The organism is Noviluteimonas gilva (assembly GCF_009740395.1).
Taxonomy (GTDB): Bacteria; Pseudomonadota; Gammaproteobacteria; order Xanthomonadales; family Xanthomonadaceae; genus Noviluteimonas; species Noviluteimonas gilva.
Map to the genome: position 1 here is coordinate 1 of NZ_WOXT01000001.1, position 56,625 is coordinate 56,625.

Annotated in this window: 54 protein-coding genes and 1 tRNA gene (1 of these 55 only partly in view); 12 read left to right on the forward strand and 43 right to left on the reverse strand. The window is 66.5% G+C overall.

Features of this window, described 5'->3' with window-relative positions:
• Positions 1 to 166 precede the first annotated feature (166 nt).
• Both GN331_RS00005 and GN331_RS00010 read left to right on the forward strand, forming a co-directional pair.
• The gene (locus GN331_RS00005; RefSeq protein WP_156639367.1) at positions 167 to 478 is read left to right on the forward strand and encodes a hypothetical protein; all 312 of its coding nucleotides are present in this window, start codon (positions 167 to 169) and stop codon (positions 476 to 478) included.
• A gap of 114 nt (positions 479 to 592) precedes the next feature.
• Positions 593 to 919 (forward strand): hypothetical protein, encoded by a 327-nt coding sequence (locus GN331_RS00010; protein ID WP_156639368.1) that lies wholly within the window; start codon positions 593 to 595, stop codon positions 917 to 919.
• On the opposite strand, the gene GN331_RS00015 is transcribed toward GN331_RS00010, so the two are convergent.
• A complete protein-coding gene (locus tag GN331_RS00015; RefSeq protein ID WP_156639369.1) occupies positions 903 to 2,366 on the reverse strand; it encodes a DUF1254 domain-containing protein in 1,464 nt (487 codons plus the stop codon). The two genes, GN331_RS00010 and GN331_RS00015, sit on opposite strands and share 17 nt — an antisense overlap.
• A gap of 703 nt (positions 2,367 to 3,069) precedes the next feature.
• Between GN331_RS00015 and GN331_RS00020 the strand changes: the two genes are divergently transcribed.
• Both GN331_RS00020 and GN331_RS00025 read left to right on the forward strand, forming a co-directional pair.
• The gene (locus GN331_RS00020; protein WP_156639370.1) at positions 3,070 to 3,546 is read left to right on the forward strand and encodes a hypothetical protein; all 477 of its coding nucleotides are present in this window, start codon (positions 3,070 to 3,072) and stop codon (positions 3,544 to 3,546) included.
• Between the two features lie 270 nt (positions 3,547 to 3,816).
• Positions 3,817 to 4,086 carry an XAC0095 family protein gene (locus tag GN331_RS00025; protein WP_156639371.1) on the forward strand — a complete coding sequence of 90 codons (270 nt, stop codon included), beginning with the start codon at positions 3,817 to 3,819 and terminating at the stop codon, positions 4,084 to 4,086.
• A gap of 93 nt (positions 4,087 to 4,179) precedes the next feature.
• Here the strand turns inward: GN331_RS00025 and GN331_RS00030 are convergent, their stop codons facing one another.
• From GN331_RS00030 to aspS, 22 genes are all read right to left on the reverse strand, one after another.
• Entirely contained in the window at positions 4,180 to 4,746 is a 567-nt protein-coding gene (locus GN331_RS00030) for a DNA-3-methyladenine glycosylase I (protein WP_156639372.1), read from the reverse strand.
• A gap of 249 nt (positions 4,747 to 4,995) precedes the next feature.
• Positions 4,996 to 5,071: transfer RNA gene (locus GN331_RS00035), tRNA-Lys, on the reverse strand.
• Between the two features lie 42 nt (positions 5,072 to 5,113).
• Positions 5,114 to 5,797 (reverse strand): 7-cyano-7-deazaguanine synthase QueC, encoded by a 684-nt coding sequence (gene queC / locus GN331_RS00040; protein WP_269448183.1) that lies wholly within the window; start codon positions 5,795 to 5,797, stop codon positions 5,114 to 5,116.
• Positions 5,794 to 6,480 (reverse strand): 7-carboxy-7-deazaguanine synthase QueE, encoded by a 687-nt coding sequence (gene queE / locus GN331_RS00045; protein ID WP_156639373.1) that lies wholly within the window; start codon positions 6,478 to 6,480, stop codon positions 5,794 to 5,796. Before queE ends, queC begins: the two co-directional genes overlap by 4 nt.
• Positions 6,481 to 6,577: 97 nt before the next feature.
• Positions 6,578 to 7,378, reverse strand: a complete 801-nt coding sequence (ybgF, locus tag GN331_RS00050) for a tol-pal system protein YbgF (protein WP_156639374.1) — start codon at positions 7,376 to 7,378, stop codon at positions 6,578 to 6,580.
• A gap of 3 nt (positions 7,379 to 7,381) precedes the next feature.
• A complete protein-coding gene (pal, locus tag GN331_RS00055) occupies positions 7,382 to 7,909 on the reverse strand; it encodes a peptidoglycan-associated lipoprotein Pal (protein ID WP_156639375.1) in 528 nt (175 codons plus the stop codon).
• 77 nt (positions 7,910 to 7,986) lie between these two features.
• Positions 7,987 to 9,279 (reverse strand): Tol-Pal system beta propeller repeat protein TolB, encoded by a 1,293-nt coding sequence (gene tolB / locus GN331_RS00060; protein ID WP_156639376.1) that lies wholly within the window; start codon positions 9,277 to 9,279, stop codon positions 7,987 to 7,989.
• Positions 9,280 to 9,372: 93 nt separating this feature from the next.
• The gene (locus tag GN331_RS00065; RefSeq protein WP_156639377.1) at positions 9,373 to 10,308 is read right to left on the reverse strand and encodes a cell envelope integrity TolA family protein; all 936 of its coding nucleotides are present in this window, start codon (positions 10,306 to 10,308) and stop codon (positions 9,373 to 9,375) included.
• A complete protein-coding gene (locus GN331_RS00070; RefSeq protein WP_197426941.1) occupies positions 10,305 to 10,751 on the reverse strand; it encodes an ExbD/TolR family protein in 447 nt (148 codons plus the stop codon). Before GN331_RS00070 ends, GN331_RS00065 begins: the two co-directional genes overlap by 4 nt.
• A 10-nt stretch (positions 10,752 to 10,761) precedes the next feature.
• Positions 10,762 to 11,571, reverse strand: a complete 810-nt coding sequence (gene tolQ, locus GN331_RS00075; RefSeq protein WP_156639378.1) for a protein TolQ — start codon at positions 11,569 to 11,571, stop codon at positions 10,762 to 10,764.
• Positions 11,568 to 11,999 carry a tol-pal system-associated acyl-CoA thioesterase gene (gene ybgC, locus GN331_RS00080; RefSeq protein WP_156639379.1) on the reverse strand — a complete coding sequence of 144 codons (432 nt, stop codon included), beginning with the start codon at positions 11,997 to 11,999 and terminating at the stop codon, positions 11,568 to 11,570. Before ybgC ends, tolQ begins: the two co-directional genes overlap by 4 nt.
• Positions 11,983 to 13,044 (reverse strand): Holliday junction branch migration DNA helicase RuvB, encoded by a 1,062-nt coding sequence (ruvB, locus tag GN331_RS00085; protein ID WP_156639380.1) that lies wholly within the window; start codon positions 13,042 to 13,044, stop codon positions 11,983 to 11,985. The genes ybgC and ruvB overlap by 17 nt, the downstream gene beginning before the upstream one ends.
• Positions 13,045 to 13,089: 45 nt before the next feature.
• Positions 13,090 to 13,971, reverse strand: a complete 882-nt coding sequence (locus tag GN331_RS00090) for a Gfo/Idh/MocA family protein (protein ID WP_156639381.1) — start codon at positions 13,969 to 13,971, stop codon at positions 13,090 to 13,092.
• On the reverse strand, positions 13,968 to 15,467 hold the full coding sequence (locus tag GN331_RS00095; protein ID WP_156639382.1) for a glycosyltransferase: 1,500 nt from the start codon (positions 15,465 to 15,467) through the stop codon (positions 13,968 to 13,970). Before GN331_RS00095 ends, GN331_RS00090 begins: the two co-directional genes overlap by 4 nt.
• Positions 15,468 to 15,561: 94 nt before the next feature.
• Positions 15,562 to 16,302, reverse strand: a complete 741-nt coding sequence (locus GN331_RS00100) for a hypothetical protein (RefSeq protein ID WP_156639383.1) — start codon at positions 16,300 to 16,302, stop codon at positions 15,562 to 15,564.
• A 39-nt stretch (positions 16,303 to 16,341) separates the two neighbouring features.
• On the reverse strand, positions 16,342 to 18,282 hold the full coding sequence (locus GN331_RS00105) for a potassium transporter Kup (RefSeq protein WP_425489267.1): 1,941 nt from the start codon (positions 18,280 to 18,282) through the stop codon (positions 16,342 to 16,344).
• Complete coding sequence (gene ruvA / locus GN331_RS00110; protein WP_331713301.1) at positions 18,279 to 18,869, reverse strand: Holliday junction branch migration protein RuvA; 591 nt, start codon at positions 18,867 to 18,869, stop codon at positions 18,279 to 18,281. The genes GN331_RS00105 and ruvA overlap by 4 nt, the downstream gene beginning before the upstream one ends.
• A 22-nt stretch (positions 18,870 to 18,891) precedes the next feature.
• Positions 18,892 to 19,416: a crossover junction endodeoxyribonuclease RuvC gene (gene ruvC, locus GN331_RS00115; RefSeq protein ID WP_331713302.1), complete on the reverse strand. Its 525-nt coding sequence runs from the start codon at positions 19,414 to 19,416 to the stop codon at positions 18,892 to 18,894.
• A gap of 21 nt (positions 19,417 to 19,437) precedes the next feature.
• Positions 19,438 to 20,157, reverse strand: coding sequence for a YebC/PmpR family DNA-binding transcriptional regulator (locus tag GN331_RS00120; RefSeq protein ID WP_156639385.1), 720 nt, complete (start codon positions 20,155 to 20,157; stop codon positions 19,438 to 19,440).
• 53 nt (positions 20,158 to 20,210) lie between these two features.
• Positions 20,211 to 20,831 carry an alpha/beta fold hydrolase gene (locus GN331_RS00125; protein WP_331713303.1) on the reverse strand — a complete coding sequence of 207 codons (621 nt, stop codon included), beginning with the start codon at positions 20,829 to 20,831 and terminating at the stop codon, positions 20,211 to 20,213.
• On the reverse strand, positions 20,828 to 21,355 hold the full coding sequence (locus GN331_RS00130; protein ID WP_156639386.1) for a GNAT family N-acetyltransferase: 528 nt from the start codon (positions 21,353 to 21,355) through the stop codon (positions 20,828 to 20,830). Before GN331_RS00130 ends, GN331_RS00125 begins: the two co-directional genes overlap by 4 nt.
• On the reverse strand, positions 21,352 to 23,130 hold the full coding sequence (gene aspS / locus GN331_RS00135; protein ID WP_156639387.1) for an aspartate--tRNA ligase: 1,779 nt from the start codon (positions 23,128 to 23,130) through the stop codon (positions 21,352 to 21,354). The genes GN331_RS00130 and aspS overlap by 4 nt, the downstream gene beginning before the upstream one ends.
• 117 nt (positions 23,131 to 23,247) lie before the next feature.
• Here aspS and GN331_RS00140 point away from each other — a divergent pair, with 117 nt between their 5' ends.
• A complete protein-coding gene (locus tag GN331_RS00140) occupies positions 23,248 to 24,318 on the forward strand; it encodes a GGDEF domain-containing protein (protein WP_156639388.1) in 1,071 nt (356 codons plus the stop codon).
• A 75-nt stretch (positions 24,319 to 24,393) separates the two neighbouring features.
• On the opposite strand, the gene GN331_RS00145 is transcribed toward GN331_RS00140, so the two are convergent.
• Genes GN331_RS00145 through clpB form a run of 3 tightly spaced genes read right to left on the reverse strand, consistent with a single transcriptional unit; the run spans position 24,394 to position 29,181 of the window.
• Entirely contained in the window at positions 24,394 to 24,678 is a 285-nt protein-coding gene (locus tag GN331_RS00145; protein ID WP_156639389.1) for an FmdB family zinc ribbon protein, read from the reverse strand.
• A 22-nt stretch (positions 24,679 to 24,700) separates the two neighbouring features.
• On the reverse strand, positions 24,701 to 26,557 hold the full coding sequence (locus GN331_RS00150) for an ABC-F family ATP-binding cassette domain-containing protein (protein WP_156639390.1): 1,857 nt from the start codon (positions 26,555 to 26,557) through the stop codon (positions 24,701 to 24,703).
• Between the two features lie 41 nt (positions 26,558 to 26,598).
• Positions 26,599 to 29,181 carry an ATP-dependent chaperone ClpB gene (gene clpB / locus GN331_RS00155; RefSeq protein WP_156639391.1) on the reverse strand — a complete coding sequence of 861 codons (2,583 nt, stop codon included), beginning with the start codon at positions 29,179 to 29,181 and terminating at the stop codon, positions 26,599 to 26,601.
• Between the two features lie 184 nt (positions 29,182 to 29,365).
• Between clpB and GN331_RS00160 the strand changes: the two genes are divergently transcribed.
• Both GN331_RS00160 and GN331_RS00165 read left to right on the forward strand, forming a co-directional pair.
• Entirely contained in the window at positions 29,366 to 30,040 is a 675-nt protein-coding gene (locus GN331_RS00160) for a lysophospholipid acyltransferase family protein (RefSeq protein WP_231734301.1), read from the forward strand.
• A 4-nt stretch (positions 30,041 to 30,044) separates the two neighbouring features.
• Entirely contained in the window at positions 30,045 to 31,163 is a 1,119-nt protein-coding gene (locus GN331_RS00165) for a saccharopine dehydrogenase family protein (RefSeq protein ID WP_156639393.1), read from the forward strand.
• Here the strand turns inward: GN331_RS00165 and GN331_RS16610 are convergent.
• From GN331_RS16610 to rluD, 5 genes are read right to left on the reverse strand one after another with little or no spacing between them, the layout of a single operon-like run.
• Entirely contained in the window at positions 31,160 to 31,570 is a 411-nt protein-coding gene (locus GN331_RS16610) for a thiol-disulfide oxidoreductase DCC family protein (RefSeq protein WP_231734302.1), read from the reverse strand. The genes GN331_RS00165 and GN331_RS16610 overlap by 4 nt on opposite strands.
• Positions 31,557 to 32,087, reverse strand: coding sequence for a DUF4166 domain-containing protein (locus GN331_RS16615; RefSeq protein WP_231734303.1), 531 nt, complete (start codon positions 32,085 to 32,087; stop codon positions 31,557 to 31,559). The genes GN331_RS16610 and GN331_RS16615 overlap by 14 nt, the downstream gene beginning before the upstream one ends.
• A complete protein-coding gene (locus tag GN331_RS00175; protein WP_156639395.1) occupies positions 32,084 to 32,422 on the reverse strand; it encodes a YbbD-related protein in 339 nt (112 codons plus the stop codon). Before GN331_RS00175 ends, GN331_RS16615 begins: the two co-directional genes overlap by 4 nt.
• Complete coding sequence (gene pgeF, locus GN331_RS00180; RefSeq protein ID WP_156639396.1) at positions 32,410 to 33,135, reverse strand: peptidoglycan editing factor PgeF; 726 nt, start codon at positions 33,133 to 33,135, stop codon at positions 32,410 to 32,412. The genes GN331_RS00175 and pgeF overlap by 13 nt, the downstream gene beginning before the upstream one ends.
• Complete coding sequence (gene rluD / locus GN331_RS00185; protein WP_156639397.1) at positions 33,132 to 34,121, reverse strand: 23S rRNA pseudouridine(1911/1915/1917) synthase RluD; 990 nt, start codon at positions 34,119 to 34,121, stop codon at positions 33,132 to 33,134. The genes pgeF and rluD overlap by 4 nt, the downstream gene beginning before the upstream one ends.
• A 113-nt stretch (positions 34,122 to 34,234) precedes the next feature.
• Here rluD and GN331_RS00190 point away from each other — a divergent pair, with 113 nt between their 5' ends.
• On the forward strand, positions 34,235 to 35,104 hold the full coding sequence (locus GN331_RS00190) for an outer membrane protein assembly factor BamD (protein WP_425489250.1): 870 nt from the start codon (positions 34,235 to 34,237) through the stop codon (positions 35,102 to 35,104).
• Between the two features lie 65 nt (positions 35,105 to 35,169).
• Here GN331_RS00190 and GN331_RS00195 read toward each other — a convergent pair whose 3' ends face one another.
• The 6 genes from GN331_RS00195 to GN331_RS00220 all read right to left on the reverse strand — a co-directional run bounded on the left by GN331_RS00195 (position 35,170) and on the right by GN331_RS00220 (position 47,360).
• On the reverse strand, positions 35,170 to 36,813 hold the full coding sequence (locus tag GN331_RS00195; RefSeq protein ID WP_156639399.1) for an NAD+ synthase: 1,644 nt from the start codon (positions 36,811 to 36,813) through the stop codon (positions 35,170 to 35,172).
• Positions 36,814 to 36,836: 23 nt separating this feature from the next.
• A complete protein-coding gene (locus GN331_RS00200; protein WP_156639400.1) occupies positions 36,837 to 40,574 on the reverse strand; it encodes an ATP-binding protein in 3,738 nt (1,245 codons plus the stop codon).
• 57 nt (positions 40,575 to 40,631) lie between these two features.
• A complete protein-coding gene (locus GN331_RS00205) occupies positions 40,632 to 41,690 on the reverse strand; it encodes a DNA topoisomerase IB (protein WP_156639401.1) in 1,059 nt (352 codons plus the stop codon).
• Positions 41,691 to 42,245: 555 nt separating this feature from the next.
• A complete protein-coding gene (locus GN331_RS00210) occupies positions 42,246 to 43,139 on the reverse strand; it encodes a TrmH family RNA methyltransferase (RefSeq protein ID WP_425489251.1) in 894 nt (297 codons plus the stop codon).
• Positions 43,136 to 46,276, reverse strand: coding sequence for an efflux RND transporter permease subunit (locus tag GN331_RS00215; RefSeq protein ID WP_156639402.1), 3,141 nt, complete (start codon positions 46,274 to 46,276; stop codon positions 43,136 to 43,138). The genes GN331_RS00210 and GN331_RS00215 overlap by 4 nt, the downstream gene beginning before the upstream one ends.
• Position 46,277: 1 nt before the next feature.
• Positions 46,278 to 47,360, reverse strand: coding sequence for an efflux RND transporter periplasmic adaptor subunit (locus tag GN331_RS00220; protein WP_156639403.1), 1,083 nt, complete (start codon positions 47,358 to 47,360; stop codon positions 46,278 to 46,280).
• A 222-nt stretch (positions 47,361 to 47,582) separates the two neighbouring features.
• Here GN331_RS00220 and cysK point away from each other — a divergent pair, with 222 nt between their 5' ends.
• The gene (gene cysK / locus GN331_RS00225) at positions 47,583 to 48,536 is read left to right on the forward strand and encodes a cysteine synthase A (protein WP_156639404.1); all 954 of its coding nucleotides are present in this window, start codon (positions 47,583 to 47,585) and stop codon (positions 48,534 to 48,536) included.
• 521 nt (positions 48,537 to 49,057) lie between these two features.
• On the opposite strand, the gene GN331_RS00230 is transcribed toward cysK, so the two are convergent.
• Complete coding sequence (locus GN331_RS00230; protein ID WP_156639405.1) at positions 49,058 to 49,600, reverse strand: hypothetical protein; 543 nt, start codon at positions 49,598 to 49,600, stop codon at positions 49,058 to 49,060.
• Positions 49,601 to 49,779: 179 nt separating this feature from the next.
• On the opposite strand from GN331_RS00230, the gene GN331_RS00235 reads away from it, so the two are divergent.
• Positions 49,780 to 50,298, forward strand: a complete 519-nt coding sequence (locus tag GN331_RS00235) for an O-acetyl-ADP-ribose deacetylase (protein ID WP_156639406.1) — start codon at positions 49,780 to 49,782, stop codon at positions 50,296 to 50,298.
• A complete protein-coding gene (locus GN331_RS00240; protein ID WP_156639407.1) occupies positions 50,295 to 50,915 on the forward strand; it encodes a DUF6498-containing protein in 621 nt (206 codons plus the stop codon). The genes GN331_RS00235 and GN331_RS00240 overlap by 4 nt, the downstream gene beginning before the upstream one ends.
• Positions 50,916 to 50,960: 45 nt before the next feature.
• On the opposite strand, the gene GN331_RS00245 is transcribed toward GN331_RS00240, so the two are convergent.
• The 4 genes from GN331_RS00245 to pyk form a co-directional block, all read right to left on the reverse strand.
• Positions 50,961 to 51,974 (reverse strand): class I fructose-bisphosphate aldolase, encoded by a 1,014-nt coding sequence (locus GN331_RS00245; RefSeq protein ID WP_156639408.1) that lies wholly within the window; start codon positions 51,972 to 51,974, stop codon positions 50,961 to 50,963.
• A gap of 74 nt (positions 51,975 to 52,048) precedes the next feature.
• The gene (locus tag GN331_RS00250) at positions 52,049 to 52,639 is read right to left on the reverse strand and encodes an energy transducer TonB (protein WP_156639409.1); all 591 of its coding nucleotides are present in this window, start codon (positions 52,637 to 52,639) and stop codon (positions 52,049 to 52,051) included.
• A gap of 82 nt (positions 52,640 to 52,721) precedes the next feature.
• Positions 52,722 to 53,312, reverse strand: coding sequence for an energy transducer TonB (locus GN331_RS00255; RefSeq protein ID WP_156639410.1), 591 nt, complete (start codon positions 53,310 to 53,312; stop codon positions 52,722 to 52,724).
• 97 nt (positions 53,313 to 53,409) lie between these two features.
• Positions 53,410 to 54,891, reverse strand: coding sequence for a pyruvate kinase (gene pyk, locus GN331_RS00260; RefSeq protein ID WP_156639411.1), 1,482 nt, complete (start codon positions 54,889 to 54,891; stop codon positions 53,410 to 53,412).
• A 54-nt stretch (positions 54,892 to 54,945) separates the two neighbouring features.
• Here pyk and GN331_RS00265 point away from each other — a divergent pair, with 54 nt between their 5' ends.
• Positions 54,946 to 55,440, forward strand: coding sequence for a GNAT family N-acetyltransferase (locus GN331_RS00265; protein ID WP_156639412.1), 495 nt, complete (start codon positions 54,946 to 54,948; stop codon positions 55,438 to 55,440).
• On the opposite strand, the gene GN331_RS00270 is transcribed toward GN331_RS00265, so the two are convergent.
• Positions 55,413 to 56,625, reverse strand: the 3' portion of a protein-coding gene (locus GN331_RS00270) for a tetratricopeptide repeat protein (RefSeq protein ID WP_156639413.1). The gene runs 1,106 nt beyond the window's last position; only the last 1,213 of its 2,319 coding nucleotides appear in the window; its start codon lies beyond the right edge, outside the window — the gene reads right to left on this strand; it ends in the stop codon at positions 55,413 to 55,415. The two genes, GN331_RS00265 and GN331_RS00270, sit on opposite strands and share 28 nt — an antisense overlap.

Sequence of the window (56,625 nt, forward strand, 5' to 3'; positions counted from 1 at the left end):
TCGATCGAAAGCCAAACATGCCAAGCTCAGATACGTCGTTTCTGGTGCGAAAGCTCAACGCATTGCGCAAGGCAAATAGTTAGGCGCAAAAATGCTGAGCAGACCTCGAATGTCCGCTTCTGGCCGAAAGCGGACACTCCGGCTGCCGCTGTATCCTCAAGGCCGAATGGACAGTTGGCAGCCCGTAACGACAGCAGAACTCGCGGCCCTCCTCGAGGCCCAACTGGCGGATTGCTCGCTAGAGCAGAAGCAATTGTTCGAGCGCATAAAGGTCGCCCCACGGCTCGCTCCAATTGACCGCAGTGGAAACGTCGAGCATGTCTTCGTAGTGGCCCAGGTCCGCGACCTCGCGCTGTATTACGAGGACGTTGAAGAGGGCTTCAACATTTCCCCGCTGGGACAGGGCGGGGAAATTGCCTCACCTGGCTCTGAGCAATGGGAACTGCGCCACGCGCTCTTGTATTTTGGCGCGACCTGACAATCCACGGTCTTCGAATGAGTGCTTTCGACCAAAAGCAGACATTGGCCACCAGACTGAGCGGCGACCAAATCGGGCTAGCATCTCCGTGACGAGAAGATCTCGGGAAGGGCAATGACTCTGACGCTTGGGCAAATGCACGATGCAACCCTTCTGGCGATTCGTTATGACTGGAGCGCTCGCAATTGCACGTTTGAGTTCGCAGGCGCTCCCAGCGCGCCAGGTCCTTTCTGCATCCGCTTTGTCAGTGTGAGCGAGCTCGTGATTCCGGCCAACGAGACATGGGGGCCGTCGGAATCTGTCCTTGAGGTGGTGGATCACGGGACTGGACGCTACGACTTCGTGATGCAGTCGGGAGACACCATCGCTGTTGTTACGGCGGACAAAGCGTTGAAGCCGACCTTCACTCAGGGGCGGCCACAAGCTAATTTGGAGTCTTGACGACCGGCGGCGGTGCCCATTCGCCGCGCAGAAACGCTTCGCGCGGCGAGTAGAGGCGCATCAGCAACGTAAACGGCGCTTTGGCGACCGGCAGCCAATTTGCCTCTTTTCCGGGGCCGGGTGAATCCGCCTGGATGTAGATGTCGACGGAACCATCGCTGTTGGCCACAAGTTTGTCGCGGTCGCCGATCGCTTGGCGCTTCATCGGATTCGAAATGAAATACCCCTCCGCGTCGTATGCGGTCACCGACCAGAATGCATCGACAGGCGGCAACTTATCCATTTCGAACCGAAGGACGTAGTTCGCATTACCGTCCAGCGAACGGCCTTCGCTATCGGTGGACAGGGCGGGATAGACCGCATCCTCTGGCAGATTCTCGCCGAGGCAGCACTGAGCGATGGCCGCGCGGTACAGGTAGTCGGTGCCGTACGTGCCGCTTCGCGTCGTGTAGACCCAACCCTTCCCACCTCTGCCAGCGGCCTTGTTGCCTTCGGCCAGGATCAGTGCTTTGCCGTCGGCGTAGCCCTGCTCGAATGCGGGCTTGATGGCGGCGGGAAGTTTGGATACGTCGAAGCTCTGACCCACCTTTAACCCGACGCGTTCCAGGCGATGGAGGATTGGGTAATCGATCGGGTTGGGAGGGTTGTCCTTCAACAGTTCCGAAAAGCGGGCGAAGAAGGTCGTTGCATCCATCTTGTCCACGACTGCCGGCGGATCGGCCTTCATGTCGATGCCGAAATCCACGTTGCCCTTTGGCGGGGTGTAATCGCCCTTTCCCCATGCAGAGAGCGGCCGAAGTTCGTAGCCGTTCTGCACCTTGTGGACGCTGTCGTAGTCGGTCACGCCATTGACCTGCGTTCGCCCGATGATCCACACGTATCGCGTTGGGCTGCGGATCAATTCCAGGTCCGTCGGCACGTCGCCGCGCCAATCAGGGCCTGCCACGAGGAAGTGCCTGGCCGCCTGCTTGCCTGTGGTGCGCGTTCCGGGCACGGCGAATACGTCGCTCCACAAACTCAACATCGGCAACATGAAGTAGCGGTCGCTCGCTGGCACCGACAGCACCTGGGGCTCGCCCTTGAGGTCGAGAATGCCGTTGGAGTAGAGCGTGTCGACGTTCGTGCGAACGACGACGCGCGCGTTCGGATCGGCCATTTGCCGAACGTGGTGAAATTGATTTGGCGGCCCGTAAGCGTCGCCTGCCACGGGTTCGGCGAAGTTACTCAACTTCGAGATCGTCGCATGCGTCAGCACAAGCGGGTATGCGTAGATGTACGCATCCTTGGCGATGTCCTGCGCCTCCTGCTCGGTCAGCGACGACACGGCGGCGGGATGGGTCGAAGACTCGCTCGGCGTGCCCGCTGCCGCCGTCTCACTTGGCGATTGGCGTGAACATGCAACGAGGGCCGCGAAGGCGACCAGGAACGGGAGGACATGCAAGCGCATCGCGTTTCCTTTGGAAAACGGCCGACACGGCGATGTTGCTTGCGGGCAAGCCTGCCCCTCAACGGTACTTCTACTGGTCCGGTTGTCCGAAAAACTTCTCACGGGTGAGTTAGACGTCCACTTCGGGTCGTTAGCGGTCACTCTTGGCGGTGAGGCCGCGAATGTCTGCTTACGACCAGAAGGGGACGTTCGACAAGCGCCTTCACGGGTCGTAGTCGTCGGTCACCGGACACGGGCGTCGGTAACTCTGTGGAGGATGCGTCGAACGCGTGACCCGTCGAGTCGCAAACGCATCGCTCCGGGCTGCGGGAGCCAAGTGCCGAATCGAACGGCCCAAGCGTCGGTTTGCGGAACCAAGCGTTCAAGTCGCCTACCCGAGCTTTCGGGGTACGGACCTGACCTGTCGGATGGTCGAATCCGAACTGTTGCTTCGCACACTCGAAGGTCCGAATTGCCAGCGCGATTGTTTGGCTTGCAGACCCAAACCGCCACGTCGCCGACCTGATCGACCGAGTCGAGCAACCCGAAGCATTGCGTCGCCAACCCGAACCTCGCATTCCTGGATTCAATGCCCCGAGTCGTACACCGGCCGGACGCCAGGAGTATCCACAAGAACACACCACACATCCCCTGCCCCAACGACCAATTCCCCTGACGAGGCCACGGGAAAAAACTCCATCCACGCAACCGATGGAGTTTTCCCATGCAACAAGACCTCGTTTCCATGGTGGTGAGCAAGGAACTGCAGGCCCAGCTCCTGCAGCTGATCCAGCAGATCAAGGATCTGCTTCCCGACCTGATCTCGCTGGAATCCGGCCAACGGCGTTCGCACTTGATGATGGGACCGGGAAGCGATCGCTACGTGCGTGTCTCGCTGACGGCAATGGCGCAGAACCCGGACATCCTCCCGCGCAGCATCGACATCAACGCCGCCCTCGCCGACCTGGAGGCGATGGACAACCTGACGGTGGTCCTCAAGGCGATGCAACACCTGACGGGCATGATCGAGGACACCGTCGCGGCGCTGGGCAGCGACGCGATGGTGACGGCCAACCTCGGTTACGGACTGATGCAAACCGTCGGCAAGGCGGCGGGCCTGGAGGAAGTCGTCAAGGAACTCAGCTACCGCCACGCGCGCAAGCGTAGGAAAAAAACGACGCCGGATTCTCCAGGCGAATAAGGGCAAGAGCGGACGAGTGATGGGACGCGTCCGTTGAATCGTGCGTCTGCGTCTGGTTACTCCGCCGGGGGGCGCAGGCGCACGATTCGGTTTGGAGTTTCAAAGCTCCGAGCCGAAGAGAAGCGTCAAACGCATGCCCTCTGCGTCGGGAGGGGGCGAATACAAGACCTCGCAAGAGGGAATCAGTCCACCGGATCTTTGGCCCGGCTTTGAACCTCCCGACACCTTGCGTCGCAATGGCGCAGGGTCAACTTCATTGGAGGAATTGCCATGTCCCACGCCAACGGCGCGCCGCAGCGCGAGCCCGCCATTTATGCCATTCCGGAAGCTGCCCATCGCGAACTCATCGACGTTCGCAACCAACTGCAGCTCATGGCGCAACTCACCACGGCCGCCGCATGCAACAGCGCGCAAGTCGCGCGCCTGCGCCCGGATGCACTTGCGTGGTGCTTCTCGCGCTTGCAATTCGATCTCGACGCAATCATCGCCCGGGTGCGTTCACCGGCCAAGGCAAAAAAAATACCCCGGGCGCATGCGTAAGCAGAGGCGGGTCCGGGGTGTACGGAAGCAAGGCTAATGCAAGGCGCATGAATTTGCTAGCGACGCTCACGCCTCGCCCGCCGTCATCTTCAATCACCGTCGATAGCAATGACGCGCGTGATCGTTGACGATGCCGACCGCTTGCATCCAGGCGTACACGATCGTGGGGCCGACGAACTTGAACCCGCGCTTCTTGAAATCCCTGGCGATGCGCTCGGAGAGTTCTGAACTCACGGGGACGTGCAAGCCGTCCCCGCGCAAGGACTTGCCTTCGGTGAAGGACCAGCACAGATCGCTGAAGTGTTCGCCTCGCTGCGCCATCTCGCAGTAGATCTGCGCGCCGCGGATCGTGGCCTCGATCTTCGCCCTGGCACGGATGATCCCGGGATCGGCCATGAGCCGAAGAATGTCCTTGTCATCGAACCGCGCGACCTTGGCCGGGTCGAAGTGCGCGAACGCCTTGCGAAACGCCTCGCGTTTGCGCAGCACGATGATCCATGACAGGCCCGCCTGGAATCCCTCGAGCATCAGGGTCTCCCAGAGCAGGCGCGAGTCCCGGATCGGCACGCCCCACTCGGTGTCGTGGTAGTCGAGCATGAGCGGGTCGCTTTCGCACCACGCGCAGCGGCGAAGGGGCTTGGTGGAGGTCGTGCCTGCCATCGCAATCCTGATCTCGACTGGGGGCCGAAGGCTGCGTCTAACGTAACTGATGTCCGCTCAGGGTGCCGAGCGCTTGCGAGGCCACAACGAGGCATTCCGTCTGGTGGAACAGCCCCTTTTAGTAAAAGGGGCGCGCGACAGCGGGGGTTATTGGCCTGCAAGGCCGGGCCCCGACATTTGCGCAGCGAATGTTGGGCAGGTCATTCGTGCAGCGAATGACCCCCACCAGCCCGCGCGTTCAGCGCGAGCTGGTGGGCCGTGATGGATTCGAACCATCGACCAGCGGATTAAAAGTCCGATGCTCTACCGACTGAGCTAACGGCCCACATGTTTCAGACGCGGCGCCCTTGGGCGCGCGGTGCGCATTCTAGCTTACGTAGCGTGTCGGGTCGTCTACGCCCGCAGCGGCGAATCCTTCGGCCCGCAGCCGGCAGGCGTCGCAATGCCCGCACGCCCGCCCTTCCGCATCGGCCTGGTAGCAGGACACCGTCTGCGCAAAATCCACGTCCAGGCGCATGCCTTCACGCACGATGTCGGCTTTCGACATGCGCAGCAGCGGTGCATGCACGCGGATGCCGGCGCCTTCGACGCCCGCTTTCGTCGCGACGTTCGCGAGTTTCTCGAACGCTTCGATGAATTCGGGGCGGCAGTCGGGATAGCCGGAGTAATCGACGGCGTTGACGCCGCAGAAGATGTCCGCGGCGCCCAGCACTTCGGCCCAACCCAGCGCCACCGACAGCATGATCGTGTTGCGCGCGGGCACGTAGGTGACGGGGATGCCGGGGCCGCCGGATTCGGGGACGTCGATGTCGGCGTCGGTCAGTGCGCTGCCGCCGATCGAGCGCAGGTCGACGACCACCGTCTTGTGCGCGGCGGCACCGAGGGTGCTCGACACGCGGTCGGCGGCGTCGAGTTCGCTCGTGTGGCGTTGGCCGTAGCGCACGCTCATCGCATATGTTTCGAAGCCCATTTCGTGGGCGATCGCGAGCACGACGGCGGAGTCCATGCCGCCGGAGACGAGGACGACGGCGCGTTTCGATTCACGATTCAACGGCCGGGCTCCTCGCCCCAGAGGGCTTTGTGCAATTGCGTTTGGAAGCGCACGGGCAGGCGCGCTTCGACGATCCAGTCGGCGAGTGCGCGCGGGGTGATCTGCGCGTGGCTCGGAGAGAAGAGGACGTCGCAGCGTTCATGGATGCTGTGTTCGAACAACACCTTGTACGCCCAGTCGAAATCTTCGCGGCTGCAGATCACGAATTTCACCTGGTCGTGCGGCGTGAGCAGCGGGAGGTTGTCCCACAGGTTGCGTTCGACTTCGCCCGAGTCCGGTGTCTTGATGTCGACGATGCGCGAGACGCGCGTGTCGACGTCGCTGATGTCGATCGCGCCGGAGGTTTCCAGCGACACGACGTAACCGGCATCGCAGAGTTTCGACAGCAGGCCGATCACGCGCTTCTGCGAGAGCGGTTCGCCACCGGTGACGCAGACGTGGCGGACGCCGTGCTTGGCGACCTCAAGCAGGATCGCGTCAATGTCCCACCACTCGCCGCCAAAGAACGCGTACGTGGTGTCGCAGTAGCGGCAGCGCAGCGGGCAGCCGGTGAGGCGGACGAACACGGTCGGCCAGCCTGCATCGCGGGCTTCGCCCTGCAGGGACAGGAAGATTTCGGTGAGCTTGAGGCGCTCCGCCTGGGCGGCGGGGGCCGCATCGGTGGCGGGGTGGACGGCGGACATGGGGCGATTTTACAGGGCGCGCCCTGATTGCGCGGCGACCGGGAAGTGGGAGCCAGGGGGCAACGCCCCCTGGCGACCCCATGGGCTCAGCGCGGGCTTAGCGGACCTTGCCCAGCTGGATCGCGCGGAGGCGGTCGTCGGCCGTGCGGGCGGCGTCGGTGCCGGGGTACTGCTGGGTGACGCGGGCCAGGGTGGCTTCCGCGGCCTCCATCTGCTTCAGGCCCAGCTGCGACAGGCCGACCTTGAGCAGCGCGCCGGCGGCCTTGTCGTGCGTCGGGTACTGGGTGAGCAGGCTCTGGAACTGTTCCTGCGCCAGCTCGTAATTCTGCGTGACGTAGTAGCTCTCGCCCAGCCAGTACAGCGCGTTGGGCGCGTACGTGCCGGCGGGATAGTCGCGCAGGAATTGCTGGAAGCGCTGCGCCGACTGCACGTAGTCGCCGGCCTTCAGCACGTCGAACGCCGCGTTGTAGGCGGTGCGCTCGTCGGCCGATTGCGCGACGCGGCCGGCGTCGCCCTTCACGGTCGGCGGGCGTTCGGTGGCCACCGTCGCGCCGCGCGTCGCGGTGGATGCGCTGGCCGGGCCCGCGGGCACAGTCGTCGCACCACCACCGGTTTCGATTCGCGCCAGGCGCGCATCGAGATCGCCCCAGCGCGCGTCGTAGTCGGCCTTCATCTGTGCATTGAGCTGTTGCGCTTCTTCCAGTTGCGACCGCAGCGCCGTCACTTCCGAGCGCAGTTGCTGCACCTGGTTGAGCAGATCGACGTTGCCGGTGTTGTTCGCGGCCTGCTGTTCGAGCGCGCCCACGCGATCGGCCAGGCTGGGCGCGCGTTGCGCGAACGCGGGCGCGGCGGCCACGAGGGCCGCCGCGAGTGCGAGAAAGGCGAACGGGCGCCGCATCGCTTACTTCGCCGTGTAGACGATCTCGACGCGACGATTCTTGGCCCAGCAATCTTCGGTCGATTCGTTGCAGACGGGGCGTTCTTCGCCGTAGCTCACCACGGTGATCTGGCTACCCGAACCACCGTTGGCCTGCAGCGCGGAAGACACGGCGTTGCCGCGGCGTTCGCCGAGGCCGAGGTTGTATTCGCGGCTGCCACGCTCGTCGGCGTTGCCTTCCAGCGTCATGCGCGAGGACGGACGATCGCGCAGGTACTTGGCGTGGCAGGCCATGGCCGCCTGGAATTCCGGACGCAGCGAATCCTGGTCGAAGTCGAAGTACACGACGCGCTGGCGCAGGCATGCGTCGGTGTCGAGGTCTTCGGGGGTGAAGGCGCCTGCAGCGGCGGGGGTTTCGGTCACGGGCGCCGTGGTGCTCGGCGCTGCCGGCTGCACGGGTTCTTCCTTGACCTTCTTGGAGCAGGCCACGACCGCCGTGCAGAGCATGGCGGCCATCATGATTCGACCAAACTTGTGCGTCGTTGCGTTCATCGTCGTTCCTCGTCTTCTCGCAGTGTGGGGCGGCCGCGTCGGGGGACGCGGCCGGGGGTCCGAAATACTACGCCCGTTCAGCGTTTCTGCCGGTACGGGCCCCAGGCCGGTTCCTGGACGCTCGCGCCCTCGACCGGCAGCTTCGCGCGGGCGCGGCCATCGGCGGACACGGTGTACAAAACGCTGCGGCCGCCTTCTTTCGCGGCGTACAGCAGCATCGATGCGTTGGGCGCGAAGCTCGGCGATTCGTCGAGGTTCCCCGGCGACAGCGGCGTCCACCGATTGCCCATCGTGCGATCCATCAGCGCGATGCGGTAGGTGTTGCCGTTGCCCTGCGCGGTGGCGATCTTCTTGCCGTCGGCCGACACCGTGGCGCGTGCGTTGTAGCTGCCCGCGAAGGTCAGGCGCGTCGCGCCGCCACCCGCCGCGGAGGCCTGGTAGATCTGCGGCTTGCCACCGCGATCGGACGTGAAATAGAGCGTGCCGCCGTCGGCGCTCCACGTCGGCTCGGTGTCGATGCCGAAGTGGTTGGTGATCTGATTCAGTTGCTTGCTGCCCAGGGTCATGACGTAGACCTCGGGGTTGCCGCTCTTCGAGAGCGTCATCGCGAGCTTCGTGCCATCGGGCGAGAAGCTCGGCGCGCCGTTGATTCCGCGGAAGCTCGCGACCAGTTCGCGTCCGCTGCTCGTCAGGTTCTGGATGTAGATCGAGGAATTTCCGCGATCGAAACTGACGTAGGCCAGGCGCTTGCCATCCGGGCTCCACGACGGCGAGAGGATCGGCTGCGGCGAACTGACGACGGCCTGCGCGTTGTGGCCGTCGCTGTCGGCGACCATCAACTGGAAGTGGCGATTGTTGCCGGTGCCGCTGGCGGTGACGTAAGCGATGCGCGTCCAGAACGCGCCGCGCGTGCCGAGGATCTTTTCGTACACCGAGTCGGCGACCTGGTGCGCGAGGTCGCGCGCGGCGGTGCCGGGGGCGATCTTCGCTTCGCCGAGGATGCGCTGCTGCTTCGACACGTCGAACAGCTCGTACTCCACGCGCAGGTTGCCGCCTTCGGGCATCACGCGGCCGGCGAGCAGGAACTCCTGCTTCAGCAGGCGCCACGTGGCGTAGTTCACTTCGCTCGAACGCGTCGGGCGCTCGACGAGGTCACGGTCGGGCAGCACGCGGAAGGCGCCGGAGCGCGCGAGGTCGGCGGCGACGATGCCCCCGATTTCGTTCTCGCCCGTGGAACCGGCGAAGGGCACCACCGCGATCGGCAGCGCCGAGGCCGTACCGCCCACGACTTCGGCATCCACCTGCGCCAATGCGGCCAGGGGGAACAAGAGCAGGACTGTGGCGGCGAGCCGGCGCAGCGTTCGGGTCATGGGGGAATCCTGAATGGAGCGGATGTAGTTAACAGCTTGGCCGTGAATTGTGGAACAAAGATGAACGACGACGGACCCGCGGGTCGAGCGCCGTCATTCCGCGCGGAAGCCCAATCGCAACTCGGGCTGGAACACGCGTTCGAATCCGGCGTACGGGAGCGGCTGGGCCTTGAGGACCGCGGCTTCGACCGAGCGTCGCGTGAGTTCGTCGTACGGGCAGCCGGGAAGCACTTCGACCGACGCCACGCGCCCGCCCCGCTCCATCTGGATGCGGATCGGGCATTGGCCGGCGGGCACGTCGTCCGGGCGGCTCCAGTTCTGGCGGATCGAATCGACGATCGCCTGCAGCCAGCGCGAACGCAGCGAATCGGCATCGCCGCCGGAGCCCGGTTGCGGCGAGGCTTCGGACATCGAATCGGTTTGCGCGTTCGCATCGACGGCGCTGCGCGCGTCGGCGATCTGCTTCAACTTCTGTTCGCGCAGCGAGAGTTCTTTCTTGTTCGCGTCGCGCTGGCGGCGAATGTCTTCGAGCTGCTTTTGCCGCATCTGTTCCATCGCGCTCAAACGCTTCTGGCGTTCGGCCTGCTGCTGTTTTTCCTGCGCCGTCGTGTCGATCTGTTCCTGGCGCTGCTTGGCTTCCTGCACTTTCTCCGCCGGCGGCTTGGGCGACGGCGCTTGCGTCACTTCTTCCTGCTCGATGGGATCGGGCTCGGCGATGACTTCCTGCGCGACCGGCTGCGGCGGCGTCGGCGAATCCTCGGGACGCGGCTCGGGTTCGGGTTGTTCGATCGGCGCGGCTTCCTGCGGCGCGGGCATCGCCTGTTCCGGGCGCTTGGCGAGCGCGCGGCGCATCGACGCCGACAACGCATTGGGATCGATCAACGTCGCTTCGATCACCGGGCCGCGCTGGATTTCGTCGGCCTGGCTCCACGTCCAGAACAAGCCGAAGTACATGAGCGCGAACAGCAAGACATGCAGCAGGACCGCCGCAATCAGGGACTGCACCGTGTCGGCGCGCGTCTCCTTCACTTCTTGACGTTCCCCGTGGGCTGGCTCATCAAGCCTGCGCGCGGCACGTTGGCGCGCGTCTGCAGCGCGGTGAGCACGTCGTAGACCTTCTGGTACGCGACGTCGTTGTCGGCGGCCACGTACACCGGCACGTCCTTGTTGTTGCGCACGAACGCGCCGACCTTGAGCACGAGGTTGTCGAGCGTGGTCGCTTCGTTTTCCTCGCCTTCCAGCTTCAGCCAGAGCTCGCCCTTGCTGTTCATGCTGATCACGACCGGTTCCTGCTTCTGCTCGACCGGGCGCGCGTTGGACTGCGGAAGTTCGATGTCGACGCCGAGGTTCAACAACGGCGCGGTCACCATGAAGATGATCAGCAGCACGAGCATCACGTCGATGTACGGCACGACGTTGATTTCGGCTTTCAGCTTGCGCTTGCGATGGCGGCGCGAGGACATGGCGGTCATTGCCCGCTCCTTATTCGTCGGCGTGCGCCTGGCGCTGGAGGATCGACGAGAACTCTTCGCCGAACGCCTCGTAACGCGTGGCGATGCGTTCGACCTTCGTGGCGAAGCGGTTGTAGGCCCACACCGCCGGGATCGCGGCGAACAGGCCCATCGCGGTGGCGATCAGCGCTTCGGAAATGCCCGGCGCGACGGTCGCGATGGTCGCTTCCTTCACGTTGGCCAGGCCCTGGAACGAAATCATGATGCCCCACACCGTGCCGAACAGACCGACGTAGGGGCTGATCGAACCGACGCTGGCGAGGAATTCGAGGTTGTGTTCCAGGCCGTCGACTTCGCGCGAGGTGGTCGCGCGCATCGCGCGCTGCGCGCCTTCCAGCTGCATGCGGCTGTCGACGCCGCGACGCTGGCGGATGCGATTGAACTCGCGGAACCCGGCTTCGAAGATCGCTTCCAGGCCTTCGGCGACGCGGCCGCGTTCGGTGGCGCCCGAATACAACTTGGAAAGCTCGGCGCCCGACCAGAAGCGCTCTTCGAATTTCTCCGCGTCCTTTTCCGCGCGATCGAGCACGCGCTTCTTGCGGAAGATGATCAGCCACGAGGCGACCGACGCGAACAGCAGCAACAACATCACCAACTGCACCGGGATGCTGGCGTGGAGGATGAGGTCGAGGATGTTGAAGTGGCCGGCTTGCGCCGCGGCGTTGGCTGCCTGCCCCGCCTGGTCGGCGATCTCGACGGTCTGCGCGGGCGCCTGTTCGGGCAAGGCCTGGGTTGCGGCTTCCTGCAGCACCAGGACGGTCGAGATCAGGAGCTGCGTCATGCGGGGGTCTCCACGTGCAAGGTCAATGCATCGAACAACGGTTGGGGGATGGCAACGGGTTTGAAGCGCAATGCCGACAACGCAGCGACACGGACCTGCGCATCGAGCAACAGTTCCCCGTCGCGGCGAATTTCCTGCGCGAGCACCAGGCTCGCGCGACGGCATTCGCGCAACACGACGGACACCTGCAGCGCATCGTCCAGGCGCGCCGGCAGGCGGAAGTCGATCTGCATCGCCCGCACCGCGAACACCAGGTCGTGTTCGTTGCGCAGGCTGTCCTGGCCGTGCCCCTGCGCGCGCATCCATTCGGTGCGCGCGCGTTCGAGGAACGCCAGGTATTGCGCGTGGTAGACCACGCCACCGGCGTCGGTATCCTCCCAATACACCCGTGTCGGCCAACTGAACACGGGCTCACCCATCGCTTGCATCCTCGCCGTCGATGGGTACGGGCGCGGCGAACAGGTCGTGCGCGCCGGGCTTCGGGCGCAGGCCGAGGTGGCGGTAGGCCTTCGACGTGGCCATGCGTCCGCGCGCGGTGCGCATCAGGTAACCCTGCTGGATGAGGTAGGGCTCGATGACGTCTTCGAGCGTGCCCCGTTCCTCGCTCAGCGCGGCGGCGAGCGATTCCACGCCGACGGGGCCGCCGTCGAAGGATTCGACGATGGTGCGCAACAAGCGGCGGTCGAGTTCGTCGAAACCCTGCGGGTCGACTTTGAGCATCTGCATCGCGAGGTCGGCGACGTCGCGATCGATGTTGCCGGCGGCGCGCACCTGCGCAAAGTCGCGCACGCGACGCAACAGGCGGTTGGCGATGCGCGGCGTGCCGCGCGAACGATTGGCGATTTCCGCCGCACCTTCTGGCGTGCATGCGATGCCGAGGATCGTCGCCGAGCGGCGCACGATGCGCGTGAGTTCCTCGGGCGTGTAGAACTCCAGCCGCTGCACGATGCCGAAGCGGTCGCGCAGGGGCGCGGTGAGCAGGCCCGCGCGCGTGGTCGCGCCGATCAGGGTGAAGGGGGGCAGGTCGAGCTTGATCGAACGGGCCGCGGGGCCTTCGCCGATCATGATGTCGATCTGGAAATCCTCCATCGCCGGATACAGCACTTCCTCGACGATGGGCGAGAGGCGATGGATCTCGTCGACGAACAGCACGTCGTGCGGCTGCAGGTTGGTCAGCAGCGCCGCGAGGTCGCCGGCCTTTTCGATCACCGGGCCGGAGGTCTGGCGCAGGCCGACGCCCAGTTCGTTGGCGATCACGTGCGAGAGCGTGGTCTTGCCCAGGCCCGGCGGGCCGAAGATCAGGACGTGGTCGAGGGCTTCCCCTCGCGCTTTCGCCGCCTCGATGTAGATCTGCATCTGCTCCCGGACCGGCGCCTGGCCGAGGTATTCGGAGAGCTTTTTCGGGCGGATCGAGGCTTCGATGGCCTCGTCTTCGCGCGTGGAGGCGGAGGTGATGACGCGGGTGTCGTTCATGCCCCCATGTTGGCGCCCTTTGCGCGCGGGCGCAAAGGCGCCGGGTCAGGCGGCGTGTGTGGCTTCCAGCTCGGTCGCCGCGCGCGCGATCCGCTCGAGCAGCCGGTGCGTGTCGAAGGCGCGTTCGAGCGTGGCCAGCGGCGTGAATTGGTCCCGCGCCGCGCGCAGGAGCGCGCTCGCCTGGGCGGTCAGCGTGTCCGCGTGTTCGCGCAGGTCTTCCAGCAGCAGCACGCCCTGCCCCGCCACGTGGACCGCGCACTCGGCGCGCGGCGCGATGCGGCTGGCGGACAGATCGACATCCATCCCGTTCGGGAACCGCAAGCGGCAGCGGATCGCTTCCCAGCGCTGGTAATGGCGGCGCGCATCGAGGACGTCGACCTGCACCGGGCTGGCCTTCGCGAGCGCGCACACCCAATCCAGGTCGTGCAGCAGCACTTCGTGCAGCACGTCGCCCTCGCGCGGAATGTCGAGCGCGTGCGAGCTGTGGCGGCGAATCGCGAGCGTCGCCGGCGGCGGCGCGGCCAGCAGCCCCGCGATCACGGGGTTGAAGCGCTCGCCGAAGGCCACTCGCATGCAGGTGCCGTCGATGTCGGACGCGGCGATCATCGATGCGGCATCGTCGGCGCTTGCACCGCCGGGTGTTTCAAGCAGGCAATGCACGCCGCGACGCGCGAGCGCGCAGGCGATCTGCGCATGGTGCGACGGCGGCGCCGCGACGATCGCGTGGCGGATCGACGGCGCCAGCATGTCGATCGACGCATGCCACGTCGCACCGAGCGCGGTGATCGCGTCGGCGCGCGCGGCGTCGGGATCGACGATCGCGGCAAGGTGGAATTCCGGGCTCGCCTGCAGCGCCTGCGCATGCAAGCGCCCCATGTGGCCGAAGCCGATGACGGCGATCGGGTGCATTTCGATGGCCGGGCTCATGCGAACTTCGCCCAGAAGCGGCGGTACGCGGTCACGGCGCGCCAGGCGCGCGTGTCGCGCAAGTCTGCTTGCGCCCGCTTCGCGGATTCGAGTTCGTGTTCGAGCACCAACAAGCGTGCACGCGCGTCGGCGAGGTCGAGCGCGAGTTGGCCCTGCGCGCGCAGCGCATCGGCGTACGCATCCGCAGTGCGGGCCTGCATGCCCGTCGCGGCGAGTTGCGCCTGCTTGGCTTCTTCGCGCGCGGCGAAGGCGGCGTCGCGTTCGATGCCCGCGTCGAGTGCGCGTTGCATCGCACGCGCCAGGCGCGCTTCCATCTGGTCGTGCGCCTTGAGCGCGACCGCACGTTCGGTGACGGCGGCTTCGCGCGCCTGCAGCGCGGCGTCGATGCGCTTTTCCGCGGCGGCGGCGGCCGTTTTGCCGGCTTCGATATGCGCGTCGCGCGCGTCTTCTGCCTGGCGCTGCGCGGCGCGCGCTTGTTCGACGGATTTCACCGTCGGTGACACGACATCGCGCAGGTAGCGCGCGGCGGCCTGCGTGCAATCCTGCGGATCGGGGAAGCGGCCGGCGTCGATGGCTTCGCGGAACTGCACGAGCGTGGCGTCGACCAGCACGTCGATGTTCGCCTCGGTGCGGACGCGTTCGCAGACGCGCCCCGCATCGTCGACGTCGTAGGCGGCGATCGCGGCGAGCACGCCCGCTTCGGTCACCGGTGCGGCCTGCATCGAGCGCATGCCGAAGTCGAGCGCGCGCAGGCGATCAAAGTTCGCGGTCGTGACCAAGCCGGCCAGCCCCGCGCGGTCGGCGACGATGGTCGCGCAGCCGGTCGCCATCGCTTCCAGCGCGCGGCGCGATTGCGCGAAGACGATGTCGTAATCGCGCAACAGGTGCGCGGGGACGTCGTTGGTCGCGAGGTCCACCGCGACGCCCGCCTGCCGGCACGCGCGCACGATGGTGGCGGCGCAGGTGTCCTGCAGACCGTGCGTGTTGCAAAGCAATGCGCGACGCGGCGTGGCAGGCAACGGCGCGCGGGGTTCGAAGCGCGCGATGTCCACGCCGTTGTGCAGCGTGCGAATGCGCGCCGCGTCCACGCCCGCGGTCGTCCCCAGCCGTTGCGCGCAGGATTCATCCAGCGCGATCCAGCGCGCGACCGTCGGGAAAACCGGCGGTGTCTGCTCCCACGGCGAGAACGCGTGACACGCCGCGACCACCGGCGTGCCGGCGAAATGCAGCGCCGCCGTCATCGTCTCGAGGTGATGCTGCCCGTGGATGACGTCGGGCACGAAATTCAGTGCGGCCAGGTCGTCGACGACCGGCACCGTGGCGTCACGCAAAGCCTGCGCGACATCCGGCGGCACCGCGCCATACACGACCGCATGGTGCCCCTTGCGCAACAGCGCGCGGGCGAAATCGATGAGGCAGGGACCGGTCCCTGCGCGCGAAGCCGCGGTGTCGTCCGTGATCAAGATGCGCAATGCGCGCGGCGATTGTTTCCCCATGCGGCCAGCATGGCATCGAGGGCGCAGAGCGGGCAATCGGCGCGCGCGATTTTGTGATCGCGCGCGCCTGCTGGTTCAGATTTCGCGCCGAACCTTAGCTGGGGTTCGCGACCTTGAGGAAGGTAAACAAGCCTTGCCCGGTCTCCATCAGCTCATCGATGCCCAATCCGCAGTACAACTGGTCGGTGGGGTCATTCGTCCAGCGATGCAGCGTCGGGCGCACGTCCTGTCCGTCGCTGGCGAAGATCAGGCAGCGATCGTCGGTGGCGGATCGGATCGAGGCAAAGCGCTGGTAGTCGCCGACCAGCACGGTGGAGTCGATGAACCACCGGCCGTTGGTCGTGAGCTCCGCCTGCGCGCAAGGGGCGACGCCCGTCGTACCGTCCGCATTGGCGATCAGGCACGCGTTCTGGTCATCGCGCGGGAAGATCACGTATTGCTCCTGGTACAGCGGTCCCGTCACGTATCTGATTCCGAATTCCGCCTGCCCGTTCTGCAGCATTTGGCTCAGCGTGGGAAAGCCGCACCAGCGCGCCGGGCCGCCCAGCGGCCAGAGATAACGCTCGAAATTGCCCTGACCGTTGTTGATCAGGCATTCGCCCGCCGGCGGCGCGATACCGGAGGATTCGACGCCGATGCGCCAGATGCCTTCGAACAGGATCGGTTTGTCCTGCGCCTGCGCGGACATGGCGATGGTCGCCGACAGCAACCCCAGCGCCAGGGCGTGTTTGAGTTTCGACGAAACGGAATGACCGACATCCGACATGCTGCGAACTCCTCGTGATGAATTAGGCATCGAGGATGTGCGCACACGATTGTCGAAAACATCGGACACACGCGCCGCATGCGACGCGAAACTGCCCGATCACACGCTTCAGATCTCGACTTGCGCGCCGAGTTCGACCAGGCGATTGCCGGGAATGCGGAAGAAGCCCGTCGCCGGCGCCGCGTTGCGATGCAGGAAGGCGAACAGGCGATCGCGCCAAACGGGCATGCCGCGGTGGCGGCCGGCGACGATGGTTTCGCGACTGGCGAAATACGTGGTGTCCATCGGATCGAACGGGATGCCGATGCTCTCTCCCATGTCGCACGAGCGCATCAGCGCCAGCGGCACGTCGGGCACTTCCATGAAGCCGAAGCGCACCGTGATGCGATAGAAGTCGTCGCCGATCGGTTCGATCTTCAGGCGGCGATCCTTCGGCGCGTGCGGCACGTTGAGCGTTTCCACCGTGAGGAACACGTTGCGCTCGTGCAGCACCTTGTTGTGCTTGAGGTTGTGCAGCAGCGCGTGCGGCACCATGCCCTTCTGCGCGATCAGGAAGATCGCCGTGCCCGGCACGCGCGTGGGCGGCGCGAGCATCAGGCCGGGCAGGAAGGAATCGAGCTGGATGCCGTCCTTCCGGATTTCTTCGTACAGCAACTGCCGGCCGCGACGCCACGTGCGCAGGATCGTGAACACCACGATCGCCAGCACCACCGGGAACCACGCGCCGTCGAGGAACTTCACGCCGTTGGCGACGAGGAAGGCCACGTCGATCACCGTGAACAAGACGCACAGGGGCAGCACCCAGGTGCGCGCCTTCGGCCACATCGCGCGGGCGACGATGAACAGCAGCAGCGTATCGATCAGCATCGTGCCCGATACGGACACGCCGTAGGCCGACGCCAGGCCCGTCGAGCTGCGGAACATCAGCACCACCGCGATCACCGCGAGTGCCAGCACCCAGTTGATCCACGGGATGTAGATCTGGCCGATCGTGTCCTTCGAGGTGTGCTGGATGCGCATGCGCGGGATGTAACCCAGCTGCATCGCCTGGCGCGCCACCGAATACGCACCGGTGATCACCGCCTGCGACGCGATCACCGCCGCCATGGTGGCCAGCACGACCATCGGGATCCGCACCATCGCGGGCACGGAGAGATAGAACGGGTTGGTCGCCACGTTCGGATCCAGCAGCAGCAGCGAGCCCTGCCCCATGTAGTTGAGCATCAGCGCCGGCAGCACGAACCAGTACCACGCGTGCCGGATCGGGCGCGCGCCGAAGTGGCCCATGTCCGCGTACAGCGCCTCACCGCCGGTCACCGCGAGCACGACCGCGCCGAGGATGAAGATCGCGGTGCCGCCGTGCGTGGCGAAGAAGTTCATCGCCCACCACGGGTTGATCGCGTGGAAGACCTCGGGGTTGTGGCGGATGTTGATCACGCCGATCACCGCGAGCGAGAGGAACCACACGACCATCACCGGCCCGAACACCTTGCCCACGCGCGCGGTGCCGAAGCGCTGCGTGCCGAACAGGAACACGATGATGCCGAGCGTGATCGGCACGACCCACGAATCCAGTTGCGGCGCGACGACTTCCAGGCCTTCGACCGCCGACAGCGTGGTGATCGCCGGCGTGATCACGCCGTCGCCGAAGAACAGCGAAGCACCGAAGATGCCGAGGATGCCGACCGCGTACGCCGACCGCGAATCCTTCGGCAACGTGCGCTGGGCCAGCGCCATCAGCGCCATGATGCCGCCCTCGCCTTCGTTGTCGGCGCGCATGATGATCGTGACGTACTTGAGCGTCACCACGATCATCAGCGCCCAGAACACGAGCGAGAGGATGCCGAGCACGGTGTCGTGGTTGGCGACCAGGCCGTAATGCGGCGAGAACGCTTCCTTCAGCGTGTACAGCGGGCTGGTGCCGATGTCGCCGAACACGACGCCGACCGCACCGACGGCCAGGCCGGCGAGGCCGGCCTTCCCGTGATGGGCGTGCGCGTGGTTTGCGGGAGCTTGGCGGGTATCGGCCATGGACCGGGGGTGCCTCAGCGGAGCGCGGACTTTAGCGCTTTGCGGATGATGGTCGCGGCGTCGTCGCCCGATGCAGCCGCATCGCGCACCATCCGCACCGCTTCGGCGGGCTTGTAACCAAGTTGTTGCAGGGCCGAGGTGGCTTCGGACTGCGGATCGGCGGGCACGCCCGGCGAACCGAGCGGGCCACCGCCACCGCCGAGATCGGCCGCGCGGTCGCGCAGTTCGACCACCATGCGTTCGGCCGTCTTCTTGCCGATGCCGGGGATGCGCGTCAGCGCGGTCACATCACTGGTCTGCACCATGCGCGCGAAATCCTCGACGCTCACGCCCGACAACACCGCGAGCGCGATCTTCGCGCCGATGCCCGAGACCTTCTGCACGTCGCGGAACAGGCGGCGTTCGTTTTCGCGCAGGAAGCCGTACAGCGACACGCTGTCTTCCTTCTGCGCGTAATGCGTGAACAAAGCGACTTCGCGGCCGAGCTCGGGCAGGTCGTAGAACGTGCTCATCGGCGCTTCGAGCTCGTAGCCCACGCCGTTGACGTCCACGACCAGCCACGGCGGCTGCTTGTGCACGAGGATTCCCTTGAGGCGTCCGATCACGTGGCTCGTTCCTGAATGTTGATCAGCGGCGACGGCGCAACAGCGCCACGCTCGCGCCGGCGCGCAAGGCGGTGGCGCTCATGTGCGCATGCGTGAGTGCGACGGCCAGTGCGTCGGCCGCGTCGGGTTGCAGTTTGGTGTCGGGCAGTTTGAGCAGCAGGCGCACCATGTGTTGCACCTGCGCCTTTTCCGCCGCACCGCGGCCGACCAGCGATTGCTTGATCAGGCGCGGCGCATATTCATGCACGGCCAGGTGCCGGCGCACGACGGTCGCGAGCGCCGCGCCGCGCGCGTGGCCCAGCTTCAGCGCGGAGGACGCGTTCTTGTCCATGAAGACGGTTTCGATCGCGACTTCGTCGGGCCGGAAGCCATCGATCACCGTTTCCAGGCCTTCGCACAGGCGGCCCAGGCGCGCGGGGAAATCGGCCGCGTCGAGCAATACCAACGCTTCGCAATGCACAAATGTGCAACGCCCCGCGTCGTCGACGTCGATCACGCCCACGCCGGTACGCTGGGAACCGGGGTCGATGCCGAGGATGCGGGTCACGTTTTGAGTCTACGCCGGTGCTTACGCGTTGAGGTCGGCGTTGGAGTAGACGTTCTGCACGTCGTCCAGGTCTTCGAGCCAGTGCAGGAGTTTGCCCACCTGCTCGGCGGTCTCGCCGGAGACGGCGATGTCGTTGTCGGCGCGCATGGTCACCTCGGCCAGGTCGGCCTTCAGACCCGCGCCTTCCATCGCGGCCTTGACGCTTTCGAAGGCGTCCGGCGCGGTGAGGACGTCGATGGCGCCGTCTTCCGGATACACGACGATGTCGTCGGCTCCGGCGTCGATCGCCATTTCGGTGATGCGTTCTTCATCCGCGCCGGGCGCGAACGAGAGGACACCGAGCTTCTTGAACATGAACGCGACCGAGCCATCGGTCCCGAGGTTGCCGCCGAACTTGCCGAACGCATGGCGCACGTCGGCCACGGTGCGGACCTTGTTGTCGGTGAGGCAATCGACGATCACCGCGACGCCGCCGGGCGCGTAGCCCTCGTAGCGGATCTCTTCGTAGGTGATGCCTTCCAGTTCGCCGGTCGCCTTCTTGATCGCGCGCTCGATGACGTCCTTGGACATGTTCACCTGCAGGCCGCGATCGATCGCCGCGCGCAGGCGCGGATTGCCGGCCGGATCGCCGCCGCCGGCGCGGGCGGCCACGCCGATTTCGCGGATCACCTTGGTGAAGATCTTGCCGCGCTGCGCGTCGACCGCGTTCTTGCGGGCTTCGATGGAAGGGCCACGACCCATGCTGGAAACCTGGAGCTGCGTTGCGAAGGCGCGGATTCTACAGGGGGAAACGCTTACGCACCCTGCCCGTCGAAGCGACCGGTGCCGAGGAACGCGATCGCGCGGTCGGCGGCTTCCTGGGAAAACAGCAGCCCGCTGTGGCTGGCGGGGATGACCACGTGGTCGGCCACGCCCGGCAGACGGGTTTCATCGACCGCGACCGTGCCGTCGTGCGTGTCCGCGAAGCCGGCGAAAAAGGCGCCCAGCCCATGCGGCACGTTGCCGGCGACCACGCCGACCTGCGTGGCGCCGGTCCAATCGGGGAAGCCTTCGCGCAGCAAGGCCGCGCTCTGGCCCAGCAGCAGCCCCGCCATCGGCAAGCGCAGCAAGCCCGACGCCGCGCCGCTGCCCTTGAGCGGCGAGCCCATGCAGACCAGCCGGCCGACCTTGAGGTGCGGCGCCTGGCGCAGGGCCTGCATTGCGATCAGGCCGCCCAGGCTGTGGGCCACCAGATCGACTTCACGCGTGCCGATTGTGTCGACCAGCGCCTGCACGGCGCGATCGGGCCCGTCGGCCACGCTCATGTAAGAGAAGACTTCGGTGTCGTAACCGGCTTCCTGCAAACGCTTGGCCAGCGAATGCATGGCCATGCCCGGCATCCACAGGCCGTGCAGCAGGACGACGGTGCGTTTCACGCGGCGGGCGCGCGGCGCAGGATGAATTCCGGATCGCGCACGCTGCCGACGAGGAATTCGTAATTGCCGACCTTCTCGAACCCCAGGCGCTCGTAGAATCGCTGCGCACCGAAGTTCTTCGAGTACACGCCGATCCACAACGTCGTCGGGCCGTCTTTTTCCAGCCAATCGAACGCGGTCTGGATCAGGCGCGAACCCAGGCCGCCGTTCTGCGCTTCGGGCAACAGATAGATGCGCTTGAGTTCGCCGTCTTCCGCGCGCACTTCATCATGCGGCAGCGTGCACGGGCGGCCGGCGAGCGCGTAGCCCACCGCTTCGCCGTCGCGTTCGGCAATCCACATCGCGCACTTGGGATCGGACAGGTACTTCGTGTGCTGCTCGACGGAGTAGCTGTCGTGCAGGAATTGCGCGAGATCCGCCGGCGGATACAGATGCCCGAACGCGCGCACGAACGCGCGCTCGGCGACATCCGACAACACCGCGGCATCGTCCGATGTCGCGCGACGGATCACGTCGTGACTCATTTGACCGGCTTCTCGCGAACCTGCACGTGCACTTCGGCGAGCTGCGCATCCGGCACCGGCGACGGCGCGCCGGTCATCAGGCATTGCGCGGTCGTGGTCTTCGGGAACGCGATGACGTCGCGGATCGATTCGGTGCCCGCCATCAGCGCGGCGATGCGGTCGATGCCGAACGCGATGCCACCATGCGGCGGCGCGCCGTACTTCAGTGCGTCGAGCAGGAAGCCGAACTTGCCTTCCGCTTCTTCCGCGCCGATGCCGAGCAATTCGAACACCGCGCTCTGCATCTTCGAGTTGTGGATGCGGATGGAACCGCCGCCGATCTCGTTGCCGTTGAGCACCATGTCGTAACCGCGCGAGACGGCGGTCTTCGCGTTCGCGCGCAGGTCTTCGATCGAATCCACGGCCGGCGCGGTAAAGGGGTGATGCAGCGCGACGAAACGATTCTCTTCGTCGTCCCATTCGAACATCGGGAAGTCGGTGATCCACAGCGGCGTCCAGGCATCGCTGACGAGGCCGAGGTCCTTGCCGAGCTTCAACCGCAGCGCGCCCATGAAGTCGGACGCGGACTTGTAGGTGGCGGCGCCGAAGAAGATCGCGTCACCGGTTTGCGCGCCGGTGGCCTTGAGGATCGCATCGAGCGTGGCGTCGTCGAGGAACTTCGCGATCGGCGAGTTGATGCCTTCGCGGCCCTTGCCCAGATCGTCGATCTTCATCCACGCCAGGCCCTTCGCGCCGTACTTCGCGGCGTGCGCGGCGTAGTCGTCGATCTGCTTGCGCGAGAACACCGCGCCACCCGGCGTGCGCAACGCGACGACGCGGCCGTCGGCGTGGTTCGCCCAATCGGTGAAGACCTTGAATTCGCAGTTTTTGACCAACTCGGCGATGTCGGTGAATTCCATCGCGTTGCGCAGGTCCGGCTTGTCCGAACCGTAGCGGCGCATCGCTTCTTCATACGTCATGCGCGGGAACGGATTGGCCAGCTCGACGTTCATCACTTCGCGGAACACGACGCGGATCATTTCCTCGACCGTGTCCTGCACGTCGCGCTCGGACACCCACGCGAACTCCATGTCCAGCTGCGTGAATTCCAGCTGGCGATCGGCGCGCAGCGCTTCGTCGCGGAAGCAGCGCGCGATCTGGTAGTAGCGGTCGAAGCCCGCCATCATCAGGATCTGCTTGAACAACTGCGGCGACTGCGGCAGCGCGTAGAACTCGCCCGGATGCATGCGCGCAGGCACGAGGAAGTCGCGCGCGCCTTCGGGCGTGGCCTTGGTGAGGATCGGCGTTTCGATGTCCTGGAAGCCGCGCGCATCGAGCCAGCGGCGCAGCGACTGCACCAGCTGGATGCGCGTGCGCATCATCCGCTGCATTTCCGGCGTCCGAAGATCGAGATAGCGGTACTTCAGGCGGATGTCTTCGCCCGGGTTCTCGTGCGCGTGGAACGGCAGCGGCTCGGCCTTGTTGAGCAGCTCGATCTGCGTCGCGACCACTTCGACCTGGCCGGTCTTGATCTTCGGATTGACGCTCTGGCGGCGGCGCACGGTGCCCGTGATGCGCAGGCAATCCTCATAACCGACCTGGGCGGCGGCGGCGACGACCGCCGCGTTGCCGGCGGTATCCGACGGTTCGGCGACGATCTGGACGATGCCTTCGTGGTCGCGCAGGTCGATGAAGCACAGGCCGCCGAGGTCGCGGGCGACATCGGCCCAGCCGCACAGGGTGACGGTCTGGCCGATCAGCGCCTCGTCGACGAGGCCGCAGAAGTGGGTACGCATGGGGGTTCCGTTCGAGTTGCCACCGGCGCGGGCGCCGGAAAGGGCGTCATTCTAGCCCGTCCTCCCCCGGCCGCTCGCGCCGTTTGGCTTGTAACAAGGGGTCGCGAGGGGCAGCCGATGGTATTTCCGCCGGAACGCGAGGCGGCGTACGTGCAACGGATGTTCGGCTGGCAGGGCACGCGCCTGCGGCGGCTGGTGCTTTTCGCGCCGGTGTTCTTCCTGATTTTCATCGTGATCCAGGCGCTGCTGATGCCGGCGCCCCTGATCGATTGGCTGCGGGCACCGCTCACCTGGGCCGGGATCGTCTTGCTGGGCGCCATCGGCCTGTGGATGCGGACCGTGCGCAGCGCCGACCTGTTCGCCTGGGCGGGCGTGGCGCTGCAGACCTTGTTCCTCGTGTTCTGCGCCCTGAGCACGCGCCCGGGGCACGGCGGGCTCGCGCTGCTGCTGCCGATGTTCGTGGCGACGCCGCTGGTGACCGCGCCGTTCTGGGCGCGCGCGCGGACGGTGTTCATCGCGATCGTCTTCGCCTATCTCGCCGGCGCGCTGGCCCTGTGGCACAGCGCGGCGGGCAGCACGGTGTGGCTGGCCTACGGGATCCAGGCGGTCGTCGGCGGGGTCATCGCAATGGCGATGCACGCGACGGTCGACAACGCGCGCCGCGGGTATTTCCTCGCGGAGGAAGAACTCGAACAACGCGCACGACTCGATGCGCTGACGTCCGTGTTGAATCGCCGTCATTTCATCGAATCGGGCGAAGCGATGCTGCTGCGCATGCGGCCGGGGGAAGTGCTGAGTGCGTGCTTCGTCGACCTCGATCATTTCAAGCGCGTGAACGACGAGGGTGGGCATCGCGTCGGGGATCAGCTATTGGCCGCCGTCGCGCATTGCCTGCTGGAATTGCAGGGCGAAAACCGTTTGATCGGGCGCGTCGGGGGCGAAGAGTTCGCGCTGCTGCTGCCCGGCATGCACGCGCAGGAAGCGGAGCGATTCATCGCCACGGTGTGCGAACGCATCGGTGCGTTGGCGGTCGACGGATACTCGTGTACCGCGAGCGTGGGCGTCGCCGAATGGGACGGCAGCGAGACGCTCTCCGATCTGTTGCATCGCGCGGATTTGGCGTTGCTGGCTGCGAAGCGTGGTGGGCGCAATCGCATCGTGCAGTGGAGCGCGGGCGTCGCGGCTTGAGTTGGAGCGATCTCTTCGGAAGGACGGCGCACCACGTCGCGCGGCGAGTCGTCCGTCCGAAGTGGCGCTCTTGATTTACTCGGACGTCGACGGCTTCGACGTCGCAGGCTTCGATTCAGCGGGCTTCGACTCCGACGGCTTACTCGCCTCGCCCGTCAAGTTCTTCTTCTTGTCGCCATCTTTCTTGAAGTCGGTCTCGTACCAACCGCTGCCCGACAGGCGGAACGACGGCGCGGTGATCGCTCGCTTCACCGTTTCCTTGCCGCACACGGGGCACGTGGTCGGGTCGGCGTCGGCCATCTTCTGCAGGCGGTCGAAGGTGTGGCCGCAGTGGGTGCATTCGAAAGCGTAGATGGGCATGGAATGTCGGCTCGTTGAATGGTCAGGCGGCGTCGTACAGGGCGAGCAGGTCGGCTTCGGCGCGTTCGAGATCGCTGCGCAGTTTCGATTGCTCCTTGCCGAGATCGCTCGCGCGTCCATCGGCATAGGCCTTCGGATCGGCGAGTTGCGCGTCGATCTGCGCGATCTTCGCCTCCAGCTCCGCCACGCGCGCTTCAGCCTTCTGCAACGCGTGCGTGTTGATCTTCTTCGCGGGCGCTTTCGGTGGCGGCGGCGGTGCGGCGACGGCCTGCGCTTTCGCAGCTTTTTCGGCCTTCGACGACTCGCTGCCCGGTCGCGAACGCAACCATGCGGCGTATTGATCCAGGTCGCCGTCGAAGTCTTCGACCTTGTGGTCGGCCACGCGCACGAAGCGATCGCAGACCAGGCCGATCAGGTGTCGGTCATGCGACACCAGCACGATCGCGCCATCGAAATCGCTCAGCGCTTCGGCGAGCGCTTCGCGCATGTCGAGGTCGAGGTGGTTGGTCGGTTCGTCGAGTAGCAGCACGTTGGGCTGCTTGAACGCGATCATCGCCAGCGCCAGGCGCGCCTTTTCGCCGCCGGAGAAGCCGTCGATCGATTCGAACGCGCGGTCGCCCGGGAAATTCCACTTGCCGAGGAAATCGCGGAACACCTGCGTGGGCAGATCGCCGGCCACCTTGCGCAGATGATCGATGGGCGTCTGCCCCGCCATCAGCGATTCGACGGTGTGCTGCGCGAAGTAACCGATGCGCATGTCCGGATGCGCGATGCGCTCGCCCGCGAGCAGCGGCAGTTCGCCGACGAGCGTCTTCACGAGCGTGGATTTACCGGCGCCGTTCGGGCCCAGCAAACCGACGCGATCGCCCGCTTCCAGGCCGAAGTTCACGTCGCCCAGGATCTTGACCTCGCCGTAGCCGGCATCGACATCGCGCAAACGCACGAGCGAGGTCGGCAGCTTCTGCGGCTCGGGGAAGGTGATGTGCAGCGAACGTTCGGCGCGCACGGCTTCGGTGCCCGCCAGTTTCGCCAGGCGCTTCATGCGCGACTGTGCTTGCTTCGCCTTGCTCGCCTTGGCCTTGAAGCGATCGATGAACGACTGCAGGTGCGCGCGCTCGACCTGTTCCTTCTCGAACGCGATCTGCTGCTGGCGCAATTGCTCGGCGCGCTGGCGTTCGAACGCCGTGTAGTCGCCGGTGTAGAGCTTCGCGCGCTGCTCGTGCAGGTGCAGCGTGTGCGTACAGATGTTGTCGAGGAATTCGCGGTCGTGCGAGATCACCAGCAGCGTGCCGGGATAGCGCAGCAGCCATTGTTCGAGCCACAGCACCGCGTCGAGGTCGAGGTGGTTGGTCGGTTCGTCGAGCAGCAGCAAATCGCTCGGCGTCATCAGCGCGCGCGCGACGTTGAGGCGCACGCGCCAGCCGCCCGAGAAATCCGACACCGCCTTGGCGTGCGTTTCCGGCGGAAAGCCCAGGCCGTGCAGCAAGCGGCCCGCGCGCGCGGTGGCGTCGTAGCCGTTGAGCTCTTCCAGCTTGTGGTGCGCGACGGCGACCGCTTCCCAGTCTTCGTTCGCGAACGCGTTGGCTTCCATCTGGATCGCGTCGTGCACGGCCTGGTCGCCGGAAAGCACGAAGTCGATCGCAGAATCGGGCAGCGACGGGGTTTCCTGCGCGACCGAGGCGATGCGCGCCTTGCCCGGCAGGTCGAGGTCGCCCTTGTCGGGCTCCACTTCGCCCATCAGCGCGGCGAACAACGAGGTCTTGCCCGTGCCGTTGCGCCCGACCACGCCCACGCGCCACCCCGCATGCAGGGTGAGGTCGACGTCGGACAACAGGAGGCGTTCGCCCCGGCGGAGGGCGAAATTGCGGAAAGAAATCATAAGCCGGCCATTTTAGCTGGATGGAGGGCCCGAACGCGCCCTCATTCCTTCCTGAACAACAACTTCCCGCCTTCCGCCTCGACCTGGATCGCATCGCCGCTCACGAACTCGCCCGACAGGATCATCTGCGCCAGCGGATTCTCCAGCTGCTGCTGGATCGCCCGCTTCAACGGGCGCGCGCCGTACACCGGGTCGAACCCCACGTTGCCCAGCAAGGTGAGCGCCGAATCGCCGATCGAAATGCGGATGCCGCGCTCGGCCAGGCGCTTGCCGAGGTATTGCGTCTGGATGCGCGCGATCTCGCGGATCTGCGCCTTGTCGAGCGGATGGAACACGACGATCTCGTCGAGCCGGTTGATGAATTCCGGCCGGAAATGCGCCTGGACCACGCCCATCACCGCGGCCTTCATCTGCGTGTAGGCCTCCGGCGTTTCGCCCGAGAGCTCCTGGATCATCTGCGACCCCAGGTTGGAGGTCATCACGATCACCGTGTTGCGGAAATCGACCGTGCGCCCCTGCCCGTCCGTCAGGCGCCCGTCGTCGAGCACCTGCAACAGGATGTTGAACACGTCCGAATGCGCCTTCTCGACTTCATCGAGCAGGATCACGCTGTACGGCCGGCGACGCACCGCTTCGGTGAGATAACCGCCTTCTTCGTAACCGACGTAGCCCGGAGGCGCACCGATCAGGCGCGCGACCGAGTGCTTCTCCATGAATTCGCTCATGTCGATGCGCACCATCGCGTCGGGCGAATCGAACAGGAAATCCGCCAGCGCCTTGGTCAGTTCGGTCTTGCCCACGCCCGTCGGGCCGAGGAAGAGGAAGGACCCATTGGGCCGATTCGGATCCGACAGGCCCGCGCGCGAACGCCGGATCGCATCGGAGGCCGCGCGCACCGCTTCGGCCTGGCCGACGACGCGCTTCTGCAACACCGACTCCATCTGCAGCAGCTTTTCGCGCTCGCCTTCGAGCATCTTGCTGACCGGAATGCCGGTCCAGCGCGACACCACTTCCGCGATTTCTTCGGCCGTGACCTTGTCCTGCAGCAGCGTGAAACCCTTGGATTCGACTTCCTGCGCGGCCTGCAATTGCTTCTCCAACTCAGGCAAGCGGCCGTACTGGATTTCGCTCATCGTCGCGAAATCCTGCTTGCGTTGCGCGGCTTCGAGTTCGAGCTTGGCCTGTTCGATCTGCTCCTTGATCTTCGTCGCGCCCTGGAGCGTGGCCTTTTCGGCTTTCCACACTTCTTCCAGGTCGTTGTATTCGCGTTCGAGGCGATCGATTTCGTCCTGCAGATCCTGCAGGCGCTGCTTCGACTCGGCGTCCTTTTCCTTCTTCAAGGCTTCACGCTGGATCTTCAGCTGGATCAGGCGACGTTCCTTGCGATCCAGTTCCTCGGGCTTGGAATCGATCTCCATGCGGATGCGCGAGGCCGCTTCGTCCATCAGATCGATGGCCTTGTCCGGCAACTGGCGGTCGCTGATGTAGCGATGCGACAGCGTGGCCGCGGCGACGATCGCCGGATCGGTGATCTCAACGCCGTGGTGCAGCGCGTACTTTTCCTTCAGGCCGCGCAGGATCGCGATGGTGTCTTCGACGCTCGGTTCGCCGACGTAGACCTTCTGGAAGCGGCGCTCGAGCGCGGCATCCTTCTCGATGTACTTGCGGTATTCGTCGAGCGTGGTCGCGCCGATGCAATGCAGCTCGCCGCGCGCGAGCGCGGGCTTGAGCATGTTGCCGGCGTCCATCGCGCCTTCGGCCTTGCCGGCGCCGACCATCGTGTGCAGCTCGTCGATGAACAGGATGATCTGGCCTTCGTTCTTCGCCAGGTCGTTGAGCACGGCTTTCAGGCGCTCTTCGAATTCACCGCGGAACTTCGCACCGGCGATCAGCGCGCCCATGTCGAGCGACAACACGCGGCGGCCACGAAGGCCTTCGGGCACTTCGTTGTTGATGATGCGCTGCGCGAGGCCTTCGACGATCGCAGTCTTGCCCACGCCCGGCTCGCCAATGAGCACCGGGTTGTTCTTGGTGCGGCGCTGCAGGACCTGGATGGTGCGGCGGATTTCTTCGTCGCGGCCGACGACCGGATCGAGCTTGCCTTTCTCGGCGCGCTCGGTGAGATCGATGGTGTATTTCGCGAGCGCCTGGCGCTGGTCCTCGGCGTTTTCGCTCTGCACTTTCTCGCCGCCGCGAATGGCGTCGATGGCGGCTTCGAGCTTCTGCTTCGACGCGCCGGCGGATTTGAGCGCGCGGCCGGCCTCGGTGTTGTCGTCGGCCAGCGCGAGGAGGAACAACTCGCTCGCGATGAAGGTATCGCCGCGCTGCTGCGCGAGCTTGTCGGTGACGTTGAGCAGGCGCGCCAGGTCGTTGCCGACGCTGATGTTGCCCGCCTGGCCGGAGACCTTCGGCAGTTTGTCGAGCGCCTCGCCGATGCGTTCGCGCAGCAGCGGCACGTTGACGCCGGCCTGGGTGAGGACCGAGCGGCCGGTACCGCCTTGCTGGTCGAGCAGCGCGGCCAGCAGGTGGACCGGCTCGATCACGCTGTGGTCGCGGCCGACGGCCAGCGATTGCGCGTCGGACAGCGCTTCCTGGAATCGCGACGTCAGTTTGTCCATTCGCATGGGGATGGAACCTCCTGGAGGCTGGGGCCGGCCCCGGGGCCGGCGAATAGCGTGGATGTGCGGGCGTGGAGGCCGGATGCAAGCGCCGGTCCGGGTATCCTGTCGGCTGTTTTTCAGGCTCGGCGGTCGAAGACGCATGGCGCGGTGGATGTGGGGGGCGCTCAACGCGCTGCAGGCGGTTTTCATGGTCGTGGTCACCCTGGTGGGGTTCCCGGTCGCCCTGGTCCTGAGCGTGTTGCTCGGTCCGCGGATGCCGCTGCGCCTGGCGGCCTGGTACTGGTCGCCGCTGTTGTTCGCCGGCGCGGGCGCGAAGCTCGAGGTCGAGGGCGCCGAACGCATCGATTGGTCCAGGCCGATGGTGCTCGTCGCCAACCATCAGTCGATGATCGACATCCCGTCCTTGTTCCGCGCCGTGCCCGTGCCCTTGCGCTTCGTGCTCAAGCGCGAAGTCGCGTCGGTCCCGATCGTGGGTTGGTACGCGCGGATGATGGGCATGGTGTTCATCGATCGCGGCAACGCGCGCGATGCCCGGCGCAAGCTCGGCGCCGCGGCCGACAAATTGCGCGGCAATGCGACGTTCGCGGCCTTCCCCGAAGGCACGCGCAGCAAGGACGGCGTGGTCGGTCCGTTCAAGGCCGGCGCCCTGCAGCTGGCGCTGGAAGCCGGCGTGCAGGTGTTGCCCGTGGCGATCGACGGCGCGGGCAAGGTGTTGCCGCCCGCGGGGTTCATCGTGCGGCCGGGCACCATCCGCGTGCGCTTCGGCACGCCGATCGACACCGCGGGCCTGCAGGCGAACGAGCGGAACGCGCTGACGCAGCGCGCGCGCGAACAGATCGTGGCGCTGCTCGGCCAAACCTGACGCGATGACCTTCCGCGTCCTCGTCCTCGGCGGTTACGGCCAATTCGGCCGGCGCATCGTCGAAGCGTTGGCGGGCGATGCGGACATGGCGGTGATCGTCGCGGGGCGTGATGTCGCGCAAGCCTCCGCGTTGTGCGATGCGTTGCGGCCGACCGCGCGCGCGACGCTCGAAGCCGAAGCGATCGACATCACGGGCGGCTTCGACGAAGCATTGCGTCGCGCGCGTCCCGATCTGGTCATCCACACGGCCGGGCCGTTCCAGGCGCAGGGATACGACGTCGCGCGTGCAACCTTGGGCTTCGGTGCGCATTACGTCGATCTCGCGGATGGGCGCGCGTTCGTCGAAGGGTTCGACGCGCTCGATGCATTGGCGAAATCCTGCGGCCGACGCGCGATCACCGGCGCGAGCAGCGTGCCCGGCATCAGCGCGGCGGTGATCGAAGCGCACGCGGATCGGTTCGCGACGCTCGAAACCGTCGAATCGGGCATCAGCCCCGGCAACCGCACGGAACGGGGATTGGCGACGACGCGCGCGATCCTGGGTTACGTCGGGCGTCCGTTCATGGCGAAGGTCGACGGTGCGTTCCGCCGCGTGCATGGGTGGCAGTCGTTGCGGCGCGAGACGTTCGAAGGCGTCGGCGCGCGTTGGTTCGCGCGGTGCGAAGTGCCGGATGTCGGTGTGTTGCCGCGGCGTTATCCGCAGTTGCGTACGTGCGATTTCCGCGCGGGGCTCGAATTGCGCCGCATGCATTTCGGCTTGTGGTGCGCGAGTTGGTTCGTGCGTGCGGGGCTGTATTCGCGTTTGCCCGATCGCGCCGAAATTCTGCTGGCGATCAGCGAACGCTGGTTGTCGAGCGGCAGCGATATCGGGCTGATGTATGTCGACATGTGCGGCCGCGGGCACGACGGCGCGCCATTGCGCTTGCGATGGACGATCGTCGCGCGCGAGGGCACGGGCCCGCGCATTCCTGCGACACCGGCGGTCGTCCTCGCGCGCAAGCTCGCACGCGGAACGCTGACCGGCAGTGGTGCGACGGCGTGCCTGGATCTATTCACGCTGCAGGCGTGCGTGGACGCGCTCGACGATCCCGCGATCACGACATCGCTGACGACGCTGCCTTAATCCAGGAAACGATGCGCCTCGTGCGGCGCAGGCACGCGACACGCCGCGTGCTGCCCGAACCAACGATAGCGATTGCGTGCGACCAGCCGATACAAGCGGTCGCGCAGCGACTTCGGGATCACGCGCATCGCGTGCGCCACGCGCCATGCACCGCCGAGGCCGGCGACAACGCGGGCAATCGCGTCCGTATCCCGATGCGCGCCTTGCGCATCGATCAACAGGAACGACGACGGATCGTCAGGATCCAGCCCATGCGCCGCGAGCAACGCACGCCCGTTTGCGCCCTGCATCGCCGCGAAGCGATAACGCGCCCGGCCGTCATGCCGCAGCAGGAAATCCACCCAGCCGTTGCACAGCACGCAGGTGCCGTCGAACACGATCGTCGCGGTGGCGTCAGGCCTGTTCAAGCCAGCCCTCGTAACGAATGATGCGGCCGATCCACGGCAGCGCGGCTTCCACGAGGGATTCGAAGCGCTCACCGTTCTGGCGTTCGCGGCAGCGCACGCGTGCGAACCACGTCGGCGGCAGCGGAATGACGCCGAGCAAGCGCACGCCGGTGGTCGCCCACAGTAGTTCGCCGTCGTGTTCGCCGAGCGAGAAATAGAACTCGACCAGGCCGAGTTTCTCGACCAGTCGATCGTTCCACGCGCGATAACGCGACGCCATGCGCGCGCCGCCGAAATCGCGGCGCCAGGTTTCGCCATCGCCGTCGGGCGCCAGCGTCACTTGCGTCGGGACGTTCGTGGCCGAGGGCGGAAGCTGCGTGGTCAATGCGAAGAACGGCACGAGCCAATGCGTGCCGCGCGTGATCGTCGCTTCGCCGCGCCAAACGGTCTCGCGTTCGACGGTGTGCAGCGCGCGGACTTGCGGCGCGAGGCGATCGAATTGTTCGCGCAGGACGCGGCGGAAAAGGGTCGTGGTCAAAGCGCGTATCTGCCGAGCCAGTGCCCGCTCCATTCCAGGGTATAGCGATCGCATTCGAATTGCAGGCGCCCGGTCGGCTTGCACGTGCGGGGCACCGCGTCGATGGGCGCGTCGTACTCGAACCACGAGATGTTGACGTCGAGGTTGGACGTCAGGTCGATGTTCGACGCGGATGCCGGAAGATCTTCGGGGAGCCAATGGCCGATCTCGGGGCGCGCTTGCTCGTAGGTCGCGAACGAACGCTCGTCCTCGTAGTCGGACCAGCGGACCGCGCCGTCCGCCAACATCGGCAGGCCGACGACGACCAGGACGACCTTCGCAATCACCGAAGCCATGCAATTGTCGCCATGCGTCCTGTCGTTTGATCCCGGCGGTGCGAGAAGTAGCTTGCGTCGGCGATCGTATCGAATCCGCCACCATGGACATCGGTCACGCCCGCGACCGCGAGGCGTTGGCGCGCGAGCGCGTACAGGTCGACGCGCCAGTGCCCTTCGCGCGTGGAGACGAAGGCGGATTCGGCCGCCGGGTCGTGCGCGACGAAGGTGTCGTGCACTTCGCGGCCGATTTCGTAGGACTGCGGACCGGCGGCGGGGCCGAGCCAGGCGACGATGCCGTCGCGCGGGGTACGCATCGCGTCGAGCGTCGCTTCGAGGACGCCCGCGGCCAGCCCACGCCAGCCCGCGTGCGCGGCGGCGAGTTCGTCGCCGGCGCGCGAGGCGAAGACGACCGGCATGCAGTCGGCGGTGAGGATCGCCAGGACCGTGCCCGGCGTGCGCGTGAGCGCGGCATCGGCTTCGGGTTCCTCCATGTCCGGTTCGATCGCGACGCGGGTGCCGTGGACCTGTCGCAGCCAACGCGGCGCGGATGGCAGCGCGAAGCGTTGGACGAGATCCGCACGATTGCGTTCGACCGTCGCCGCGTCGTCCCCGCTGCGCAGGCCGAGGTTGAAGGTGTCGAAGGGCGCGAGCGAATGTCCGATGCCGTGGCGCTGCGTCGTGAACGCTTCGACGCGATCCGACACCGGCCATTCCGCCCGCGTCGACGTCATCGACCGGACTCCGTCGCCGAGCGCTGATCGTCGCGCAGCGCATCCATCAACTGGCGCATGTCGGCCGGCACCGGCGCGGTGCAGCGGATCGGCTCACCCGACACGGGATGCGCGAATTCCAGCGTTTCGGCATGCAGCGCCTGGCGCTTGAAGCCGCGCAGGGCTTCGATCAGCTCCGGCGTCGCGCCGCGCGGCAGCTTCAGCGGGCCGCCGTACAGGGGATCGCCGACGATCGGGTGCTTCAGATGCGCCATGTGCACGCGGATCTGGTGCGTGCGGCCCGTTTCCAGGCGGCATTCGAGCGCGGTGTGCGCGCGGAAGCGTTCGCGCAGGCGGTAGTGCGTGATCGCTTCGCGGCCGTCTTCGCGCACGGCCATGCGGATGCGGTCGCGCGGGTGGCGGTCGATCGCCGCGTTCGCGGTGCCGCCGGACACCAGCGCGCCGACCACGACGGCCAGGTACTGGCGATGCACGCCGCGCGCGGAGAGTTGTTCGACCAGCGCGGTGTGCGCTTCGAGCGTGCGCGCGACGACCATGACCCCGGAGGTGTCCTTGTCGAGGCGGTGCACGATGCCCGCACGTGGCAGGTTGGCCAGCGCCGGATCGCGATGCAGCAGCGCGTTCACCAGCGTGCCGGCCGGATTGCCGGCGCCGGGATGGACCACCAGTCCCGCGGGCTTGTCGAGGACGAAGACGGCCGGATCCTCGTACAGGACATCGAGCGGGATGTCCTCGGCCACCGCGTGGGTCTGCACTTCCAGGACCACGGTGAGGGACACCGACTCGCCGCCGCGGACCGGATCGCGCCCGCGCACGAGGCGGCCGTCGAGCAGCACATCGCCCGTCTTGATCCACTCCGAAAGCCGCGATCGCGAGAATTCGGGGAACAAATCGGCCACGACGGCGTCGAATCGACGGCCTGCGGCCTCGTCGGGGACGACGGCGGTGCGCGTGGGCTCGCCCGCGGCTTGATCGTTGGGTGTCATCGGTACTCCGGTTCAGCCGCCGGAGGCATGGCCCGGTCCGGCGTGGTTCTTTGGACTGGTATTATCGGCCCTTCGTGCCTTCCCGGCGCCCCTCACGAACCTGCGTCCCGCCCATGACCCCACGTTCCATGCTGCGCCGCCCCCTCCTCCTCCTCCTGCTCGCGGCCCTGGTGCTGTCGATGTCGGGCTGCGGCTCGATCAGCAAGCTCTGGAAGAAGAAGGACGCCAACGAGGGCCAGCCGGTCGAGGCGCTGTACGACAAGGCGCACGAGCAAATGCGCGAAGAGCGCTGGGCCAGCGCCACGGAAACCTGGCAGCGCCTCATCGCCCAGTACCCGTACGGGCCGTACACCGAGCAGGCGCTGATGGAAATGGCGTATGCCGAGTTCAAGTCGGGCAAGCACGACGATGCGGTGTCGACCATCGACCGCTTCATCCGCACCTACCCCACGCACAAGAACATCGCCTACTTCTATTACCTGCGCGGCCTGTCCAACGCCACGCGCAACGCGATCTTCCTGGCGCGCGTGTTCTCGCTGCAGACCTCCAACCGCGATCTCAGCACGCCGATGCAGGCGTACAACGATTTCTCGATCGTGGTCGAGCGCTATCCGAACAGCCGCTACGCCGCCGATGCCGCGCAGCGCATGATTTCGCTGCGCAACCTGTTCGCCAAGCACGAACTCGACACCGCCGTGTATTACCTGCGCCGCGGCGCGGACGTCGCCGCGATCACGCGCGCCAAGTACCTGCTGGAAACCTACCCGCAGAGCTCGTCGCAGGACGACGCGGTCGCCGCGCTGATCGTGGGTTACGAACACATCGGCAACGATGCGCTCGCCGCCGACGCCAAGCGCGTGCTGCAGGCGAACGATCCCGACCACCCGTATTTCTCGGGCGATTGGCCGGATTACCCGTCGACGTTCCGCCGCCTCAACCCGTTCTCGGGCGAGAAGTCGGGCGCGGAGCACGACGAGGACTGAGGTCTTCGCGACGCACAAAAAAACGGCGCCTTCGGGCGCCGTTTTTGTTTCAGCCCTCGCCGGCGTCAGCCGTATCCGTTCGTGATCGGATAGCGGCGTTCGCGACCGAAGGCGCGACGCGAGACCTTAGGCCCCGGCGCCGCCTGGTGGCGCTTCCATTCGCTGATGCGGACCAGGCGCACGACGCGCTCGACCGTCTCCGCGCTGAAACCGGCCGCAATGATTTCTTCCGGCGATTGCTCCAGGTCGACGTGGCGCATCAGGATCGCGTCGAGCACGTCGTACGGCGGCAACGAATCCTGGTCCTTCTGGTTTTCGCGCAGTTCCGCCGAGGGCGGGCGTTCGATCACGGCGGGCGGAATCACCATGCCGCCGTTGGGCGCCGAACCGCTGGCGGCATTGCGCCAGCGCGCGAGCGCGAAGACTTCGGTCTTGTACAGATCCTTGATCGGCGCGTAGCCGCCGCACATGTCGCCGTAGATCGTCGCGTAACCCACCGCGTACTCGCTCTTGTTGCCGGTCGTGAGCAACAGGCCGCCGAGCTTGTTCGCCAGCGCCATGAGAAGTACGCCGCGGCTGCGCGACTGCAGGTTCTCTTCGGTGACATCCACCGGCTTGCCGTCGAACAACGGCGCGAGCGCTTCGAGGAAGCCTTCGAACGGTTTCTCGATCGACACCGCTTCCAGCTTCACGCCGAGCGCGGCGCATTGTTCGGCCGCCAGATCGTTCGACATGTCCGCGGTGTAGCGCGACGGCAGCCGCACCGCGGTGACGTTCTCCGGACCGAGCGCGTCGACCGCGAGCGCGAGCACCATCGCCGAATCGATGCCGCCCGACAATCCGAGCCACACCTTGCGGAAGCCGTTCTTGCCGCAGTAATCGCGGATGCCGCGCACGATCGCGCGCCAGGCGAGCGCATCGCGGCTTTCCTCGTCTTCGACCGGCCACGACACCGGCACGAACTTGCGCGTGCCGCCGTCGAACTCCGCGACGAGCCAATGATCCTCGAACGCGCGCGCCGCCGGATGCACGTGGCCGTCGCCATCGGCGATGACCGACGCGCCGTCGAACACCACCGCGTCCTGCCCGCCGACAACGTTGAGGTAGGCCAACGCGCAACCGGATTCGCGCACGCGATCGGCGATCAGCGCGTCGCGTTGCGCGTGCTTGTCGCGTTCGAACGGCGAAGCGTTGGGCACCAGCACGAGTTGCGCGCCGGCTTCCACCGTGCGCGCCAGCGGTTCGGGGAACCACAGGTCTTCGCAGATCACCACGCCCACGCGCGTGCCGTCGATTTCGAACACGCACGGCTCGCCATCGGGATCGACATCGAAATAGCGGCGCTCGTCGAACACCGCGTAGTTGGGCAACTCGCGCTTGCGATAGGTCTGCTCGACCACGCCGTCGCGCAACACGCTCGCGGCGTTGTAGACGACCGCGCCGGCCGACTGTGGCCAGCCGACGACGGCGACGATGCCCGTCGCGGCCTGCGCGATGCGCACGATCGCCGCTTCGCAATCGGCGAGGAAGCGCGGCCGCAGCAGTAGATCTTCGGGCGGATAGCCGCTGACGGCGAGTTCGGGGAACAACACGATGTCGGCACCGTGGAGGTCCCGCGCCTCGGCGATCAGGGCGGAGATGCGGTCGGCGTTCGCGGTCACCGCGCCCACCGGGAAGTCGAACTGCGCGAGCGCGATGCGGAGCGTCATGCGCGCAGTCTATCGAACCGGCGTTACGCGGCGAACAGGGCCTGCAGCGCGTCGGTGGCCACGGGCTTCACCAGGTGCTGGTCGAAGCCCGCCGCCAGCGCGCGCTGGCGGTCGGCACCCTGCCCGTACCCGGTCACGGCCACCACCTTGGCCTCGCGCGTGCGCGGGTCTTCGCGCAAGCGCCGCACCACCTCGTAACCGTTCATCCCGGGCAGCCCGATGTCGAGCAGCACCAGTTCCGGCGTGTGCACCTGCGCGAGGGCGAGCGCGGCGTCGCCGTCGTGCGCCACCTGCACGTCGTGGCCGAAGTCGGTGAGCAGGTGCGCGAGGGTCTTCGCCGCGTCGATGTTGTCGTCGACCACCAGCACGCGCTTGACGCGAATGGGCGCACGTTGCGAACGCGCTGCACCCGACGGCGATTCCGCCATCGCCATCGCCAGCGGCAAGGTCACGATGAACTCCGCGCCCTCGCCCAGGCCCGCGCTGCGCGCTTCCACCGCGCCGCCGTGCAACTCGACGAGGCTGCGCACGACGGTGAGCCCGATGCCCAGCCCGCCCTGCGCGCGATCCAGGCCGCGCTCGGCCTGGCTGAAGAGATCGAACACATTCGCGATCGTGTCGGGCGTCATGCCGATGCCGTTGTCGCGCACGCACAGTTCGGCGATCTGCTCGCGCAGGCGCAGCTCGACCACGATGCGGCCGTTCGGATCGGTGTACTTGCCGGCGTTGGTCATCAGGTTGACCAGCACCTGCTCCAGGCGCACCGGATCGCCGTCGACGACCACCGGCCGACCGGGGACGATGCACACGACATCGTGCTGCTTCTCTTCCATCGCGACCTGCACGCTTTCCATCGCGCGGTCGACGATGCTGCGCAGATCCACGCGCGCGCGGTCGAGTTCGATGAGGCCGCGCGTGATGCGCGAAACGTCGAGCAGATCGTTGACCAGGCGACCGAGGTTGCCCGTCTGGCGCTGCAGGACATCGAGCAGATAGCGCGTGCGTTCATCCGGTGCTTCATGCGCCTGCAACAGCGCGATGGCGTTGCGCACCGGCGCGAGTGGATTGCGCAACTCGTGCGCGAGCATCGCGAGGAACTCGTCCTTGCGCTGGTCGGCGATCGTGAGTTGCTGCATCAGCGATTCGACACGACGCCGCGCCAGCACCGTCTCGGTGACCTGATAGGCGAATACCAAGATCGCGTCGACGCTGCCGGTTTCCACGTCGCGGATCGGCTGGTACAGGAAATTGAAAACGTGCTCTTCGATGCGGCCGGTGTTGGTCGCGTCCATGTAGACGCTGGATTCGGTGCCGACGTAAGGCACGCCGGTGCGGCGCACCTGGTCCAGCAAGTCGAAGAAGGGCTGGCCCTCGAGCTCCGGCAAGGCTTCGCGAATCGGCTTGCCGACGATGTCGCGGTCGCCGAACAGCTTCATGTAGAGCGGGTTGGCCAGTTCGAACACCTGCGAAGGCCCGCGCAGCAATGCAATGCATGCCGGCGCTTGCTCGAACAGCTCACGCAACGCACCGCGCTGTCGTTCGATTTCCGCGCGGCGCTGCGCACGTTCGATCTGCAGCGACACGCGCGCCAGCAATTCCTTCGCCGAGAACGGCTTGACGAGGTAATCGTCGGCGCCGCCTTCGACGCCCTCGGCACGCGCGTCTTCGCCGGCGCGCGCGGACAACATCACGATGGGCAGGCCGCGCGTGCGGGGATCGGCGCGCAAGGCGGCGGTCAGGCCGAAACCATCCAGGCCCGGCATCATCACGTCGGTCAGCACGAGGTCGGGCTGCGATGCGCCGATGGCCTCCAGGGCTTCATTGCCGTTGCCGACCGCATGCACCGCGTAACCGTCGCCTTCGAGCAGGCGCCGCACGTAGTCGCGCATGTCGGCGTTGTCGTCGGCGAGCAGGATCGTGCCGCGGACGTTGGCGTCGGACGGCGCGTGCTGCGCCGCGATGCCGGTCCTGTCCAGCCAGCGCTCGGCTTCCTGCACGTAACTCGTGGCGGCCGTGCCGGGCGTTGCCTCCACCTCGGTCTCGCCGATCCTGTCGGGCGCCAGGTGCGCGGTGCCGCGCGGGATCGTCACGGTGAAACGCGTGCCGGCGCCGGGCGTGCTGTCGGCCTCGATGCGGCCGCCGTGCATCTTCACCAGTTCCAGCACCATCGCAAGGCCGATGCCGGAGCCTTCGTGCGTGCGCGCCTGCGCATCCTGCACGCGGTGGAAACGCTCGAACAAGCGCGGGAGTTCTTCCGGCGCGATACCGATGCCGGTGTCTTCGACGACGAGTTCGACATCGTGTTCCAACTCGCGCAGCGCGACGCGAATGCCACCGTCGAAGGTGAACTTGAACGCGTTCGACAACAGGTTGAGGACGATCTTCTCCCACATCTCGCGGTCGACGTGGACCGGCGACGACAACGCGGGAACGTCGACGTCCAGACGCAGGCCCGCCTTCTCGGTCGCCGAGCGGAACATGCTCGCCAGCTCCGCGGTGAACGGTCCGAGCGCGACCGGCACGTAGCGCGCCTGCACGCGCCCGGCTTCGATGCGCGAGAAGTCGAGCAACGCGTTCACCAGGCGCAGCAGGCGCTGCGCATTGCGATGCACCGAAGCGAGGTCTTCGCCGACCAGGGCTTGCGTATCGCACAGCGCTTCTTCGACCGGCGCGAGCAGCAGCGTGAGCGGCGTGCGGAATTCGTGGCTGATGTTGCTGAAGAACGCGGTCTTCGCGCGATCGAGTTCGGCGAGCGCAAGCGCACGGCGGCGCTCCTCTTCGTAGGCCTGCGCATTCGAGATGTTCGCGCCAACCTGCCCGGCGACCATGTGCAGGAAGGATTGGTAGCCCGGGTCGAGCAGGCGATACGGACTCAAACCCACGACCAGCCACACGTTGCGGCTCGCGCTGCCGGTATGCGGCACGGACAGGACGATCGCCTGCCGCGGCGGCACATCCCATGCGCCGGTGGGCAGCGTGCAGGGCAGCGTCGAGCAATCGACGACCTGCGGCGCATGCGTTCGCAGCGCATCGGCGAGCGGCCAGATCGATCCGTCGAGCGGGCACATCACCGGCGCGGCGGGATGGCCCTCTTCGAGGCCGGCGGCGCTGCACAGGCGCGCATGTTCGTCGTCGGCGTCGGCTTCGAACAGCATGGCGAAGGGCATGTCGCGCGTATCGGTTTCGATCGCCTGCGTGCTCAGGTCGCAAGCGTCGTCGACGGTGCGTGCATCGCCGGTGCGCGCGGCCAGTTCGCGCAGCAAGGCCATCTGGCGTTCGCCCACGATGCGCTGCGTGTCGTCGGTGTTCGCGCAGAAGATCCCGTTCGTGCGCCCGTCGTCGTCGGGCACCGGGCTGTAGGAGAACGTGTAGTACGTTTCTTCCGGATACCCGTTGCGCTCCATGATCAGCAGCAGCGCTTCATCGTAGGTGCCGGTGTTGCCTTCGATCGCGGACGACACGCGCGGCGCGATGGCGTCCCAGATTTCGCTCCACACCTCGGCCGCGGGAATGCCCATCGACTGCGGATGCTTGCCGCCGAGGATGCTGCGATACGCGTCGTTGTAGAGATTGATGAGCGCGTCGCCCCACCAGACGAACATCGGCTGGCGCGAGGTCAACAACACGCGCACGCAGGTGCGCAGGCTGCGGGGCCATTGGTCGACGGGGCCGAGCGGGGTCGCCGCCCAATCGATGCCGCGCATCAGCGCGCCGGTTTCCCCGCCGCCCGCAAACAGATCATCGTCGTGCCGTGCCGCCATGCGTCTACTTCCCCCTGAGCGCGCGCGATGCTGACACCAATCGCGTGGAGCCGCTCTTCACGCGCCGTTGGAGCGATGCGCGGCGCGCAGGACCCGCAATCCGGCCTGTTCCCATTGCCGCGGCCCGCGCGCATTGGCGCAGGCGCGCTGCAAGCGCCCGTCCTCCCAGGCGACGAACACACTCGGGTCGATATACGACTTGCGACAGACCGCGGGCGTGTTTCCCAGGCGCTTGGCCACGCGATCGACGACGGTGTTGCAAAGCGCGTTCGCCACGCGCTGGTTGACGGACCCGTTGTCCTTCAGGGGCACCGCCTGGTCGGCGAGCAGGCGCAACGCCGACATCGTCCCGCCCCACGTGCGGAAGTCCTTCGCGGTGAAGTCCTCCCCCATCGCCTCGCGCAGGTAGTCGTTGACCGTGCCCGAGTCGACCGGCTGCGGCTTCCCGTCGTCGTCTTCGTACTGGAACAACTGCTGCCCCGGCAATTGCTGGATGCGACGCACCAGCCGAGTGAGCCGCGCGTCGTCGAGCACGATCTCGTGATCCTTCCCCGCCTTGCCACGGAACGCGATGCGCGCGCGCCCACCCTTGATGAATTCGATATGGCGATTGCGCAGCGTGGTCAGGCCGAAAGAGTTGTTGGTCTCGGCATACTCGTCGTTCCCCACGCGCACGAGCGTGCCACCAAGCAGAGCAACAACAATCGCGGCCACCTTCTCGCGCGGAAGCCCATCGAGCGCGAGATCGCGGCGCAACGCGCGCCTCAGCTTGGGAAGGGCTTTACCGAACGCCACGATGTGGTCGAACTTCTCGCTCCCCCGCACCTGCGACCATCGCGCGTGATAGCGATACTGCTTCCGCCCACGCGCATCGCGACCGGTCGCCTGGATGTGACCGCTGGGCCGGGCGCAGATCCAGACATCGGTCCACGCAGGCGGAACGGCGAGCTTGCGAATCCGCTCGAGCGTTGCCTTGTCGCGAACGTTGCGCCCTCTCGAATCGAGGTAAGCGAAAGACTTCCCTGCACGCTTGCGCCGAATGCCTGCATCGGCATCGCAAACGTAGGTCAGGCCACCTTCGGCAGCGGATTTCGCGTTCGGGTCGACGTTGGGCATCGACGCAGGCTGGGGGGTTTGGCGTCAAGCCTTTGTTAGGTTCCGGGTGCTCGACCATCATTGGCGCGCCGCCCGAACGTCGATGGTTCCAAATATTTTTTGGGAAAAAAATTTGAAACCATCAACGCTGGGGCATCACCTTGCGGGTCGCTTCGATCAGGGCAACACGCTCGAGCTTTCATTGGTGGGTGCGAAGCAAGCTTCGCACTGGCCGATCTTTTAGGGCGGAGCGCGCTGCCCTTCTGACAGATCGCCGCGAAGGTGCCGATGCCCGAGAGAGGACATCGAGGAGAACGCGCGACCGGAGCTCGGCTCCGAGATGTCCTCGACGGGCAAGGCACCGCCCATCGGGTGTGCTGGCTGTAGGCGCGCACCCATCAACAAGCGACGCCCCCATCACCACCAAGCTGTCGAGCAACCCAACGAGTAGCGCGCAGTGGACGTCGTGTTGGAGGCCACATTGCGGAGCTTGAGCTCTTGCGGAGCAATGTGGCCTCCAATACGGCGCGCCACTGCGCCCCTCTGGTGGCCCCGCCCCAAAAAAAAACGACGCAACTACCTACGCACCCCCCGCCCCCACTCAGCCAACAACACCGCAGTAGCAGCCGCAACGTTCAAACTCTCAACCTTCCCACTACCAGGAATCGAAACGCGCAGATCGCACAACTCGGCGAGCGAAGAAGACATCCCCTCACCTTCCGCCCCGATGACGTACACCAAGCGTTGCGGCAGCGCCGTCTCGAACAAAGGCACCCCACCACGCACCACAGTCGCAGCGAGCGCAAACCCCGCCCCCCGCAACTGCGCCAACGAATTGTCATCGCGCCCCAACCGCACGAACGGAACGGCTTCCGCCCCGCCCTCGGCCACGCGCACCGCCGCACCCGACAACGCGAACGTCGAATGCTTCGGCAACAGAATCGCCGACACACCGAAATGCGCGGCCGAACGCAAAATCGCGCCGACGTTGTGCGGATTGCCGACGCCATCCAACCACAACGCACACACCGGACCCGCCGGCAAATGATGCAGCCACGTCGTCAGCGTCTGCTGCGGCTCGCGCAGCATGTCCGCGACCACGCCCTCGTGATGCTCGCTGCCCGCAAGACGACGCAAGTCGCCCTCGTCCTCGACCACCCGATACCCGACGCGATGCGCCACGCACCAACGCAACATCGGCTGCAACTGCGGAATACGGTCCTGCACCAGATACAACTTGCGCAAAGCTTCCGGCCGGCGATGGAACGCGGCCTTCACCGCGTTCACCCCGTACAGGCGCAACTCGGTTTCGCGATGTTCCCGCGCGTGCTGATGTTCTTCCGACGGCGCTTCCTCGCGATGCACCGGACGCTGCTCGCGCGCCGGCTCACGCGCCTCGCGCGGCGGGCGCGCGTCTTGCGCCGGCCGCTTGGGACCGCGCGACTTCCACGGCGATTCGCGTTCGCTCACGAGGCCTCCTCGGCCGGATGCGTGTCGCCCACCGGGCGAACGGTGGCTTCCAGTTCCTTCAACTCGTGCGCGACCGCTTCGGGCGAGCGCGTGTAGGGCGCGAGCAGCGCATAGAACGCCGGCACGACGAACAGGGACAGCAGCGTCGAGAAACCGACGCCGAAGATCACCACGACGCCGATGGTCGCACGGCTCGCCGAACCGGGACCGCCGGCGAGCACCAGCGGCAACGCGCCGACCATCGTGGCGATCGAGGTCATCAGGATCGGACGCAGGCGCACGCCCGAGGATTCGACGATCGCCTGGTGCACGCTGCGCCCTTCATCGCGCAACTGATTGGCGAACTCGACGATCAGGATGCCGTTCTTCGCCGCCAGGCCCACGAGCATGACGATGCCGATCTGACTGAAGAGATTGAGCGTGCCGCCCGTCACCCACAACCCGATCAGCGCGCCGAGCACGCCCAGCGGCACGGTCAGCATGATCACGAAAGGATGGATGAAGCTTTCGAACTGCGCCGCGAGCACGAGATACACGACGAGCAAGGCCAGCGCGAAGGTCAGCAATACCGCGCCGCCCGCCTGCTGGTACTCGCGCGACTCGCCCTTCCAGTCGATCTGCGCCTGCTCCGGCAATTCCTGTGCGACGACCTGGTTGAGCCAGGTGATCGCATCGCCCATGCGATAGCCGGGCGCCAGGCCCATGCTGATCGTCACCGCACGCAGGCGGTTGAAGCGATTGAGCGAACCCGCCTCGGCGACGTCCTGCAAGGTCACGAGGTTCGACAAGGGAATCAAGGCGCCGTCGCGCGCGCGCACCTGGATGGCCGCCAGATCGGCAGGCGTGGCGCGGCCGGTCTTGTTCGCCTGCACGACGACGTCGTATTCCTCGCCGCCGCGCACGAAGGTCGTGACGCGCCGCGACCCCATCATCGTTTCCAGCGCATGGCCGATGGATTCGACGCTCACGCCCAGATCCGACGCACGCTGGCGATCGATCTGCACGCGCATCTGCGGGCGCGTTTCCTTGTAGTCGCTGTCGGCGCCGACGAGGCCCGGGTTCTGCTCGATGCGTTCGAGCAAACGATCGCGCCACTTCGCCAGTTCCGCGTAATCCGGACCGCCGAGCACGATCTGCACCGGCTGCCCGCGCGTGCGCACCAGACCACCACTGACCTGCGTGGAAATCCGCATGCCGGGCATCGTGTCGAGCTTCTTCTTCAGGTCCTGCGCGACGTTGGCCGTGTCTTCGCTGCGCTGCGACCAATCCTTCAGGAACACGCTGAAGCGCGCGGTGTGCATCTCCTCGCTCGCGCCGAAGCCGCCGGGCACGCGCGCGTTGGCGCGTTCGATCGGGCCGTGACCGATTTCCGGCGCGATGAGCTTCTCGGCCTGCTGCACCTGCTGCACGGTGTAGTCGTAACCCGCACCTTCAGGACCGGTGAGCGTGACGTTGAAGCTGCCGCGATCTTCCGGCGGCGCGAGTTCGGACGGAACGATCTTGAACAGAGCGAAGCTGGCGCCGAGCGCGACGAGCATGATCAGGCCGAAGAACATCGGCCGCTCGACGTTGCCTTCGAGGAAGCGCTTGTAACGCATGGTCACCCAGTCCAGGCGCTTGTTCACCCAGCGATGCACCGGGTTGCCCTTCTCTTCCGAATGCGGCCGCACCAGCTTGGACGACAACATCGGCGTGAGCGTCAGCGCGACGAACGCCGACAACGCGACGGCACCCGCCAGCGCGACCGACAACTCGCGGAACAAGCGACCCGTGTTGCCTTCCATGAAACCGATCGGCAGGAACACCGCGACCAGCACCGCGGTCGTCGCGATCACCGCGAAGGCGACCTGTCGCGTACCGCGCGCGGCTGCCACGAGCTTGGGTTCGCCGAGGTCCGCGCGACGCTGGATGTTTTCCAGCACCACGATCGCATCGTCGACGACCAGGCCGATACACAACACCAACGCGAGCAACGTCAGCAGGTTGATCGAATAACCGAACAGGTACAGCGGCAGGAACGCGGCGATCAAACACACCGGCACCGTGACCGCGGGGATCAACGCGGCACGCACGCTGCCGAGGAAGATCCAGATCACGATCAGCACCAGCACGACTGCTTCGATCAGCGTGTGGTAGACGCGCTCGACCGAGGCGTCGATGAAGGTCGTCGTGTCGAAGGCGACGAAGATCTTCGTGCCCTGCGGGAGCGACGGCGCGATGCGTTCTGCTTCCGCACGCACGGCGCGTGCGACATCGAGCGCGTTCGCCGTCGATGTGCGCGCAACGCCCAGACCGATGTTGTTCTCGCCATTGGAGTGGTAGTACGCGCGACGTTCGGCGGAGGCGAGTTCGACCTTCGCCACATCGCCCAGGCGCACGACGTAACCATCCGGGCCCTTGCCGAGCGGGATCTGCGCGAAGTCTTCGGGCTTCTGGTAATCGCGGGCGACGCGCAGCGTGAAGCCGCGCTCGGCCGATTCGATGCGGCCGGCGGGCAGTTCGACGTTCTCCTGCTGCAGCGCGTTTTCGACATCCTCGACGGTCAGCGCACGCGCGGCGAGCGCATCGCGATCGAGCCACACGCGCATCGCGTAACGCTGCTGGCCACCGATGCGGACCTGCGCGACACCATCGATGCTCGACAACCGGTCGACCACGTACCGCTCGGCGTAGTCGGACAGCTGCAACGAATCCATGTTCGTCGAGCTCATGTTGAGCCAGATGATCGGATCCGAATCGCTTTCGACCTTGCTGACCTGCGGCGGATCGGCTTCTTCCGGCAGGCGGTTGCTCACGCGGCTCACCGCGCCGCGTACGTCGTTGGCCGCGCCTTCGATGTCGCGCGAGAGCGTGAACTCGATGGTGACCGACGAACGTCCGTTGACGCTGCTCGACTGGATCGTCTCGACGCCTTCGATGCCCGACAGCGCGTCTTCCAGCACCTGCGTGACGCGCGTTTCGACCACCTGCGCCGAGGCGCCGGTGTAGTTCACTTCGACCGAAACGATGGGCGGATCGATGGCGGGCAGTTCGCGCAGCGTCAGGCGCGTGAACGCCATGACGCCCAGCACGATGAGCAACAGGCTGATGACGGTCGCGAAGACCGGGCGCTGGATCGAGATGTCGGACAGGCGCATGTCAGCCCTTCGCCGCCGGCGCTGCCGCTGCCGCTGCCGCCGTTTCCGAAATCTTCGCGCCGGGGCGCAGCTTGCCGGTGCCGTCGACGACGATGCGGTCGCCCGCGCGGATGCCCTTGAGGATTTCGGCCTGGCCGTCGGTGCGCGTGCCGATCTGCACGTCGACCTGTTCGACGCTGCCATCGGGCTTCACGCGATACACGAACGTGCGATCGCCGACCTGCACCACCGAGATCTCCGGCAGCAGCAGCGCGGTGCGTTGCGCGCGTTGCAATTCGATGTTCACCAGCATGCCAGGACGGAGCTTGCGTTCGTCGTTCGGGAAATCGGCGCGCACCGTGACCGAGCGCGTGGTCGGATCGACGCGCGCTTCCACCGTCGTGACCGTGCCGACCAGGCGCGCATCGGGATAGGCGGCCGTGCGGCCGAACACCTGCTGGCCGATGGCGAGTTGCGAGAGCGCGGCTTCGGGCACGGGGAAGTCGACGTACATGTGCGACAGATCGTCGAGCGTCGCGATCGCCGTACCCGGCGTGATCAACGCGCCCGGGCTCACCTGGCGAATGCCGAGCACGCCGCCGAACGGCGCGCGGATCGAACGATCGCCCAGCTGCGCGCGCATCTGGTTCACCTGCGCCTGCGCCTGGTCGCGCGTGGCGCGTTGCGTGTCGAGCTGCGAGGTGGCGATGAGCTGCTGCTGCGCGAGTTCCTGCTGGCGCGCATACAACTGTTGCGCTTCCTTCGCGGCCGCTTCGGCCGATGCGAGCGCGGCTTGCTGCTGCTGGCCGCTGAGCGTGACGAGCACCGCGCCCTTGCCCACTTCATCGCCGCTGTCGAAATGTACGGCCTGCACGATCTCGCTCACCTTGGCGGTGACGGTGATCGAATCGCGTGCGCGCGCCGTGCCGATGGCGACGATCGCATCGGCGAACGACTTGGGCTGCAACACGGTCGTGGTGACGATGACCGGCGCGTTGGCGCCGTCCTTGCCGCGATTGGAAGCGGCGGCTTCGTCCTTGCCGCAGCCCGACAGGGCGGCCGCGAGCAGGGCGATGAAACAGAGGGAACGAGGGGGATGCGTCATGCGCGGGATTCTAGGCCGTCCGGTGCGAGGGTTCGGTTACCGCGGGCACGAAAAGTGCGTACCTGCCCGCGAACCTGTCTGGAACGCCCCGGCAGCCCCCTCGGTTGACCCGCACGAACCCGAATGTTCCATGACCAATGACAGTGGCGCGCGGCATATTGGCGTCCTGCGCGGCTTCAGCTTCGCGTTCTCCTTTCCGTCCCCCACGTGAGTCCAGAACCAATGCGCTACGACAGCATCCTCGACACCATCGGCCGCACCCCGGTCGTCCGCCTCAACCACATCGCGCCGAAGAACGTCACGATGTACGCGAAGGTCGAGTCGTTCAATCCGGGCGGTTCGGTCAAGGATCGACTCGCGATCGCGATCATCCTCGATGCCGAAGCGAAGGGTTTGCTCAAGCCCGGCGACACGGTGGTCGAAGCGACATCGGGCAACACCGGCGTCGCGCTCGCGATGGTGTGCGCCGCGCGCGGTTACAAGTTCGTCGCGACGATGGCCGATTCGTTCTCCATCGAACGCCGCAAGTTGATGCGCGCGTACGGCGCGAAGGTGATCCTGACGCCTGCCGCCGAACGCGGCAGCGGCATGGTGCGTCGCGCCGAAGAACTCGCGAAGCAACACGGTTGGTTCCTCGCGCGCCAGTTCACCAATCCGGCGAATCCCGCGTATCACCGCCAGACGACGGCCGCGGAAATCCTGCGCGATTTCGCCGGCGATCGCCTCGATCATTTCGTCACCGGTTGGGGCACGGGCGGCACGCTCACGGGCGTTGGCGAAGTGCTGCGCGTGGCGCGGCCCGAAGTGAAGATCACCACGTGCGAACCGGCGGGCGCAGCGTTGTTGCAGGGCGCCGAATTCGTGCCGCACAAGATCCAGGGTTGGACACCCGACTTCGTGCCGGAAGTGCTCAATCGCGAGGTCGCCGGATCGTTGTTGAAGATCGACGAGATGCTCGCGCGCGATACGGCGCGCAGGCTTGCGCAGGAAGAAGGCTTGTTCGTCGGTCTCTCGGCCGGCGGCACGGTGGCCGGCGCGCTGGAAGTCGCGAAGTCCGCGAAGGACGGCGACGTGATCCTGGCCATGCTGCCCGATACGGGCGAACGCTACTTCTCGACGATCCTGTTCGAAGGCGTCAACGAAGGCTCGGATGACGAGTGGTTGGCGGGGCTTTAAGCGCGATTCGCGGAATCACTGCCGTCGCGTTGCTTGCGCCTCCACCAGACGGGCGGCGATTTGATGGCAGAGCGGTTGCGCTGAGGTCCCACCTTCTCTCCCGAAGGGAGAGAAGCACCGCTTCGCCGCTTCGCCCCTCAGATCGCCGCGAGGAACGTCGCCTGCCAGAGGCGACGAAGTCACGACGGTGCGCGCGCCGAGGTGGGCGACGTTCCGTCCGTCTGGTGTGCTGGCAGTCGGCGCGAACCAATCAGCGCGCATCGCAACCATTCATCAGGTGCTGTCGCGAGAACATCAGCCCTGATGCGCAGCGGTCGTCGCGTTGAAGGCCACATTGCGGAGCTTGAGCTCTTGCGGAGCAATGTGGCCTTCAATGCGGCGTGCCGATGCGCCGGTCTGGTGGAAGCGCAACACAAGCAACGGCGATGGTTCTGCGCAGTACACCTCAAGCCTTACCCCACCCAAAAAGAAGCCCGCCGTGTGGCGGGCTTCTTTTTGACCTCCCCTGGAGGGGAGGTGAATCAGGCGACGAACGTCCCGCCTTCGGAAGCATGCGGATCGACGCGCCCATGGCAGATCGCCATGACGCGGTTGCGCATGCGGCGCGGGTTGTCGAAGGACTGGATGGCCAGCGCGGCCATGCTCATCGCGACGGTGAGATTGGCCAGCGCGGTTTCCCCGTTGGCGGCGAGCATGCTCGGCGTCAGCGCGGCGGCGACGGTCAGCGCGACCGACACGAACACATACTTGCGGATCGCCGACCACGCGCTGTGATCGACCCCCTTCGCGTTGAAACCGCGGCGGTACGGCAGGCCCATGACCTTGGCGAGCGAATCGGCCAGCCGGATTTCGTGCAGCGTGCCGGCGGCCTTGATGATGAAACCGAGCAACGTGGCGCCCAGGCCCGCGAACGGCACCCACGACGGCAGCCCCATGCCCTTGGGCAAAGTGACGCACACGCAGGCGAACACGAACAGGACCAGGCCGAGCCGGTGGAAGCGAGCGGCGACATCGACCTTCGATTGCAGGCGGTCGACGTTGAGGAGCGTAAAGGGCGACTTCATGGAAAGACTGACGAGATGGACGCGCAAACGGTTGCAGGGGCGAGGGTCGCAGCGATTCCGGCGGCGGGCCGGGTGCCGCGTCACAGCTCGAAATATCCCCACGGGGCGCGCATTCCACCACGATTTCACGGCATCCTCATGAATGCGCTGGTAGCGGCCGTTCGGCCCGGGGAGGCCTCATGAAAATCGAAGTGGTCGAAGGCGACATCACCACCCTGCCCGTCGACGCCATCGTCAACGCGGCCAACCACGCGCTGCTCGGCGGCGGCGGGGTGGACGGCGCGATCCACCGCGCCGCGGGCCCGGGATTGCGCGAGGAATGCGAAGCGCTGCCGGCCTACATCGCGGGCGTGCGCTGCCCCACCGGCGAGGCGCGGATCACGCATGGGCACCTGCTGCCGGCGAAGTTCGTGATCCATACGGTCGGTCCGGTCTGGCGCGGCGGCCGTGGCGGAGAACCCGCGCAATTGGAAGCCTGCTACAACGCCTGCCTCGCGCTGGCGGCGGACTACGACATGGAAGCGATCGCGTTCCCGGCGATCAGCTGCGGCGTGTTCGGTTATCCGGTCGAACTCGCGGTGCCGCTCGCGGTGCGCACCGTGCGCACATGGAAAGGCGACAAGCCCGCGCGCGTGGTGTTCTCCTGTTTCGACCCCGGCATGGCCGCGCGCTACCGTGCGATGCTCGCGCTCGCATGAGCCCTTCGACGCGCTCGTTGTTGATCGCCAACGCCGCGACGCTCGTCGCGGCGCTCGTGTTCCAGTGGCCCGCGGGCTGGTTGTTGTGGCCGTATTGGATCCAGAGCGTGGTGATCGGCTGGTACGCGCGCAAGCGCATGCTCGGCCTGTATCGCTTCAGCACCGATGGCTTCACGTCGAACGACCAGCCGGTGCCGGAGAACGCGAAAGGCAAGCGCGAGACGGCGAACTTCTTCACCCTGCACTACGGGTTCTTCCACTTCGCGTACCTGATCTTCCTGGGCGCGGAGCATCCGCTGGTCGCAGGGTGGGATTTGCTTGCGCTCGGCGCGTGCGCGGCGTCGTTCGTGTTGTCGCAGCGGCAGACCTACGCGGTGCAGCACGATGCCGACCTGCGCGGCAGGCCGAATCTCGGCACGCTGATGTTCACCCCTTACCTGCGCGTGTTGCCGATGCACCTGTCGATCCTGATCGGCGCGGCGCTCGGGGGCGGGACGGGGTTGCTGGTGTTATTCACCGTGTTGAAGACGGCGAGCGATATCGGGATGGATGCGATTGATCGGCGGTTGGCGGAGAAGCACGCCGACAAGATCGAAGCGGCGGCTTCGCCGCCTTGACCCCACCCCAGCCCTCCCCTGCTCGCAGGGGAGGGAGCAGGGCAATTACGCGGCCTTCGACTTCCACTGGCCCAGCGCGGCCAGGCCGTTGTCGCGGGCGCGGGCGTAGACGGTTTCCTGCGCCTTGCGCACGTTGTTGACGATGTCCTGCGACCAGATCTTCAGCGCGGCCGACTGCATCGCGCGGCCGTAGGAGAACGACAGCGGCCACGGGTTCGGGCCCATGCGGTTCATCGCGTCGAGGTGCGCGGTGGCGGCTTCGTCGCTCTGGCCACCGGAGAGGAACACGATGCCCGGCAGGATCGCCGGCACGGCGGTCTTCAGGCACATCAGGGTGTTCTCGGCGACGTCTTCGACCGTCACGTCTTCACCGCTGTCCTTGCCCGGCACGATCATCGAGGCCTTGAGGATGGTGCCTTCGAGCATGACGTTCTGGTTGTACAGCGCGTCGAACAGCGAACGCAGCGTGACCTCGGTGACTTCGTAGCAGGTCTGGATGTCGTGGTCGCCGTCCATGAGGACTTCCGGTTCGACCATCGGCACGATGCCCTGCTCCTGGCACAGCGCGGCGTAACGCGCGAGCGCATGGGCGTTGGCTTCGATGCAGGTGCCCGACGGGATGTCGTCGCCGATGTTGATCACCGCGCGCCACTTGGCGAAGCGGGCGCCGAGCTTGTAGTACTCCTCCAGGCGCGCGCGCAGGCCGTCGAGGCCTTCGGTGACCACCTCCCCTTGGAAGCCGGCGAGCGGGAACGTGCCCTTGTCGACCTTGATGCCCGGGATGATCCCGTTGTCCATCATGACCTTGGTGAAGGGCACGCCGGCCTTCGTCGACTGGCGGAGGGTTTCGTCGTACAGGATCGCGCCGGAGATGTAGTCGCCGAGCTTCGGCGTCGTCAGCAGCATCTCGCGGTAGGCGCGACGGTTTTCCTCGGAGTTCTCGACGCCCACGCCCGCGAAACGCTTGGCGATGGTGGCGTTGGATTCGTCGATCGCGATGATGCCCTTGCCTGCGGCGACCATGGCCTGGGCGGTTTCGGCAAGCTGTTCGATGCTCATTGGCGTCCTGAGGGCGTTGGGGAAAGGCGGAATTATACCGCCCCTCCCCCGTGACGCCGGTGGGGATGCGCCGGTCAGCGGCCCTGGGCGGGGTTGTTCATCATCGAGCGGTTGCCGTCGAGGGCGCGCTTGTCGCGCTCCATTTCGCGGCGGACCAGATCCTTGCCGGCCTTGTTTTTCACGTCGTTGAGCGTGGCGGCGAGGTCCTCGATGCGGCAGTTGGCGGCGAGCTGGCTGCCGTCCATCTTGTCCTTGCCGCGGAAGGTCATCGTGGCCACGGTGATCGTGCGCTGCGGCTTTTCGACTTCCGCGCGCGGCGCGAAGGCCCACTGCGACAACGCACCGGCCGCCGCAGCGGAGAACGGGTCGAAGTAATCCTTCGGCAGGTCGACGCCGCTGGACCAGGACTTGAGCAGCGTGAAGTCGCCGGTCTTGCCGGTCGGGTCGATCGAATAGCCGATCGCGACGCACACGCTGTCGCCGCGTTCCTTCATGTTTTCGGGATAACCCGGTACGGGAAGCGACTTCATGCCTTCTGCGAGTTTCCATTCGCCACCGATGCTGCCTTCGTCGGCGATGCGGGGTTTCTTGTCTGCGGCCTGCGCACTCAATGCCAGGCAGCACAACGACAACGCGACGAGGGCACTGCGGGTGTTGCGGGACATGGGCGCTCCTTGAGGGCCTGGCGTGCAGGCGGGATGGGCGGGACGGGTGATCCTAGCGAAGAACAGGCGCGCGCGAATCTGCCTAGGGGTAGGTGCGCGTGCCCGCCACGTCGGTGCCGCGCGCGTCCACGGCGTTCAGGTCGAGGTCGTCGAGCACGTCGCCTGCCGCGGTGCGGCGATCGCGCGCGGCCTTGAGCTCACGCAGCCGCGCGATGAGATTCGGAACCGCGCATTTCGACCGGTGTTGCGCCGGCTGGCCACCGAAAACGAACGTCGCCACCGTGTACACGGGTTTGGCCTGCGCGATCTCCGGCCGCGGCTGGAAGCGCCATTGCTTCAGCGCATCGCCGGCCGATTCGGCGAACGCCTGCCAGTAGCCGGATTCGGGTTCGGTGTTGCCTGCGCTGGTCCAGCCTTTGAGCAGCGCGAAGTCCGACGTCGTGCCATCGGGCTTGAGCAGGTAGCCGACACCGATGCACACGGTGTCGTGCCGGCGCGCGAACTGCGGCGGGTATTGCGGCACTGCGAGCGGAACACCCGGCGCCAGCATCCAGCGATCGCGGATGCCGCCTTCGTTCACGACCGTGATCCCGTCCGCCGCGCTCGCAGAACCCGCGAGGGCCAGCGTCAACGGGGCCGACAACAACAGGACTGCCAACCTGACTGCGCGCATCGTCGAACTCCCTGCGGAGTCTTCGTGCGCCCGGAATAGCACCGGCCGTTGCGGCCGACAACAACCGCTTGTCGGGAAGCGGCGGGAGCCGCTTTGCTCAGAGGTCGCCGAGCCCTTCCGCGCGCCCTTCCGGGCCCACCTGCAGCAGGCGCAGCGTGTTCGTCGCGCCGTGGTGTTCCATGTGGTCGCCGCTGGTGAACATGACGCGGTCGCCGACGTCGAGGATCCCCTGCGAATGCAGCATCCGGATCGCTTCGCGTGCGGCGTCGCGCGAGGCCAGGCCCCTGCTGTCGAATTCGACCGGGAACACGTCGCGCATCATCGCCATCCGCCGGCGCGCGCCGATGTAGCGCGACAGGCCGTAGATCGGCACCGAGGAACGGAAGCGCGAAAGGAAGCGCGCGGTGCCGCCCGATTCGGTCATCGCGATGATGGCGCGCACGCCGATGTGCTCCGACAGGAACATCGACGCCATCGCGATGGCCTGGTCGACGCGTTCGAGGTTGCGCGGCGCCTTTTCGAAATCGGTGTCCATTTCGAACTGGCGCTCGGCGCCGAGACAAATGCGCACCATCGCTTCGACCGCCTTCAAGGGATATGCGCCGGCCGCGGTTTCCTGCGAGAGCATCACCGCGTCGGTGCCGTCGATGACGGCGTTGGCGACGTCGAGCACTTCGGCGCGCGTCGGGATCGGGCTGTCGACCATCGACTGCAACATCTGCGTCGCGGTGATCACGACCTTGTTGCGCAGCAGCGACTCGCGAATGATCTTCTTCTGCAGGCCCGGCAATTCGGCGTCGCCGATCTCCACGCCCAGGTCGCCGCGCGCGACCATCACCACGTCGCTCGCGTCGACGATCTCGGCGAGGTTGTCGATGGCTTCGGCGCGTTCGACTTTCGCGACCAGCGCGGCATCGCTGCCGTGCTTGCGCGCGATGGCGCGCGCTTCTTCCATGTCGCCGGCGTTGCGGCAGAACGAAACGGCGATGAAGTCCGCTTCGATCTGCGCGGCGACGCCGATGAGTTCGCGGTCGCGATCGGTCAAAGCGCCGAGCGACAAGCCACCGCCGAGACGGTTGAGCCCCTTTCGATCGGACAGCGCGCCATCGTTGAGGATCGTGGTGCGGATGCGATCGCCTTCGATGGATTCCACGCGCAGCTGCAGCAGGCCGTCGTCGAGCAGCAGCGTGTCGCCGGCGTGCACGTCGTGGACCAGGCCGAGATAGCTGATGCCGACTTCGCGCGCGGTGCCCGGCGGTGCGTCGGCGCGTGCGACCAGGTCGAACGGCTCGCCGGCCTTGAGCTGCACGCGGCCTTCGGCGAAGCGTTCGATGCGCAGCTTCGGGCCCGGCAGGTCGGCGAGGATGCCGACCTCGACGCCCAGGCGTTTGGCGGCTTCGCGCACGGCCTGCGCGCGGGCCATCTGGCTGGAGGGATCGCCATGCGAGAAGTTCAGGCGGACGACGTCGACGCCGGCCTTCAGCAGCGCGTCGAGGACGCCCGGCGGGTCGGTCGCGGGGCCGAGGGTGGCGAGGATGCGGGTGCGACGGCGTTGCGTCGGCGGGGTCGTCTGGGTCATTAAGCTGTTCTACCACAGCCTCGCGAACCGGCCATTTCGTTGCATACGTTTTCCATGCCCGGCTTCCCCGTCCTGAAGGGGCGACGCATCCGCCTGCGCGCGCCGGTGGCCGACGACGTCGCGCCCGTGTTCGCGCTGTTCTCCGATCCCGACACGATGCGCCACTGGCCGCGCGCGCCGATGCGACACACCGACGAAGCGGCCGCCTACATCGCCGAATGCGCGGGGCATTTCGAAGGCGGCCGGCGCATCGATTGGATCGTCGCCCTGCCCCATGCCGACACGGCCATCGGCACGTGCACGCTCTACGACATCGAAGCCGGGCGCGGCGCGAGCATCGGTTATGCGTTGTTGCCCGCGCATCGCGGGCGCGGGCTTGCGACGGACGCCGTGCTCACCGCGACGGCGTGGGCGTTCCGCACGCTGGCACTGGAGCGCGTCGAAGCCACGGTCGAACCCGACAACCTGGCCTCGCAACGGTTGCTGGCGCGCGCGGGATTCGCGCGCGCCGCGATCGACCGCTACTGCCTCGTCGGCGGGTCGCGGTAAGGCTTGCGCGCGGTGTACAGCGCCAGGCGTTCGGCGAAGGTCTTCGCGTCGGTGTCGTAGGACGTCAGGTCCTTCGCGTTGCGCTTGATCGCGCCGGCGCGGTTCTTCGCCACGCGCTGCAACGCGAGCGACTGCAGCGCCTTCGCCTTGTCGAACTCGTTGTTCGCGGCCTGGCAGGCGGCCGCGGTGTCGAGCTCGGCGGCATCCAGTTCGTCCGAATCGGTGCCGAGGACCACGAGCGCCTTCAGCCCCGCCGCGGGATCGCGTTCGGCATCGATCGGTGACGTGCAGCGCACCCATGCCAGATCGTTGGCCGAGTCGTCGTCGCCGTCGTCCACGCCCTTCTGCCAGACCTCGAAGGCGAGTTCGCGCGCGTCGGCCGTGCCCTTCGTGAAGTAGAGCCAGTGGCCGTAGGGCTGCGCGATTTCTTCGGGGTCCTTGGCGAGCGCGCGTTCGGCCCACTTGGTGCCCGCGCGTTCGTCGACCGATCCGAACTCACCGGTCAGCAAGCCGATCGCCAGGCGCGCCTGCGCCGGAGCTTCGCCCTTGTCGGCGCCATCTTCGAGCAACTTGCGTGCAGCGGCGACATCCTTCGGGACGCCGCGGCCGGCCAGGCGCATGTTCGCGAGCGACACGCGGGCATCCTTGTTGCCGTCCTGCATCAGCAGCCCGTACCACTCCGCCGCCTGCGCGGGCGTGCCATGCACGCCGGGGCGTTCGAATTCGTAGAAGCCCGCGAGCAACTCGAGCGAATCCACGTCGCCCTCTCCGGCCGCGCCGAGCAACCAACCTTCCGCCGCCGCGTAGTCGTTCTCGTCGAGCGCGCGATACGCCATGTATCGTGCACTGCGCGCATGACCGGCGAAGGCGGCTTCCACGATCATGCGCTGGCCGCCCACCTTGTCCTTCGGCACGCCGTCGCCGGTCCACAGGTCGTAGCCGACTTCCCACTGCGACTGCGGATCGCCCGCTTCGGCCGCCTTGCGACGCCACACCTTCGACGCGTCTTTCTGTCCACGCAGCCCTTCGCTGATCGCGAGGATGCGGAAGCCTTCGCCCATGCCGTTCTGATCGGGCCGCGACAACATGTCGACCAAGGGCTGCGGCGCGGGCTTGAGCAGTTGCATCGGATCGCGCGCGAAGTGATCGCGGAACAACGACATCGCGGCATTGGGATTGCCGGCG

Coding starts and splice junctions, on each gene's coding strand:
- GN331_RS00005 (WP_156639367.1), top strand. CDS start 167: ATGGACAGTTGGCAGCCCGTAACGACAGCAGAACTCGCGGCCCTCCTC.
- GN331_RS00010 (WP_156639368.1), top strand. CDS start 593: ATGACTCTGACGCTTGGGCAAATGCACGATGCAACCCTTCTGGCGATT.
- GN331_RS00015 (WP_156639369.1), bottom strand. CDS start 2,366: ATGCGCTTGCATGTCCTCCCGTTCCTGGTCGCCTTCGCGGCCCTCGTT.
- GN331_RS00020 (WP_156639370.1), top strand. CDS start 3,070: ATGCAACAAGACCTCGTTTCCATGGTGGTGAGCAAGGAACTGCAGGCC.
- GN331_RS00025 (WP_156639371.1), top strand. CDS start 3,817: ATGTCCCACGCCAACGGCGCGCCGCAGCGCGAGCCCGCCATTTATGCC.
- GN331_RS00030 (WP_156639372.1), bottom strand. CDS start 4,746: ATGGCAGGCACGACCTCCACCAAGCCCCTTCGCCGCTGCGCGTGGTGC.
- queE (WP_156639373.1), bottom strand. CDS start 6,480: ATGTCCGCCGTCCACCCCGCCACCGATGCGGCCCCCGCCGCCCAGGCG.
- ybgF (WP_156639374.1), bottom strand. CDS start 7,378: ATGCGGCGCCCGTTCGCCTTTCTCGCACTCGCGGCGGCCCTCGTGGCC.
- pal (WP_156639375.1), bottom strand. CDS start 7,909: ATGAACGCAACGACGCACAAGTTTGGTCGAATCATGATGGCCGCCATG.
- tolB (WP_156639376.1), bottom strand. CDS start 9,279: ATGACCCGAACGCTGCGCCGGCTCGCCGCCACAGTCCTGCTCTTGTTC.
- GN331_RS00070 (WP_197426941.1), bottom strand. CDS start 10,751: ATGACCGCCATGTCCTCGCGCCGCCATCGCAAGCGCAAGCTGAAAGCC.
- tolQ (WP_156639378.1), bottom strand. CDS start 11,571: ATGACGCAGCTCCTGATCTCGACCGTCCTGGTGCTGCAGGAAGCCGCA.
- ybgC (WP_156639379.1), bottom strand. CDS start 11,999: ATGCAAGCGATGGGTGAGCCCGTGTTCAGTTGGCCGACACGGGTGTAT.
- ruvB (WP_156639380.1), bottom strand. CDS start 13,044: ATGAACGACACCCGCGTCATCACCTCCGCCTCCACGCGCGAAGACGAG.
- GN331_RS00090 (WP_156639381.1), bottom strand. CDS start 13,971: ATGAGCCCGGCCATCGAAATGCACCCGATCGCCGTCATCGGCTTCGGC.
- GN331_RS00095 (WP_156639382.1), bottom strand. CDS start 15,467: ATGGGGAAACAATCGCCGCGCGCATTGCGCATCTTGATCACGGACGAC.
- GN331_RS00120 (WP_156639385.1), bottom strand. CDS start 20,157: ATGGGTCGTGGCCCTTCCATCGAAGCCCGCAAGAACGCGGTCGACGCG.
- GN331_RS00130 (WP_156639386.1), bottom strand. CDS start 21,355: ATGAGTCACGACGTGATCCGTCGCGCGACATCGGACGATGCCGCGGTG.
- aspS (WP_156639387.1), bottom strand. CDS start 23,130: ATGCGTACCCACTTCTGCGGCCTCGTCGACGAGGCGCTGATCGGCCAG.
- GN331_RS00140 (WP_156639388.1), top strand. CDS start 23,248: ATGGTATTTCCGCCGGAACGCGAGGCGGCGTACGTGCAACGGATGTTC.
- GN331_RS00145 (WP_156639389.1), bottom strand. CDS start 24,678: ATGCCCATCTACGCTTTCGAATGCACCCACTGCGGCCACACCTTCGAC.
- GN331_RS00150 (WP_156639390.1), bottom strand. CDS start 26,557: ATGATTTCTTTCCGCAATTTCGCCCTCCGCCGGGGCGAACGCCTCCTG.
- clpB (WP_156639391.1), bottom strand. CDS start 29,181: ATGCGAATGGACAAACTGACGTCGCGATTCCAGGAAGCGCTGTCCGAC.
- GN331_RS00160 (WP_231734301.1), top strand. CDS start 29,366: ATGGTCGTGGTCACCCTGGTGGGGTTCCCGGTCGCCCTGGTCCTGAGC.
- GN331_RS00165 (WP_156639393.1), top strand. CDS start 30,045: ATGACCTTCCGCGTCCTCGTCCTCGGCGGTTACGGCCAATTCGGCCGG.
- GN331_RS00175 (WP_156639395.1), bottom strand. CDS start 32,422: ATGGCTTCGGTGATTGCGAAGGTCGTCCTGGTCGTCGTCGGCCTGCCG.
- pgeF (WP_156639396.1), bottom strand. CDS start 33,135: ATGACGTCGACGCGGGCGGAATGGCCGGTGTCGGATCGCGTCGAAGCG.
- rluD (WP_156639397.1), bottom strand. CDS start 34,121: ATGACACCCAACGATCAAGCCGCGGGCGAGCCCACGCGCACCGCCGTC.
- GN331_RS00190 (WP_425489250.1), top strand. CDS start 34,235: ATGACCCCACGTTCCATGCTGCGCCGCCCCCTCCTCCTCCTCCTGCTC.
- GN331_RS00195 (WP_156639399.1), bottom strand. CDS start 36,813: ATGACGCTCCGCATCGCGCTCGCGCAGTTCGACTTCCCGGTGGGCGCG.
- GN331_RS00200 (WP_156639400.1), bottom strand. CDS start 40,574: ATGGCGGCACGGCACGACGATGATCTGTTTGCGGGCGGCGGGGAAACC.
- GN331_RS00205 (WP_156639401.1), bottom strand. CDS start 41,690: ATGCCCAACGTCGACCCGAACGCGAAATCCGCTGCCGAAGGTGGCCTG.
- GN331_RS00215 (WP_156639402.1), bottom strand. CDS start 46,276: ATGCGCCTGTCCGACATCTCGATCCAGCGCCCGGTCTTCGCGACCGTC.
- GN331_RS00220 (WP_156639403.1), bottom strand. CDS start 47,360: ATGACGCATCCCCCTCGTTCCCTCTGTTTCATCGCCCTGCTCGCGGCC.
- cysK (WP_156639404.1), top strand. CDS start 47,583: ATGCGCTACGACAGCATCCTCGACACCATCGGCCGCACCCCGGTCGTC.
- GN331_RS00230 (WP_156639405.1), bottom strand. CDS start 49,600: ATGAAGTCGCCCTTTACGCTCCTCAACGTCGACCGCCTGCAATCGAAG.
- GN331_RS00235 (WP_156639406.1), top strand. CDS start 49,780: ATGAAAATCGAAGTGGTCGAAGGCGACATCACCACCCTGCCCGTCGAC.
- GN331_RS00240 (WP_156639407.1), top strand. CDS start 50,295: ATGAGCCCTTCGACGCGCTCGTTGTTGATCGCCAACGCCGCGACGCTC.
- GN331_RS00245 (WP_156639408.1), bottom strand. CDS start 51,974: ATGAGCATCGAACAGCTTGCCGAAACCGCCCAGGCCATGGTCGCCGCA.
- GN331_RS00250 (WP_156639409.1), bottom strand. CDS start 52,639: ATGTCCCGCAACACCCGCAGTGCCCTCGTCGCGTTGTCGTTGTGCTGC.
- GN331_RS00255 (WP_156639410.1), bottom strand. CDS start 53,312: ATGCGCGCAGTCAGGTTGGCAGTCCTGTTGTTGTCGGCCCCGTTGACG.
- pyk (WP_156639411.1), bottom strand. CDS start 54,891: ATGACCCAGACGACCCCGCCGACGCAACGCCGTCGCACCCGCATCCTC.
- GN331_RS00265 (WP_156639412.1), top strand. CDS start 54,946: ATGCCCGGCTTCCCCGTCCTGAAGGGGCGACGCATCCGCCTGCGCGCG.